The sequence below is a fragment of the Paenibacillus piri genome (genome assembly GCF_004354045.1).
GTDB lineage: Bacteria > Bacillota > Bacilli > Paenibacillales > NBRC-103111 > Paenibacillus_S > Paenibacillus_S piri.
In genome coordinates, this window is record NZ_SMRT01000025.1 from 1 (window position 1) to 57,671 (window position 57,671).

The following is a 57,671-nucleotide window of genomic DNA, read 5'->3' on the forward strand; positions in this document are numbered from 1 at the left end:
GCGATGTCCTGGGGCGGCAGCCGATCCAGGAAAAACCGTTCGAATACGTCTCGCTCGCGGCTCGTCAGACAATGCAGCAGGCTTCGAATGCCGTCGATCAGCTCCTTACGCAACAAGGCCTGCATCGGGTCGGTCGCCTGTTGTGCCGACTCGAGCGCCCTTTGCCCAAGTCGAAACAAAACCTCGTCGATGTCCCACTGTTCCGTTTCCCGCTGTACAAAGCGGACTACCATAGCGTCGCTTACAGTGGATGGTGTGGTCCCTCCACGATTGGAGAATCCCGACCAGGCCGTGAACGGTCGCTCCTTGCCATGAGGGCCTCCCCGGCGAAGCTTCATGTACGCCTCGTTGCGCACGATCCGCGATAACCACGGGGCGAAGCGCTTCTCGTCCACGAGCGAACCCAGCTTGAGAAAGGCCTTCACCAGCGCTTCCTGCACAATATCCTCGGCCAAATGCGTATCCCGGGTCAGCATCTGCGCCATGCCGACCGCCTTCGCCCGATGCCGGCGCACCAACTCGCCGAAGGCATCCGGGTCGCCTTCCCTTGCCCTGGCCACGAGCTCCTGCTCGGAGTTTGGCTGCTTTTCCGCTTGCAACGTTTTCCCTCCTTCGTCCATAGGAGTTAGATGCCGAAGGTGATAGGATTTCTAACCGGAAGGTGTTGATATTGTTGTATTTTCCTGTAATTCACCTAGCGCTATATTATCGAACTTTGCTGACAACTGAACTTTTTAAATATTCGTGCATTCATTGAACTATCCTGCCCGTTACTTTAATGAAAAAGCAGACTGCCGCGGCGGTCTGCTCGTTTAACTATCGTCTCCGTTAATCTAGACTGATGTGGATATCGACCATTGCCAAACCAGTCAGGAGTTTTAAACCGAAGACTTTCTTCAGATCGGTTTATGTGATCACGAATATCTCTCATGCCTTCCGAACAGAGGGCGAGTAAAATACGTCACTATGCATATGCTGGATTTTGTCCCAGTTGCCGGGATTGGTCGTGTCTGGAGTGCGGTGCTCCAGAATGGCCTGATATAGGGCGGTTTTTTGTTCCAAATGGGCAACGTGCCCTTTGGCTTCTTCGAGCTTAACGAGCGCCGATTCTTTATGCTCCATCATGAGTGCGTATCGTTGCGGAATGGTCGAATCCCCTTCGAGACAGAGATCGACGTACATTTTGATGACTTCAATCGGCATCCCGGATTGCTTGAGGCATTTGACGCCATGCAGCCAGTTGATCGATTCTTCGTCGAACATCCGCATGTTGTTTTGATTGCGCTGTACGCTCGGCACTAGGCCTTTATCCGTGTAAAAGCGCACGGCGTGCTCGGTGAGTCCCGTTATCATGGCGGCTTCTTTAACCGTATGCATGTGTAATCCTCCTTGGAAAATAAATTTTTGAAGGCGGCTTGACTTCGTGTAACACGAAGGTAATAAGCTTATTGTAATGCAAATGAGCCGTAAGCGGAATCCCCGCCCGATTCCCGGGATACGCGCCTTTTGCTGTTATACATTTGAACAATGGGAGGAATTACTATGCAAACCGTAACATTGAACAACGGAGTGAAAATGCCGATCATCGGCTTCGGTGTCTACCAAATTCCCGATGCTGAAGAATGCGAGAACGCAGTATACGAAGCTCTGATGGCCGGTTACCGCCTGATCGACACCGCTGCCGGTTACCTGAACGAGAAAGCGGTCGGACGCGCGATCAAACGCAGTGGCGTACCTCGTGAGGAGCTCTTCATCACGACCAAACTCTGGGTTCAGGATGCCGGCTACGAGAGTGCCAAGCTGGCGTTTGCCAAATCCTTGAAGAAGCTGCAGCTCGATTATCTCGATCTATACCTTATTCACCAGCCGTTCGGCGATTACTACGGCGCTTGGCGTGCGATGGAAGACCTGTACCGCGAAGGCAAGGTCAAGGCGATCGGTGTCAGCAACTTCCTGCCCGACCGTCTGATGGACCTCATCGTGCATAATGAAATCGTGCCCGCCGTCAACCAGATCGAAACGCACCCGTTCTACCAGCAAACTGAGAACGCCGCTTTTATGAAAGAGCAGGGAGTTCAACACCAGTCGTGGGCGCCGTTCGCTGAAGGACTTAACAACATGTTCGGCAACGAAGTGCTGGCCTTGATCGCGGAAAAACACAACAAGTCCGTCGCCCAGGTCGTGTTGCGCTGGCTTGTTCAGCGTGGAGTCGTTGTAATTCCTAAATCGGTGAGAAAAGAGCGGATCGTCGAAAACTTCAACATTTTCGATTTTGAGTTGAGCGCGGACGATATCGAACAAATTTCCGCCCTCGATACGCGGGAAAGTCTTTTCTTATCCTACCACGATCCGAAATTCGCCAAGATGCTGGGCACCTTGAGAGTCGATCTGTAATCCTTGATCGAACCGTAAACTCATCGCGCGTTTATCCTCATCTATTAAGAAAGGACAGGGTGGGCGCCCCTGTCCTTTCTTTACTTGAATTTCAAATTCTAAGAATAGCAAAAATTTTGAGCCATTCTCATTATCAGAAATTAATAGTTTTTGTTGAAATATACTGATCGCCTTCAAGTAAAACTAATTTTTCAGAAACATTAATATTTAACCATTCTACGAAGGCCGATCCATTATAATTGACTCCCCATTTTTCTCCATCTTTATAAATCCAATATTTGTGATCGATTTCTTTATTGTATAGCCACCCGAGAAATTCAGTCTGTAATTGCTCAATCCGTTCTCCCAAAGCTTCTGAAACATCAATAAATTCCCGGTGCATTCCAAAGTCGATACCGACAATCATATTTTCTCTGCTCCTTTGTATTAGGTAATCCCCATTTTACCACACGAACCTGTCAATGACAGAAAGAGCAGCTGCCTCGAAGGCAAACTGCTCCCTGGATCGTCTGCCCGTTAGCGCATAAAGCTACCGGTCGTAACCGCGGCAGTTTATGTCGAAAAGCCGTTCATTGTTATTAGGAGAAACGATCGAGGGTAACCGTAGGACACCAAAACTTTTCGATATATTCAACAACCAATCGGGTGCCTTCCTCGTGGCTCACATAAGGAGCACGTGCAGGATTATACATCGCATCGGTCAAGTCCCGCGATAGAACGACGTTGAATCCCCATCCTCTCAGCCGTTTAATCGCAAAACTTCGGTTCAACACACACATGTTCGTGTGAACCCCCATAAAGATAATGTTTGAAATCCCCTTTTGCGACAGAAAGCTATACACCTCTCTACCGTCGTCTGAAATCCCATCAACGGTCTCATCGATTTCTAATAAAGGATGCTGCCGGCTCCATACGCGGCTGTTGACTTCATGGTAATCTTCTGTATCACTTCCGCCGTCGGAATCGTCGATAGGCAGCCTGTGTTCGGCAATTTCAAGCCTCACGGGTGGTAAATCCATAAGCTGAACCTCCGATACTCTCTTCCTTGCGGGAGAGTCAGCATAAAAAATCATCGTGTCCGAAGGAGCAAATATTATTTGTACTCCTTTTAGTCTCATCGCCTTTAGAACATCATTCATTCGGATTGCCATTTTGGCGACCCTCTCCGTGGCACCTTTGGACCAATGACGATCCCACATGTCGCAAACGAGGATGGCGGTTTGGTTGACGGCAAATCGTTGATCCTTTGTCTCGACACGCCAAGTACGATATCCGTTTTCAGTCAGAATCAGATGCTGGGTTGTTGTGGAAAGATTGATGAACATGTTCTCACCCTCTTTTTACTTTCTGCTATCGTTCTCCGTTAGCGTAACGGTTCATTCATCAAATTCATCATAAGCATCTCCAAGTGGTTGAAAATCCTCTTTCAGCCAGTACCAATGTTCACCATTATTTTGAACCAATTGATTTAGTAATTCAGTGAATGATTTAGCTATTACAGAACATTCTCCCGTAACAGCATGTCGATCCCAAAAACTATCGTAACATTTCCCTGATCGCTTCTGATGCAAATCAATCGAAATGTAGTCGCTATTTCCGTCATGGGCAATTATAAACCAATGGGAAGATATGTCCTCATCAACCTGTTCTCCCACAATGACTGGATTAGATAAGACGAACTCGTCAGGAGGGACGATTTGACAATGATAATCCTTGTTTTCAAAAAGCATCACTCCTCCGCAAAGCTCATAAAAGCGTTTAAGATCCGCGGGGAGGCTGTGACCTTCCGTCCCTGGCATACCTATTGCCGGATTAACTCTACAGTTGGGTAATCTAGATATCTGTCGTAATAATGCCTCTATGTCCTTCAGGCTACATCGTTCCTCTCCTGCTTTCTGCTATCGTATCCATTAGCGTAACGATTTACTGTTGATATTGTTCACCGTGCTATCTGTAACGTTAAGTTTTAGGGCCATCCTATTCGGGATCGCCCTGTTTTTTTCGTCGTTCTATAGATGTCTTAACTTTTCCGGATTGGCGACAGTATAAATCGCTTCGATCTTATGATCTCGATAAGCAAAAGAATAAACATATTGAATCCCTTCATCCAAACGAAGGCGGATTCCGGGGAGCCCATTCACCATGAGGAACGAGTACGTAAATTTACCTGCATGCATGTTCAACACATTTTGATGTAACTTCAGCACTTGCTCAAACCCGACAACAGGCACTTGCGCCGCGCTTACTTTGCCTCCGCCGTCCGTGTAGAGCACAACATTCTCACTAACCAGTTCAAGAAGCTTCGTCGTATTTCCTTGCAACAGTGAATTCACAAACTCTTTAATCTTATCCTCCGCAATGGAAACCGACGGTTGCTGGTCCGGGTCGAAATGGATGCTTTTTTTGGCGCGGTGGAAAATTTGCCGGCAATTCGCACTGCTTTTCCCGACGATATCGGCAATCTCTTCAAACGAATAATGAAAAATCTCTCGAAGAAGAAAAACCGCCCTTTCCGTTGCACTCAATTGCTGCAGAAGCAGAAGATAAGCCGTGGAAATCGACTCCGACCGCAAATACCTATTGGATGGATCGTCGTCCGAAGCCCCTTTTTCAATCAGGGGCTCCGGAAGCCATGGACCGACATACATTTCCCGTTTTTTGGCTGACGAGCGCAGAAGATCAAGACAGCGACACGTTACGATTCTGTATAAGAATGCCCTTTCGTTTCGGATTGTCCCGACGTCAGACAGTCCGTCATAGCTCAAAAAAGCATCTTGTACGATATCTTCCGCATCCATGACGCTGCCGAGCATTCGATAGGCTAACGAAAACAGCTCCGTTTTATAACGTTTATATAATTCCTCTGTGCTCATAAAAGGCATTCCTCTCCTTACCCTCAAGGGAGAGCATGTGTTGTATGGCTCTTTTGGCGCTTGCCGTCGCGGCATCAACCAATACTTCACCGTGCGACGCCCATTCTCCTGCTACATATAATCCTTGTATTTCCGGGACAGCGGGTCCGGGATTCTCATGACGTTTCATATGCATAAAGTCGTGACAAACCGTCATTTTAGGAAGGTATTGCTTGACAATCAATTCTTCCCGCCATCCCGGCTGTATCAAATCCAGCACGCCTTCCAGTTCTTGCAAATCTTTATCCGGGTCCGGTTCTTTCCCTTGGTACTTAATGAGCGATATGACTTGCGCGCCATCGTCGCTTAGATAAGCCGCACGCGATTGATTGGAAATAAGCACGGTCTGATCGATCCCGTATGCAAATTGTTGTTTGGGCTTGGGAAGTCGTTTCAGGGCCACATCCAGGCAAGCCGCGGTGACCTCAATCGCTTGTTCTTTCCAGGTATGAAGGGCGGTTTTTTCTGCAAAGGGCACCAACTCATTTGCGATAGAAGGCGATGTGGCAAGGATAACATGGTGCGTATCGATTTTCGTTCCGTCTTCAAAGAGAACCTGCCGCACGATCCCGCCACGGGTATCGATGGACGAGACTTTGGTATTTGTTAATAACCGCACTCCCAGGTCGGATGCCTTTTTCCGCAATTCCTCGATCAATTCGCCCCAGCCACGATCCAGGTACAACGCGCCTTTAAGGGCATTCTGCAGCTGTTTCAATACAGGACCCGCGGCTGGCAAATCCGGCCCGACCACATAACTGGCGGCACGAAGTAACGAATAAAAGATATTGCGCACCATGGGATCTCGCAAATTCCCTTCGACCCATTCGCGGATACTGATCCGGTCAAATTGACGAGTATCCGCTTTTGAAAGTTTCATAAGACAGGAAGCAAACTCCATCTTTCCTTTCCAAGACAACAGCGGGGTCGTAAACAAGGATTTCTTATCCGAAGGCAAGATGTTCAATTTCCCTTTCCAAACGCCATAAGCGAACGATGAAGGCCGCTTTCCTTGCAAGGTCAGCCCCAATTCCCGGAAAGTCGCGTACGCCTCTCCCTTATACAAGGCATGATTGCCCAGATTAAAGTAAGCTCCTTTTTTCTCGTTGGAAATGGCTCTGCCGCCTAAGCGATTCTGTTTTTCAATGACCACCGTTTGTTTCCCGGCTTTGGCTGCGTAAATAGCAGCGGTTAAACCCGCAATCCCTCCACCAACTACGACCACATCAACCTTTTGCATCGCACATCATCCCTTTCAAATTTTACCTATATGTCGGGCAAGGGATGTGAAGTGTGACAGATACGCAAAAAAAATTTAAGGAGAATCTCTTCGCTTACCCGGATTTTTCAATTCGTTTCCTACTTCATGCTTGTTTCTACTCTTCGCTTCACCACTATTTATGATACGGTTCACCTTGCATTATCTTGAACTATCCTACCCGTTGCGTGGAAACGGCAGCGATCGTCAGGGTCGGCTGCCGCGGTGTCTTTATTCAGCTATCGTCTCCGTTAGCTTAACGACATCCACGACATGACGCCTACTTCAATAAAAAAGGGAACAGGCTACCCGCGGCAGTCTGCTCCCTGGTTATCTTTCTTCCCCGTTACTTTGACATAAAAGGAGTAGAGGTACCACCTAGCCAATCACCAACCAGACCTACTTCTCCTTCATTTGAGATCTCTCAGCTTTGCAAGATCCTCGTCTTTTCTGTCGTTGTGGATCACTATTTTAGCAAGTTCACTCTCAATTTGATTATATTCATCATCTGATAGCTCGACGTCAGCTGCCTCTAGATTCCCTTGAATTCGCTCAATTTTTCAAGGCGAGAGAACGGAACAAAGCAGCCGATACCAGGTTCCTCACATACGGGGATCACATCCTTTTCAAACATCCGCGCCATGATGGAAAATCCGCTCTGAATCGCAGTCAAGGGAGTTACCGCATGTGCGCGTCGGATTTCATCTTAGGATAAATCCATACCCTCGGTCACTTGGCTCCAAATTCGGCAGTGCAAGCCGGCTCCATGGATAAAAACGAAGCCAATTCGCTCGTCGGTGTTTTTATTCAATCGCCCTACTCCTTCGCCATAATGGTTTTATGCCCTTGCAAGCAGCATATCAATTAAATAAGACAGCCGCTGTCATATTTCATCCATAAAACGGTCCATCCATAAAAAACGCCTATTTTTACCACGTCGTGATAAAAATAGGCGTACAGTTGGAAGGCTCGGACTGTGAGCTGCAATACACAGCTAACAGCGCTGGCGACGCTAGCGGCTAACGAGAATACCGTTTTTAAAATAGTAGATGCGTGAGTACTCGATCCCGCCGATCCCTTCATAGAACCACTGTTCCAAGCTTCCGGACTTGAGCCGGTTGTTAGGCCGACCTAGCATAAAGATCACTTGTTCGCCGGTCATCCCGTTTTCCACCTTGCCTTGGCGAATGAGTTCCTTCGTTGCTTCCGGCCAGTCGAAATCTGCCATTGGATCGTTTACGGCAAAAGCATTTTCAATACCGTCGATCGAATGGAATACGTTGACGGATTCCGCTTTACCGTTTGTTATGATCACGGTTGCACCATTATATCCAATCACGTAAACCTGTTGATACTTGAGATAAGTGCCGGATTTATCCATGCCGTTCGTCACATGGGTTACCCATAACACCGGGTGTGCCGCCCAGAAGCTTTCCGCATCCGTATCAAGCTTAAGCTGATTCATTCCTTTGGCGACAAGCTCTGAATTGCCCCAGGAAGTATTTTTTCTAAAATCCCCCGCCGTAATGTCAATCCGATTCTGCTCACCCCAAACGATTTTCATGTTCAGGTACGAGGATAAAAACACCAGCGGGACATAGACCGTTTCATTATCCGTGATGAATGGGTAATCCAAGCGTGTGGTTTGTGCGGCCATTTCCCGATCATAATACGTCATTTTATTGCTGTCCGGCCGCACCAAATAGATGTTGTTGGGCGTTTGAATACGAAGGATACCGTCTACCGTTTCCGTCGCTATTTTCAAATTAGCAACAATCGATGCAAAAGGGATGTAAATCGCGTTGTTATGTACGATTGGCGCAGGATCCGATTTCAAATAGCTTGAGTTGACATAAATTTTATACCCTTCGCTGTCGGCGGGCGGCTCTGCTTCGTCAGGTTCCGCAGTTACAGGAATGCCTTGTTTCCATTCGCCTGCGAACCAAACCTCTCCTTTAATCGAGGTTCCTTTATAAGCCGTCCCTTTGCCATGGGGCAAGCCTTGGTCCAGCTCTCCGTCATAAACGAAAAATTCGCCGTCCAGATTAAAAAAAGGATGTGAGACGATAGTTAGACTGACTTCGTCCGTTTCAACCTTGATCGTCTTGGTGTCCGGGCTGATTTCGAATTTGCCGCCGAACGATTCGCTAATGGAGCGCACGGGAACAAACAATTCATTATAAAAGAGTTTGGGAGCGCCTTCCGTATTTTTTATGTTCCGCGGCGTTTGGATATTCGGATCGTTAGGGCGCAGGGATACTTTGTTACCGCCACCGGTAATGTCGACAAAGGGACTGCCGGCAGGCGAATAAACGGTAAGATGAAGCTTTTCGGCGAGATCAGTTAACGGAACAAGCACATTCCCGTCGATCTGGATACCGATATCCAACGTAAAGCTCGATTTTTTTGCCGCTGAGGCGGGAAGATTGGATAAAGTCAACGTGCACATCATAATGGCAGCCAACATGGAAAACAGCCAAAATAGTTTTTTCATGTTACTCTCCTTTAAAAAATAGTTTTTTAGTACCAGGCAAACGTCAGATTACTTCCTTGATTGAGCATATATTACATATTCTACTAACAATTATAAGATTGTTGTCTATTCATGTCGATTAAAATTTGGGGGAAAGTGTTTCTTAAGACCTGCTTTTTTGACTGATGGCAGGGGACTGCAGGCACAAGGCGAATGTTCTTGCCGCCAAGCCCTTCGGACCGGACGGTCGGGTGCCAATCCTATTGAAACCTAGGATAATGCCCCAGAGTTCTTCTCCCCAACTAGGAGCCATTCAACCTTTGTTCCAAATCCCATGACATTCGAAAGTACTGTATCAACTAATGGCTTATATTTATCTTGTTCCAACTCGCTAAGCGTAGCCTGCGATATCCCAATTCGATTAGAAAAATCAACTTGATTGATTTTATTGAGCTTTCTAATTATTCTTATACGGCTTCCTATTGTCTCGATATAAGTCATCGACTGTTTTCGGCTGCTGCACGCTTCGATGTTCAACAGCATCTGTACGTCGCGCGCCGCGAACGGCGGGGAAAACAAGCCCTTCACTCCCGCCACCGTATTGGCGAGCGGGGCGACCGTGCTATAACCGCTTCCGACCCAAATGTGGTTGAACGGCGCCAGGCTCGCCCGCAGGTCGAAAGTAAAGTCATTCAATTGAAAATTCATAGATTATCCATCCTTTGCGCCATTTTACAGTTGTACGAATGTGGAGATTGCATAAGCATTCCTGCCTGCAGCGACTGTACGGCTCTTGTCTCTTCTACAATATAGCGAGTGCTAGCTGTTCAGGTCGATATTCATTAAATGGGTATTTCCTATGACACGCTTCGAATCCAACGCGATTGAACGTATATATTCATCTTCTTTTGCTGCATATTCATTTTCTGCTATGAAGCGGATCGAAGCGGACTATCGTGAAGCCCTCAACATGATCGGGCGCCCGCTTTTCTTGCAACAAGAAGGGTGACCCGTCTTATCCGTGTTGGGAGCTCCACTAATTTCCTCAATGATAGCGAGTTTCTCCGTACTACGGTATTTTTCTTTAAGCATGAAAAAGCTCCCCCTCAGTAGCAGGTTTATTATTTTACCTGTCTACCGTAAGGGGTTGCTTGGATATGCCGATGATATTCGAAAACTCTATTTGATTAGTCGATTCGTCTTTCGTATGATTCGAATACGATTGTTGAGGAAGTGCTTGGAGTCGGAAATAGAAATCGGAGTAATGATCGAGGAAACCCCTGATATATCAAGGGATTCGGGGCATTGGTTGGAGTAGATGCCCAGGAAAAGAGCGAGAAAAAAGCCGAGCGAGATTCAGGTGAAATCCTGAAAATCGGTCGGCTCAATGGCAAATTTTAAGGGATTACACTGATGCGTATAGAATAAAGTCTCGGTTTATATAACCGCAAATTACTCATTAATAAATTAAAGTTTTCTTGCTTTAAAAACGAAGGACAAGGGAAACATTTTTGCATTGAAAGCAGAATGATATTTCTGTTCAACTTTACTCTCACTTTCAAGGGTTTGTTTATCAGTTTCTTCTATCATTTCCTCAATAAAAAATCCAGCTTTAGATAAAGCGTTAATATACGTTGAAATTTTCCTTTTGCTGAGTGAAACATCATAGTCGTATTTTTCAAACGTAAAAAGATTTTCATCATAATAAGAGCTTTTAACGACAAGATTATCTTCTTCAATTTCCATACATCTCATAACAGGGTGATCCCAGCTAAATATAAAAGTACCATCTTTTTTTAAATAGGATGCGATTAAGTTAAATGTTTTTTGTAAATCGGTAGTCCAGCCGATGGCATATATTGAATAAACAATATCAAAATAACCCTGTGGTAAACCGGGATTCTCTTCCATGGGACTATTGAATAAACGTGCTTCATATCCACAATCTTTTAAATAACGGGCTGTATTTTCAATTTGTTGTGTTGACATATCAAGTCCCCAAAGTTCTGATGCATGATGGTCACCGTGATATTTAAGAGAGTGACCGCTTCCACAACCAATATCAAGAACCTTTTTACCAGACACATCACCAAACAAATGTAAATCTTCTTCGGAAGGTATCAAGCATCCGAGTTGTGGAAGTGCAGTTATACCGACCCATTTGTCAGCAGTACTATCCCAAAACTTTTTGTTTTGTTCTAAAACCCCTTTATTATCAAGAGTGTTTTTTCTTGAATTTAATAATATATTGCTCTTCTTTACGACTGAATCCACCATAATACTCCTCCTAAATAGTTAATCTTTAGTTCGTGATATATTACAAGTGTGTCATATATGTAATTGTAGCAGGTTCCAGTTTATGGTCAATATGTAATTATCCTTCCATTTAGCTTAACAAGCTGCAGCGATCCGTCGGGAATGTCATAATGTTCTTGTCAAAATCGGGAGTGTCCTCAAGTTTTTGTCATCTAATTTTGCAACTTTGGCCCCAACACAGTAAGTGTCGAGTCAACCTGAACGGCCCCAGCTCTCAGAGATATCTAAATTTTTGTTTCAAATAACGTTCAATAACGATGGTCTATTTCCCTTCTTTTGATCGCGGATAAAAGCTATCATCTGGAATAGTTGAGCGACAAACCAGAGAAATATGTATCAAACAACTTATTTTATGAAGATATGTGATAACAGAAAGAGACCCACAGCAACGGGCTGCGGGTCTTAAATTTATATATTAAAAAGGGGGTCGAGTCTTATTATAACCCTGGTTTATTAATGAGAGATGAAAATCAGATTTCATGTTTATTACAAACCATGATTGGACTAACGTTACTAGTTAGTTTAAATACGATTTGGATTTTATTAGATTTTCTGTTTCCTGAATAAGCTCACGCATCATGTTAATAGCTTTATTTAAACAATCTTGATCTTCCGTGATTAAAGTGAAAATCTCATTTATTCTATGGAAGTATTTGCTTGGCACTGTGCTAAATGAATCGGCAATGGCAGTAGCTCCCTTTTCATTCATCAAATAGGTTTCGTTAATTGCAAACAAAACCTGATTCAAGCAGGATACTGATCTGAAACAACATCCAGCGACATAAGATAAATCTTTTTTGTAGATACCCTTATATCCATTATCGAGAGCAAAGGTTGCCTCCCAAAAAAATTTTTGGATGGTAGCTTCTTGAAAAACGGGTGGATATGGGGTTGTTCTACTTTTCAGTTTCCCTACAACTTCCAAAGGATCCCATAACACTTTACACAACGCTACCTCAGCCAAATAAATCGAGTTGGCAAATCCATGGGGATGTCCTGGTTGATAATCCATTGTGATAATTCCCATGACACATTCTTCAATTACACGTGACACTTTATTTTGATCGCGAAATAAAAAATCAACCGGAAATTGATTAACTTTCAACCAGCCGCCGCCATTAATCCATGGTCCCCAGCCGCCTATTTCCGTCACTAAGTTTCCTCTATGGTCGTCATCAATTGCAGCCGTAACCCGACGAAGCTGGGTAATGTCCAGCCCTTTTTCGGAATCGTAGTAGATACCAATATCAATATCAGAGTTTGTGCTTTCAGTTCCCCTAGCTCTTGAACCGCCGAGAACCAGAGCACTTATTCCGCTGATTTGTTTTAAGTTGTCAACAATATTCGAAATTGTGTATTGCACATTCATAAATCGCGCTCCAATCTTGAGTTTGATTATGTCAAGAATAATGAATTACTGTTTTCGCTTCAAGGGAGAGGATTTATTAAACTATCCTGTCCGTTTAGCGTAACGCGGCTGCCGATCCACGCCGACAGCCGCACTATCGTCGTTATTGCTATCGTACCCGTTACTTCAAAAGATTTTGGTAATTGGGGAGGAAATCATCCTTATCGGGTCCTCTAAGATGTTCAAAATTTTTAAGCTCAACTCCAGCCGGAGAGATCCGATATGTAAGTACATCTTCGCCGACAGGTATATGAGGACCTACTATTGGTTGAGCATCTATTGTGATTAAAAAATCAAAACCACGGAAAGCAGCTACCCTTTCAATACTCTTCACATTTACATAATCCGGATGAGTAATTGGTGGTACTGTAACAACATCTGCGTATACCTCAGCAAGCTTCTCTTGCATATGCGGAAGTAGACTTATGACAAGCATATCTTGTAGTTGTAGTTCCCTTGAGTCCTCAAGTGGCTTATTACCAGCTGCATTTGAAGTTTGCTCTGAAAGAGCCTGTTCAGCAACATAGTGAACATCTATTTTTTGTTTGTTATCCGTCTCAGGAGAGGCTTGTGTGTATTTTACAAGAGCACCACTGCTCTCAGCAAATAAACGAAGAGGCACATATGCCTTGTTATTATAGTTAAGCACCTCTTCACCTTCCTGTAGTTGTACTTCTTTGGAGAGTCCGTTAGCTAGAAAAAAAGTAACTTTACTTGGAAAGATTGTTGCTTCAATTACACTCGAGGCAAATACAGAAGTTGTTGCCATTAAGAAGGCACCACACAATACACCTGCAATAAAATGTTTCTTCAATTCGTCCTCTCCTCTTCAAATGCAAATTCTTCTATCTAATTGACGAAGCCAATGTACTGCTTGTTGCAAACACTTTCCAACCAGGCCCGCATCAGAAACCCGCGGTGGACAGCATGCTTGATCAACTGATCGCATGAAGCACTGCGTTGAAAACAATACGCGACTGACCTGACAACAAAAGCCTTGCATTCGTACAAGCCGGGTTTTTACTGACGCGCTGGCGGAACTTTCGGGCCGTGTCACCCCAAAAACGTGACCAATCAAGCAGCCTTCGTGTTGGACAATCTTTACCGATATTGCGCCATTAGTTTGTCCAGCATTTCTCTCATAACATGGATCAACTCGTCTGGCGCTTTTACCTTTGCATCCGTACCCAATCCAATAAAAAATTGGCCGAAAAATGGAAGGCTGCTCGCGGGGATTTGATTGCCCAGCCATCCTGTGCCGTCTTCTCGAACATGAATTTGCATTTTGTGCGCCGACGACAGTTCGGACTCGCATCTCTGCACCCCTGTTGCAGTAAGCTCAACATAAAGTTCCATAGCCGGACTTTCCTCTTCAATGTAAGACTCCCAGTTTCCTGTATGCACTTGCGTCAAATCGACCGCTTTCAGTTCGGACAGTTCAACAGATCTAACCCGGTCACAGCGAAACAAGCGAAAATCGCGGCGGTGAAAGCAATAGGCCGGACAATACCAAAACCCGTTGCTGGCATAAATTCCGATCGGCTGAACATCTCTTGACCGCTTATGCTGTTTCGATTCGTACTCCATGCGCACAACTTTTTGATCGATCGCAGCATTCAGCAACAAGCTCAAATAAGGCGTGCTTGCATGTCTCATCGGCGTAACCAGATCAAATCGTTCCCGCATCCGGTCGATACGATCCCGAATATCTTCCGACATATAAGAGTAAAATTTCCGCAACACTGAATCTGTTTCCGCCTCAAACGGAAGATCCGCGTAGTGCCTCAATGCATGGCTGGCAAAAAATACAGCAAGCGCTTCGCCTTCCGTAAAAGCAACCGGGGGCAGCATTCTCTCGTTAAGCATCTTATATCCCCCATGCTGACCGACCTCCGAATAAAAAGGAACCCCCAGCGCGCTCAACTCCTGCATATCCCGCACAATCGTCCGCGTGGAAACTCCAAATTCACTGGCAAGCTCTTTGGCGTTGAAAGACTTCTTTTTGTTGATGGCCATCATAATCTCGATCAGTCTTTTGGACTTTGCCATTATAAACTCCTTTTCATGTATTAGGACAAGTATTGTCACTATTCTACGATATGATGCTAATGAAGTCCAAAACAACAAAAATTGGACAATTTAATTTAAAAGGAGATGTTTGAATGTCAATTCGCTCAACGTCGTTTATTATGCTGGATGGACAAGCAGCGGAAGCGATTGAGTTTTACCGGGAAGGGTTGAACTCGAAATTACTGTTCAAAACTACGTACGGGGAGGGCAAGGATGCCAATGGTTTGCCTGAAGAAGTGAAAACCCGTATTTCCCATGCCGTGTTGCAAACCGGTGAAAATGATTTGATGGTCGCTGATATCTTTCCGGGGCAACCTTATGTAATCGGAGATCAGGTGAATATTTGCATTACAGCGACGCAACAAAGCGAGATTGAAGAAATGTTTAATAAATTGAGCGAAAAAGGGCAAGTGATGTTCCCGTTACAAGAAACTGAATTCAGTCCCTGCTTCGGAATAGTGAAAGACCGTTTTAACATTACGTTCCAGTTCTTCATGAATGATACAACAAGCAGTTGGAGCTGAAGATAAAAGGCCTTGACCGGGGAGGAATCCCCGGTTCTTTAATGAATAATTTTACAAAGCTTAAATTGTGAAGTTGAATGACCGGCTGTCCGGGCTGAAAAAGAGAACAGGCCACCCGCGGCAGTCTGCTCCCTGGTTATCTTTCTTCCCCATTACTTTGACATAAAAGGAGTAATAGAGCATCACTTCGCTGCGACGGCTTCGATCTTAACGAGCAAATCCGGTGAAGCGAGTGCTTTGACAATAACTACCGTCGTCGCCGGGGCAGGGGTAGGCCTGCGAAACATCCTTAAACAGTTCTTTTAACGTGTCTTGGATTTGTTTGGGTGAAGTGAAATTGTGCCCTTTTACAAACGCACGCAGCTCTTGCTTGGTCCAAAAATTTGTGATGACCTCCCGTCGGATCGTTTGTATGGGTTTAGTATCCCATTTTTATCTGACTTAAGAGGTTACACATTTTATGTTACAGACCCTTTATTTTGTGAGAACCCAAAGTATCCAGTCGTTCGATAATAAAAGACTTAAGTTCATCTTACCGATTTTATCAGAATCAAGCAGATAGGCCTGTTCTCAAGATAGAAATGGAGTTAACTGGAACTCTTTTCAAGCTTACACTCAACCATCATTTCCCTTCCTTAGCACATTTCTGAACTATTCGACAAGGTGATGTTATATCCTGCCAGCAGAAGTGTAATAATCCTTTAATATAATAAATTAAATATAAAGCTCCAACAAGTAAAAATGTAATATTAGAAAAGATAATCATTTAATATTATTTTGATGGCCTAAGGAATTCTCCTTGGGCTAATTCTTATTTAGGAAGAGGGATAAAATGAAAACAAGCAGGCGTATATTGGACATGATCAAGAATAGAATAGAAAAAAAACGGATATATTTCGGTCGAACAGGCAGGAACTAATATCTGGGTAATGGATGCCGGAATTGCTGCCTCCCATTCAGAAAACAGGACAATTGTTGTGAGACTCATACTAAGAACCACTGACAAAAGCGGAACAAGTTCTTATGTCGACGGTACGGACATCTACATAAGTGTAGGTAATGAAATGAAAAAATCGATTTTGGTACGGGAGGATCTCTGGATAGCTGGTCCTCCCATTTTTCATGGCGGCACCGTCCCCGCAGCGCTCGCCTGGGTGCGGGAGCTCGCCGATCCGTTCTACATCCAGCTCAAAGACCCGTTCCTGAAACCAGAACAACGTATCGCCCTGAATGGGCACGACGAGAACTACAAGCTGCCGAGCTCTCAAGACAAGCAAAAGCCATCATCCCCTGATCCCGGCGACTTCGACAAATACTTCTAACCCCTGTTTGACCCCAAAAAAGCGACGGTAGCAACAGGAGCGTCACTAAATGCACCGACGGTACCGTCGAAAATTTTCCTAAGAAATGGAGCGAAACCAATATCGATGACGCTAAGTGAAAAAGAAACACTCGCAATTGCCGCGATCATCCAAGAGCAGTTTGACGAGCACCTATCCCGCTTCCCCTACGCCAGATACCCAGTCGAGCCGCTGGACGAGTGGAAACGAATGTTTTGCGAACTTGCCACCGTGCCAATCACAGCGCTCAGGCGGGCGCTCGGCTGGCAGATCGGAGCCTGGCAGCGAAAAGACCTGCCCTCGGCCCACGGCAGGACGATCCTGAACACCGTCAAGTCTTGGCCCGAATTCGTTCAGAGCGCTGCCTTCGGGGCCGCGCAATCGTTTCGATTCTGGGAGAAGCGCCTGCCCGACTGGCAGCTTCAACGCCGCCGCTTTTCTCCTTAACCTGATGCACCCGGATGACTTCGAAATCGCCGACCAGCACCGCATACAGGCCATGACCGAGCTGCTCAAGGCGATCAACCACCAGGATAGCGAGCAAGCCTTTCTCGTTCCCTGCAAGACCTCGAGCGGTACTCCGAATTTTTCCGCGCGATCATGCCCAAGCTGTCCTTCGGGTCAAGGAATCGGCTGCAGCTAGACCGTTTCCTCAAGGCGTACGGCAACCGGTCAACCTCGACGAGCTCACCGTGGGCCAAGTGACCGAGCGCCTGCCGCTCGGCACAGCTGGCATCTGCAACCCGGCCAGCTATAATTATGCCATGATCGCTCTGTTCGGCAACCAGAAAGGCCGAGATTACTACCAATTGGATAGCCCTGCACTGCGAGAGGCTTTTACGGAACAGGCGAATCAATCTGCACGCGACATGAAGTTCTACATTAAACATGCAAATGAGCACATTAAAATCAATCCGAAATTCCTGAAATTTTGTAGTTCATCATACACCGAAAGGAAGGTGAAAACCATACATATAAACTACAAATGCCAAACTCTTACTGAACAAGAAGATTTACTCGTTAATCGTATCGAAACATGCACCGAAACGATTGATGCTGTGCTGCAAAATGCTCTATCAAAAAGATGGCCCTATCCATCTGAATACCGTCAGAGAAATCATTACGTCCATGCACGAAGTTCAAGTTAAGCTTGAACGAAAGCTACTGCTTTTGAAAATCGAAAAAAGGCTTGCTGCCCGACATATGGACCGCAAGCCTTCATGAGCGCCAGCAACCTATTTGTTTTTCAGCTTCTCCCACCCGAAAACAGACCGCAACACTTTCAGTGCTATCTGTTCGGTGAAAATAAAGTTTTAGACTGGAGTCGTTGATTTAACGCGGTTTTTGAATTGATGAATCGTCAGCTTTTGATAAATAAGTTTTAGACTGATCCCTTAAAAGAAGCAGCGGCGAACCAAGACGTGAAAAATAAAGTCATAGACTGCCGCTGTAGTCATTCAAATAACGTACCCTTTAGTATAACAATGCATCATCTCTGCAGTCCCCGAAAGAGTTAATGCACAATGAGGACTGGGCAACTTGATAGCTGTGAAACCTTGTGGCTGACACTTCCAAGCATCATTTCTTTTATGCCACTTAGCCCACGGCTCCCAATAATAATGAGTTGCTGCTCGGTATTCCCTGCATATTTTAATATTTCATGTGCAGGATCTCCCTTAAGATGAACTGTTTCCGGGTTAATCCCCGCAGATTTTAATTTAGATTTGGCTTGTTGCAGCTGTTCCAAACTCGCTTTCTCCATTTCGTTCAATATTTCTTCCAAGAATTTCTCTGGTACATATGTCATGCCATTCAACACATATTCCTGGCTGACATTAACCAAGGTAACTTGAGTTTGTTTGTTTTGGGCTATTTCAATGGTTGCATCGAGGAGTTTGTTCGTTATTTCAGCTTTATCAATGGTCACCATAATTTTGTCAAACATATTTATCATCCTTTCCGTGGCAGCTCGTAACTATTTCGGCTACCTACAAAACGGTTTCTTGCTGCTCCTATACCGACTAAAAAGAGTAAGACCGCAGCGCCAAGCAGAATGAAAAGTGGCAGGTTCCAACTATTTGTCGCATCATGCAGATATCCTATAAGAGCAGGACCGACTGCGGCAAAAAGATATCCGATCGATTGCGCCATGCCAGACAGTTTCGCTGCTTGATGCGCATTTTCAGTACGTAACCCGAAAAACATCATGGACAAACTAAAGGCGAAGCCTCCACCAATTCCGAGCATGATGATCCACAACAGAATCATATTGGAGCTTCCGTAAAGAAGTCCAATCGTTCCCGTCAAAAGCAAAATGGTTGTAATGACCACTAACAACCGTTGGCTAGACATGCGCCCAGCAATAACGGGGACAATAAAGGCAAATGGAAGCATAACTAACTGCATGATCGAGAGGTACCATCCGGATTGGTTGGAGTGAATTCCTTGCTGCTTTAAAATTTCAGGCAACCATGCGATCAACACATAGAAAATCATGGACTGTATACCCATAAACAAAGTTACTTGCCAGGCAATGGGGGATTGCCAGACATTCACATCGTTGCTGGTCATCTGTTGACTCGTCGTGTTTGTTTGCTTCGTTTGATTTCTTAATTGGGGTAACCAACAGAGGATCGATACAAAGCTTAGAATCCCCCATATTCCCAATGCTCCCTGCCATTTTAGACCTACGCTCACGGCTAGAGGCACACTGATTCCCGATGCGATTGCTCCACATAAACTCATTGAAATGGAGTAAACACCTGTCATGGAGCCAATTTTATTTGGGAAATCCCTTTTGATTATACTTGGCAATAATACATTACATACGGCAATTGCGAATCCAAGAATTGCTGTCCCAATAAACAGATTAGCTGCGCCAGATAAAGAACGTATTACAATACCTACAGTCAGAAAGAGTAAGGCGATCATTATGATACGTTCAACCCCATACCTTTGTCCTAATTTTGGTACTAGAGGCGATAATAAAGCAAAGGCAAGCAAGGGTACCGTTGTGATCAGACCTGCTAATGTATTTGAAATATGAACATCATCCCTTATTAGGCTCACTAAAGGACTGACTGATGTTAAGGGAGTACGTAAATTAGCTGCAATAACAATAATGCCGAGAATGATCAGCCCTATAGAGGATGGTACGGCTTTATTATTTTGTTTGTTCGGCATTCTTAATTTCTCCTTCCTGAATTCTTACGTATTATTTGCTTCCTGCTGATTAAAAAAAACGATACATCCGCGCGAACAAATAAAGTATATTATAGTATATAATTTTTATCAATAAGTATTTTATAATATACTTTGATTCATCTAAAAACAAAAATACAACTCTGAAATTCCCGTCATGGAATTCAGAGTTGTATTTAATAAGTGGAATTTTCGACTTTAGAAATCGTACTTCAAGGATATATGGAGCACTGTTTCGCTATCCGTATGATTGGTATAAGAATGAGGACAATCTGCACGAAAACTGATAGTATCATATTGATTCAATGTGTAAATCTCTCCATTGACTTGAATTTCAATGGAACCAGTCATGACTGTCGCAATTTCAGTTGTATTGACATGATGACCTTCAGGCTGATACGAGCTATTTGGCTGTAAGTAAGCCCGACACATTTCAATATCGTTACTTTTAAAGATTGGTTCAATGATCCAATTTTTTTGATCATTAGAAAAACGCAGTCCTTCACCTGCTCGATACAAACTAGCAGAGTCTTCTGATTTGAACAAAGCCAATAGCGGTAAAGATATACCTTTTGAAATTTTCCATATAATCGCCAAAGTTGGATTTGTCTCGCCACGTTCGATATTACCTAGAGTAAGTTTGCTTACGCCCGTTAGTTCCGATAAGTCGTCTAAGCTCATGTTTTTTTCTTTTCTGTACTTTTTCAAGGCAACACCGATTTGTAATACAATTTCTTTTGATTCATTGATTTCATCCATTAGATTCACCTCAACAAAAAACAGTTATAGCTAGTATATTATTTATCTAGATTCTTTTCCATACGAGTAGTATTTGATGGTGGACTACACTCCTATGAAAAAATAATCTGCCCGTTTAGCTTAATGAAACTTCGTCAGTCTAATACTTTATTTACTCAGTCTACAACTTTATTTTCCTAGTCTAATACTTTATTTTTCAGTCTAATACTTTATTTTTTTCTAACACTATCTCCCGATCCTCAGGGGGCCGGTCAACCAAGAGTCCGACGATCTTACCTAACGCATCTTTTCGCTTCATAGGGTCAAGAAAACGAAATATCTCCTCAAATGATACGCCTAGCCCTTCAATAATTTTCTCCAAAGTTTCGAGCGTTAAGTTTTTCTCACCCCGCTCCACCTGACCCAAATAGTTTGTATGTATACCCGCCAACCAATGCAAGCACACTGGTGGCTTACCTCAGATCGGCTATTCGGTCGATCCGTTAACCAAGCAATACGTCATCAACGAGGACGAGCGTGGCATCGTCAAAACGGTTTTCTCTATGTTTCTCGCAGGCCATGGATATAACCAAATCATCCGGGAACTCGCCGAGAAAGGCTACAAGTCGCGCTACGGTCGCCCCATCAGCAAAGGCTCCTTGTACAACATTCTCAGCTGCGAGAAGTACACCGGAACATACATTTTCAACCTGACCGACGGCAAAGACGCGGAAGGCAAGCGTAACAGCAATCGCAAGTAGAGTGATGAAGATGTAATCCGAGTGGAAGGCGGATTTCGAAAAGGCCCAAGAAAAAATGAACGGCAACAAGAAATCTCCTGGTTCGTATAAAGCGAAGGAAATGTACCTACTGAGCCGGCTGATCGTGTGCGGGGAGTGCCTAAAGAACGTAGGCCCCGCTTTCTCCATGATGGGTAACACCAAGTTCAGCGGGCGCAATAAGCTAAAGTATGTCACCTGTCGCTGTGGAAATCGGGATCGGACCTATTCCCATGCTTGCAAAGCAGCTAAACGATTTTCAGCGGTCAAAAGAAGCGGGCATCGAAGAAACGAAGGAACGGTTGGAAAAGAGCTTGGAGGGCATCGAACGGCAAATTGCGAATATTGTCAACGCCATCGCCAGTGGCGTATCCAACGCCACACTCATCGACAAGCTGGAGGAACTGGAGAAACAGAAACTCAGCATTGAGCAGAAACTGCTTGAGGTTGTATTTCTTGACCGTACGGGACTTCACATTCATGATGCAGGCAACGGTTTTCTGCGATACCTGGACGCCTTGTCTCTTCAAGACTTGCCACACCTTAGGGTGTAATGCCCCCTATTGTCAAGACACGATTTTTTGAGGAATAAGTTAATCCTCCTTGTCGTGTAGTCTAGCAATTTAGGATGCGATTTTTTCAGATGAATGGGCATAGAATTGATCGGGCTTTGCTCCGCCTAGCGATTTATGAGGCCGTTCCTGGTTGTAAAATTGAACATAACGAGCTATCCCTTTACGCAGCGCGCGAGGGTCTTCGAATTCGTTGAGGAAGATACATTCGTACTTGAGCGACCGAAAATAACGCTCTGTTCGGCTGTTATCCGTTGCCCGGCCTTTACCGTCCATCGAGACCTTCACTTCTGCTTTCTCTAGCAGTTCAAGATAACCAGCATTGGTGAAATGGGAGCCCTGGTCGCTGTTCATAATCTCGGGCTTACCGAGGCTGAATGCGCGTTTTAGGCATCTCAGAACAAAGCCCTTTTCGAGCGTGTTGGACAGTTCTCGTCTTCCCTCCGAAATGGATGATCTGATGGAACTTAGTATGTCCCATTTATATCCGTTTCAAAGGTTCCACGTTTCATTTTACAGACCCTTTGGTTCGGGAGATAAGGACTCAAATGAGAACTAGAATAAAGAAAACTACTCGTCTATTTATTATTATCTTAATTTCTGCGGGAGTCTCTTTATTCTTTTGTACTTATAATAATAAGCTGGATAAGATCAACATATTAAATGACGATATTATTGTAAACTTATTAAGTGGATTACTAGCTTTATCAATCGCTGTAATTACTCTTATTTATACCTTACTTGATAAAATACGCGAAAAATTAAAAAAATTTAATAATGAAGAAATTGATAAAAAAGTTGCTGCACTATTTAAATCCTTGCAAAATGATACTTGGGCAATTCTTATCTTCTTAGTAACGATCATTGTAGTTATTTTATTACGAGATACGGACGTGCCTTTGGCCTTCTTCGCAATTGCTGATATTGTTTCAACATTATTTTCGTTGTTAAATACATTGAGTAAAATACCAACTAAATAAGCTCCAAGCTCTTTCATGTAATACTAATTAGAGTAACGGTGGTAATCGGACCCGCCGGCATACCATTAAATATCTAACGGTATGCTTGCGTCTGTTTCTGTGCCGGGTCCGATGTGTAGGTATTGTGTACAATTTCGGGGGTGTTTGATGTGAGGGAAATCCAATATATGGATTTAGATACAGGTTCGCAAAATTATCAGTTTGCTCAAGTAAATAGATTTCCGGATATGTGTCCACACTGTAATACTGGTATTGATGTGATTGATCGACAAGGATATTTGAAAACCGGCATTCTTCAAGTAGTCTTTTTTTGTCCTATTAATTCTTGCTCAAAAATATTTATTGCAATATATCATAAAATGATAGTCAAGAATCCCCTAGATCCTTTTCAATATTCCTTACATGGCACTCAACCACGAAGACAGCCCTCAGGACAGAGTTTCGATGAAATAATTACTAAACTATCACCTGAATTCGTAAGTATATATAAGCAATCAGCTCGGGCCGAAGAGTATGGATTAAATCAAGTTTGTGGTATTGGTTATCGTAAATCTTTGGAATTCCTTATTAAGGACTACCTTGTAAGTAAGAATCCTGAGAGGAGGGAAGAGATTTTAAAAAAGCCACTTGGCCAGTGCATTAAAGATGATATCAGTGATACTCGAATAAAGAATATGGCAAAGCTGGCAACTTGGCTTGGCAATGATGAAACCCACTATATACGAAAACATGAAGATATGAACATTGATGATCTAAAGAAACTAATCGAGGCAACCAGATACTGGATTTCAATGGAATCAACAACCTCTGATTACGAAGACCGGCTTACTTAAATACCAATAAATCAATTAATTGGGATAGTGCAGTAAAACAAAAAGCAAGCCCAGATAATAGAGGTTGAAGGCGACCTGAACCCAACGAAGTAATTATGAAAATGGGAGCCCTAGAGTTAATTCCAAGGCTCCGCCAGTAAACTATTGACTGAAATGAGTTTTACACATATTTTACACATAAGGTTTTAAAAACATTGATATATCGACCGCTTTAGACAATTATTTACGTCCTCCTGGGACTTATGATAAAAGCCACGTGTGGCTTTTTTGCGTTTTAGGGGAAGATTAGGAACCCTCGACCGAGGGGGGACGTCGGAGCACGTTGCCATTCCCGGAATGGCGGCGCGAAGTCTCGACCAAAGGGAGAGTATCCCTCCTGGGACGCACTTAGGTTATTATAAGGTAAATCATAAAACGCTAGAATCCTTGGTACGTAAGGTTTTTTTTGGGGGGGGTCGTTGTCCAAGAATATCATAGAAAAACATAAGAAATGAATTCTTTCTACACAAATTCTACACACGCCACCTTTCAATTTGACTCAAGCATTTTCCCGAAAATCCTCGTAGTATGGTTTTCATCTTCTTTACGTAACTCCTTTATGATGTGGGCATAATATGGTTTACTGTATCGACAATTCGGATAGATGGAGGTAATTATCATGTATGAAGGTGTGGTTATGCGCGAAAAGATCAATCCTAACAGAGCAAAAGACGTTTGAATGAGTTTCGCCCCGAGTCCATCGGGGCTATTTTTATGCTCAAAGAGTAGAGGGGGTGTCCGCTTTGCCGGATGAACACAACAACAAAATATTGGAAAGGTTGGCTCGTTTAGAAACGAAAATTGATCACATGAACAACGCCTGAGACATTGCTCAGGAGGCCCTGCAGTCTACCAAAGCGGCTCACCACACCGGTTGGATCGTGTCGAAAAGATCGCGTACTGGGCGGCTACCACGATCATCGGGGCATTATTTGTTGGAGCTGTGTCATTGCTTTTCAAAATGAAGGGGGTGTGAATGAAATGGAAGACGGCCAATTTTTCACATGGGAGGCTCTTTCCGCTATGGGGGAGCTTCTTTGTTGACATTTTTTATTGTTCAATATACTAAAACAATGGCAGACAGGCGGCTTCGACTTCCAAGGATATTTATGCCTTGATGGTCGCTTACGTTGTACTCCTTGCTTCCGGCTTGCGATGGGTGCACATGCATGGGACTGGCGCTTGTACGGACTCACATTTGCCAATGCGTTTTTAGTTGCCGCGGCAGCTGGGCAAATCCAGAATAACTAAAACGCGGCTGCCGGCACAATTCGGTAGCCGCGTTACGCTAACGGGCAGTTTGGGATTTTAAACAACTTTATTTCTGACCCGACCCGCATCATAGGCCGGGTTTACTGCATTTTTTGCCACCATTTTAAACAACTTTATTATCAGCGAACACCTCTTGCTAATTATTTTTCCTCTATCTCTACTCGGTCGCCTAAATGTTTCGCCAGGAATTGTTCTTCGATCGAATAAAATTTCATTCGGTTCACCGGCTTGGCAAAGCCGTGACATTCATCAGGGAAGAGAACATATTCATAATCAAGCTACTTCTTCCGCCTGGTTTCGACAATTTGCTTGGATTCGGCTTGCTTGATGCGCGGGCCGTTGGCACCTTGGCCGATCAGAATCGGTATCCGGATCCGATCGACATGAAATAACGGATATCTGGATTGCAGGAAGGCCTCCTCAAGGTCCGGATTGCCGACCCTACGATGTAGCCTGGCGAGTATCGGGGGCCCAGTACGGCGATGTAGAACGGAATAACATCGTCATATTGCTGGGACCGACACATCTACTGCACAGCAGAATAGATCCGGTGTAAAGGTCGTACTGAGCCACATATCCGCCGTAAGAGCCACCGGAGATGGCGATCCGCTCGGGATCGCCCAATGCACCGTATTGACCAAATCATCGTGCATACGACCGGCCCATTCACGATCGCCTGTGTTGCTATATCCCGAGGGGCCTTGGAAGTTAACCTGAAGGTAAATATATCCCCGGTTCGTCAGCCATTGGGTTTGTGGACTGCTCTAGACCAAGGACCACCATGAACGCATAACACCATCGGCTTATTTTCAATAGGGCTAGTAAAGAAGGTTGACAAGGATTGTACAGCAAGAAAGGCCCCGAATGTGTATTTTCGGGGTTCCAGTATCGGTGAGCGTGTGAAACAAATTAGAAATTTAAATAAGTTAAATCAACAAGAATTTTCTATAGTAATCTGCTTGCCGTCTTGGGAAGTTTCATCAGGAAAACGAGATATCTACGAATATATTGGTTTGACGATAGTAACTTCGGCTCCCATATTTTTGAAATGTGTAATATACTCTGTGGGCGCCGCATCGTCGGTAATCAGGTGGTTTATTTCGTCAAGCGAACAAACGTATGCGGTATGCGCTTTTCCAAATTTGCTGTGATCGGCGGCGAGAACGACTTTTTGGGAGTTTTCAATCATTTTCGCCTTAATGTTAGCGGCAGATAAATAAGGATCCGTGATTCCGCTTTTGATATCGATTCCCGGCGTGCCGATAAAGCAGATGTTGGCGCGCAACTGTGAAATCATTTGTTCCGCCAGCGGCCCTACAATGCCGGCCTTCGAGTTTCGTTCCGGCCGGGCTCCTCCGCATACATATACATGGGTATTTTCCTGCATCATAAATTTGTATGCGATGTCTATACTGTTCGTGACAATCGTGATGTCGACCAGTTCTGGAAGGGAGACCAAATATTCCGCAATAATGCTGTTCGTTGAGCCGTAATCAATAAATATTGTGTCCCCCGGGTTCACCAGCATGCTCACGGCCGAAGCGATCGCTTTCTTATAAGGCAGCATCGCATCCTCATCCCGGCTTTCCTTGGCAAAGTCGCCCCGCATAAAGTTGTCTTTACGCAGCACAGCCCCGCCCGGAATTTTTACAATGACGCCGGCGTTCTCCATTTCCGTCAAGTCTCTTCGCAATGTGGCGGGCGAAACGTTAAGCAAGGTACAGAAATCTTGTACTTTCAAAAAGGTATGTTTATGTAACAGTTCAACTATTTGTTGCCGTCTATTGTTCAATGTCCCTCACTCCGTTCTTATTCCTTACCACAACTATATCAAATTGATGATGTGATTGTAAATGATCAATTACCTACAAATTAGATAGATTATGATTCAAAAAGATCATTATTTACAAATTATTAATCTTTTGATAACATTGCCATGACAAAATAAAGCTAATATGTAGAGGTAATGTGATTAAAACGAATATTTTTAAAGGGATGGTGATTCATTTTAATCAAAATGATCTTTGCTTTCGAAGTGTTTCAAGGCGAATGTCGCAAGCGGTTCCATAAAAAAGTAATATGTAAAGGAATTGTGGTTAAATGATTTATTTTAAAGGGGGGTGATCAGTTTTAATCATCTCGAAGTGTTTCAAGGTGTTTATTGCAAGCGGAAGATAAAAGATTGGATGGCGCCTGCTTGCGTAAAGGAGAGAGGTGCGTTTTTGGTGAGGGAATTATCACGAAATAAGTATTTGTATATCATGGCTTTACCGGGCATCGCTTTTTTAATCACTTTTGCATACTTGCCCATGTTCGGACATTTGTTGGCGTTCAAACGATATCAGCTGGCAAAAGGGGTGTTCGGTAGTCCGTGGGTCGGCTTCGACAACTTTAAATTTTTCTTCTCGGGCGGCCTTTGGCTGCAAGTGACCTACAACACGATTTTTCTTAATGGGTTGTTTATTACGCTCGGTCTGGGCATGGCGATTATCGTTGCCATCCTGCTGAACGAAATTCGGCTGAAGCTGTTCAAAAGACTCTTCCAATCCATTATTTTCCTGCCGTACTTCATATCGTGGGTTGCAGTCAGTCTCATGGTCAACGTCTTCTTAAATTCAACGGACGGATTCATCAACCGAACGCTGGAGGATCTGGGGCTGCCGACGTATTCGTGGTACTCCGAGCCTGGTGTGTGGCCGGCCATTTTGACGCTCGTTTATGTATGGAAATTTACAGGCTACAAAGCGGTAATTTTCCTCGCGGCCATCGCCGGCATATCGGAAGAGTACTACGAAAGCGCTAGACTTGACGGAGCCAGCAGACTTCAACTCATCTGGCACATTACTCTTCCGCAAATCCAACCGGTCATCATAGTCTTGTCCTTGTTGGCAATCGGCCGGATTTTCTACGGTGATTTCGGAATGATTTACGGCATTATAGGTGATAACGGCATGCTTCTTCCGACAACGGATGTGATCGATACCTATTCGTTTCGCGCTTTGCGGCAGATGGGCAATTTCGGTATGGCTTCGGCAGTAGTGCTTTACCAATCGTTTATGGGATTGCTGACGATCTTGTTGTTTAACTGGATTGTCCGCAGAACGGATCCGGACTCGAAGTTATTTTGACATCGCGCGGAACAATTGACGCATGAAGAGAGGTGCAACGTGGCATTAAATAGGAACGACCGGATGTTCGGCTGGATAGTTAACGGGGTCATTGCGTTGTTTGCGCTGGGGTGTTTGATTCCGTTCTGGATGGTCGTAATTGGATCGTTGACATCCGAGCGAAGTCTGAAGGTGAACGGGTTCCGGTTATGGCCCGAGGAATGGAGTTTGAACGCGTACCAGTATTTATTCAGCAGCGACCAAATCTTTAAAAGCTACGGCGTGACGGTTTCGGTCACTGTCGTGGGAACCGTCCTGGCGGTGCTTATTACAGCTATGTTTTCCTACGTCATTTCGCATCGAAAAGTAAAGTATCGCGGCGTACTATCGTTTATGGCGTATTTCACCATGCTTTTCGGTGCCGGCCTTGTCGGTTTTTATATACTGATTGCTCAATGGCTGGACCTGAAAAATACTTTGTGGGCATTAATTCTTCCGTATTTGCTGAACCCTTTTTTCGCATTTATTTTGGTTTCGTTTTTTCGGAGAATTCCGTATGAGCTGAATGAGGCGGCGACTGTGGACGGGGCCAACGATTTGTACATTTTTTTTCGGATTATATGTCCGATTTCTACGCCCGCCATCGCCACGATTAGTCTGTTCTACGCATTGAGCTTTTGGAACGATTGGTGGTTGGGACTCTTGTTTATCGATAACCATGAAATGCAGCCGTTGCAGATATTGATTCGACAGCTGCAAACGGCCACAGATTTGGAAATGTCCCTGGGAGGCACCCTTCTAAACCAAACCCCTCCTGCTTATGGGGTGCGGTATGCTACCGTGTGTGTGACCATTGGCCCTATTGTGCTCCTATATCCTTTCATACAGCGCTATTTTGTCAAAGGTTTGACCATTGGTGCCGTTAAGGGTTAACGGCGCAATAATTACCTCATTACAATAATTCAACCAATAATATTTATGGGAGGAATGAATTCAATTGTTGAAAAGGATTGTAAACATCGGAATCGGAACTGTACTTCTTCTAACCGCGGCAGGCTGCGCCGCAGGAACAGGAACGGAAACGGGCGGCGTTAAGGACGAAAAGCCTGTCACTCTCAAATTTTGGTTGAGGCAAGATGCAACCAAAGCGATGGAGGAAGTATTTGCGGAAGCTCAGAAACGTCTGAACGCCGACGGCCTCAATTATAAGCTTGATTTCGTCTATGTGAATCCAGCCGATTATCCTCAGAAACTTTCTGTCGCATTAGCGGCTGGGGAAGAGATCGACATGGTTTGGGATTCCCCGCGCCGCGGCATGATGGAGCGAATTGCCGCCGGTAATTATGAATCGCTGGAAAAACTTCTAAATCAGCACGGACAAAATATTTTGAACGTGCGCCCGAAAGAAATGTGGGATGCGAACAAATTTAACGGAAATATTTACGGGATACCTCTGGGGAATGCACATTTCCTAGGGCGCGGCGTTTATGTTCGGAAAGATATCCGCGAAAAACTCGGGATTGCGCCGATCAATACGTATGACGATTGGATCAAGTTCCTTTATGCTGTAAAAGAACATGAGAAGGGTACCGTGCCCTTAACGCCTTCGTTCGGCGCGATGCATAGGTTTCTTATCGATGAAAACATCCGTGCGATTCCTTTTACAGGTAACAACCTTGTGTTCTATTTCAAGGGAAATGACGGCAAGGTACATAATTTGTTCGAGGAGCCTGATCAGAGGATCATTGATGCATTTAACGAATATCGAAAATATTATTTGGACGGCATCATCAACCCGGATTCTGTTTCCGTCGATGGGCTTCAACTGTTCCTGGCCGGCAAATCGGCTTCTTTGACAAGAGAAGATTTCATGCTTGTTCCAGCGCATTTGTCGGAGCTGCAGAAGAACGTTCCGGGCGCAGATATCGAATATGTTACGTTTATTGATTCGAATCGGCCGAAAATCACCGACTTCCTGCAATGGAATTTCATTTCCATTCCCATAACAAGCAAGCATAAGGAAGAAGCCGTCAAATTTTTGAATTGGGCCAACGTGAAGGAAAATTATGATTTGCTTGCTTACGGCATTAAAGGGCAGCACTGGGAAGCTGTTGGGGACGATAAATATACGAGCAATGGAAAGTACGGTTGGTTTCCTTACGCTTGGATTTGGAACCCGGTTCAAGAGCGCGTATTGGATAACCAGCCTGAGAACGTGAAAAAAATGATCTATTGGGCGAGAGACGCGAAAAACTTTATCCCGGATATCACGACCGGATTTACGTTCGACACGGCGCCGGTCGCGAATGAGCTGGCACAATTCAACTCTCTTACCACCACATATATACGTCCGTTCGATTTCGGCGCCATTTCCTTCGAGGAGAAATTTCCAGAGTTCAAAAAGAAAGCAGGTCCGGCTGCCAAGGCCATTCAACAAGAAATGCAGCGCCAAATCGACGAGTATTTGAAAAATAAAAAATAAAGTTTGGGAGCAATCTACGGAGAATGTACAAACGCCGCGGAAGGGATACCGAATCCTTTCTGCCGGTGCGGCATCTGTGAGAATACCCGTCGCAGGGGGGACCGAGGTGCGCATGAGGAGCGCGCTTCGGTTAAACGAACGTGTTCCCGTCGATTTCGGCCCGGACACGTTTAGCCAAGCGGTAAGATGCGGGATGGATCACCATTCGGTAAAACATATCGTCGTGAGTCATACGCATGAAGAACATTTTTGTATTAATCAGCTGAATTTGCATCCAAAATGATGGGTACTCAAATCACGGAAAAGGCGGATGCTATGCGAACATCCCTTAAAAAAATCGCATAACCGGAGTTTCCGGTCTAAATAAAGAACAAAGTCAGCCTCCCGGTTGACTTTTTATAGGAGGAGAAATAAATGAACCCGCTGAAAATGACGCCACAGACAATAAGGATCGCCGGGCATCGAGGCCATAGTGCCGGCGCTCCGGAGAATACCCTCGCCGCGTTTCGGAAAGCTCACGAACTTGGTGGGGAGGGTATCACCTGTGAGACTGACCTCGCTCTGACAAGTGATGGCGAGTTTGTCTTGATTCACGATGACATCTTAGAGCGTACCACCGATGGTCGTGGTCTTGTTCGGAACATGACCTATTCGGAAATCGCCAAGCTCGACGCTGGTCGATGGTTTGGTAAAGAGTTTGCCGGAGAACCCGTTCCACGGCTGAGGGACGCCCTGCAGCTTGCGCGCGAACTGGGAATCATCTATCAACTCGAACTGAAGATATATGATCGGGATGATGAGATCTTTCCGAAGCTAAGGGCGCTGATCAATGAGTTAGGCTGTGCCGATCTTCTGCAGTTCTCCTCCTTCGACTTCGTTCAGCTAAGGGCACTGAAGAAGGCTATTCCTGACGTTCCTACGGTCGGTCTTTCGCATTCCCGGTTGATCGATCCTGCCGCGCTTGCGAGGGATGCAAACGTGGATGCGATCAATCTTGAAATTAATCATTTTCCAAGCGGTGAAGCTATTCAACTCCAGGAAGCTGGCATTGCGACCTTTCTGCATGTTCCACGCCCTGAGAGACTCGAGAAGCTCAAGTCTTATGGTGTGGACCTGCGTGCTCAGGTCATTCAGTGGATTCGCGAAGGGCAGCTTGATCAAATCATCAGTGATGATGTAGCGCTGATGGCGAGCATAAGGAGCGAAGCTAATGGCTGCTGATATGAACAGGGCGATATCGCCTGAGCTCACGGTCAAGTCAGTCGTTGAGGAGATCGCGCACAGCGCCGGTGAAATTGCACTTACCTACTTTCGATCACTGGCGAGTGTGCCCGTTGAAAAGAAGGGGCACCTTGACCTGGTCACCAAGGCCGACAGGGCGGTCGAGGAATTCTTGATCGCCAGCTTGCGCAAGGCGTTTCCGAACGACGGCATCTACGGCGAAGAAGGGGGCGACATCGCAGGCGTATCAGGGCGGATCTGGGTGATCGACCCGATCGATGGAACGTTCAATTTTGTGCGGGGTGGTGAGAACTGGGCGATCTCGATTGGTCTCTATGAAAACCGTCGGCCGGTGTTTGGAGTGATCTATGCTCCTGTCCGCAATCTGATGCTGAGCGGAGGTGAGTCTGTCGAAACACGGTTGAACGGCAAGCCGATGCCGCCTTTGCCTCCACTCAATCTATCCCGAGCCTCCATGGGGATCGGTTTGCACCCTTCCGTCGCTACTGAAGACCGCTTGGAAGTGCTACGCTATATATCTGACGAACTCCGTATCAGCTTCCGCTGTTACGGGGCCGCAACCCTCTCCCTGATTGAGGTAGCCACGGGCCAAACTGACGGCTACCTGTCCCTGGGAGATTCGACCTGGGATGTAATGGCGGCCCTGCCTATACTCAGAAATCTTGGGGTATCCCATACTATCGACTGGGACCATACCGACCTGCGGACAAAGTTGCGCTTCGCATGCGGAAAAGAAGAGTTTCTGGTAAAGGTGCGCCCACTTTTGGAGAGCGTCGGTGGCAATGTTTTGTCGGAAGAGGTTGGCTATGAGTAGCTTCGAACCGGCAGAGATCCTAATGCATTGATTTAGCCGTTACTACCAACCAACTCGTTTTGCTGGATGATAGTAGCAAGTTCAAACGTAAATCATTAGTCCGGCTGATGAAAATGGAGGCTGTCTCAACGTTTGTAACGGACTGCTAGCTGCCCGAGGAAGAGCTGCAAGAAATGGAAGCAAGCGGTTACAGGTCGTTGTCGTCAACTCGTGCATACATGAAACCACTTTGCCCTCCACCTTGTCTTACCTGCAAGGTGGAGGGTACTTGTCTTTTCAAAATGAATTTGTCTCCAAAATAAAATATTTGTTTATGTTTGTAAATAATGATCGAAGATATATCGATAAATATTGCCGCCCGAACTTCCTCGATGAACTGCTAAGTTTGAAGAGCTTTTAGCCTATTTTAAGGTTTTTGCTAAACAAATTCCACACGTACACGCGGTTGAGATTGAAAAGATCAGCACTTGACGTTTGACTAAGTTAGAGGATAGGAGTGTTACGATGATCACATTATGTTCTGACAGACTGCGCATTGAATTGCCGGAGCCCGGCGAAGCGCCCAATACCAGCACTCGGTTCGACCGTGCCGGTTTCATTTCTGAAGTCGTCTTGGACGGGATGGTACGCTTTTGTGCCAGTGAACCGCAGAACCTGCCGCATCCATCTTCCAGTGGTCGAGGCCTGTGTAACGAATACCGCTTCAATATCTGCGAGGATGTGAAGATCGGGGAGTATTTTCCGAAATTCGGCATTGGCCTGTTCCGAAAGGAAGAAGAAGGGCCTTACATTTTCCATAAAAAATATAAGGATATCATCCCTTTTGAGATCAGTTTAGAGCAACATGCCGACAGGGTGATTTTTGTAACGGAACCGATGCCGTGTCAGAAATATGCCCTCCGTACCACCAAGACCATATCTTTAGCCGGTAATTCACTGACCATGACAGTGAAGGCCGAGAATGTGGGGGATAAGGAGATGGCATTGGAGGAGTTCTGTCATAATTTTATCAGCATAGACGGAATGGCCATCGGCTCTGACTATCAGTTGGAACTCCCCCAGTGCCCGGATTTGGGCTATGAGCGTCTCAACAATCGCAGCGGCCGTCCTGGCAGCATGCGCGGCAACGGCAAGGGCATTACTTTCTGCGAATTCAGTGCCATCGACACGGATTATTCTATTGAACCTAATGATATGGAGGATACTGTACCATTCACTTGGAAAATGATTCACAAGGGCGCACGGGCATTCGTTGAATGCGAGGACAGGTTCAAACCCTCCAAGATCGCCATTTGGGCGGTAGATCATATGTTATGTCCCGAAATCATCCACGGGTTTCACTTGATGCCTTATGAATCTAACGAATGGACCCGTGTATGGAAGTTTGATACTTGGATCAATAAGTAATCTATTTTCGTCGGAGTCCGGCCGGAAAAAGCCGGCTTTTTTCTTTTCCTTGATCCGGTAGCTCTCTCCCTTAATGTTGACGGTGCTAGAGTGGTGGAGCAGCCGATCCAGAATGGCAGTCGCCAGCACGGAATCGCCGAAGATCTCTCCCCAGGCCCCGTAGGACTTGTTGGAAGTCAGGATGATGGAGCCCGTCTCGTAGCGTTCCGCTACGATCTGAAAGAAGAAATGAGCGGCTGTGTCATCCATCCGGCGGTAGCCGATCTCGTCGATGATGAGCAGGTTGGGCTTGGTTAGTGCCTTCATCCGCTGGGCGACGGTATTGCTGTGCTGCGCCTGCTGCAATGTCTGAACCAGATCATGCGCCGTCGTAAAATAGACGGTATACCGCCGCTTGATCGCCTCCAGTGCCAGTGCAACAGCCAAGTGGGTTTTACCTACGCCGGGCGGGCCGAGCAGAATGAGATTTTCCTGATGCTCTACAAAGCGAAGCATCGCCAAATCCCGAATCCGACGCTCATCAATCGAGGGCTGAAAGGAAAAGTCGAACTGCTCCAACGTCTTGTGGTAGGGTAGGCGGGCCATGCGCGTTTTCATCCGAATAAATCGCTCGTGACGGGCGACGAGTTCTTCTTGCAGCAACTTGTCCAGAAATTCTAGGTACGAGTGGTTATGCTTGGCCGCTTCCTCTGCGTGCGTATGCAGAATGTCCGGGATACGGCTCCAGCCGAACTGTTCAAAGGCGTCCTTCAGACGTTCTTGCATCACGACCATGACGGGACCACCTCCTCCAGCAATTGTTCATAGACCGAGAGCTCCCGCTGCGCGACCGCCGGGGCCTCCTGCGGCACCAGTCGGGGCGAAGGCACAGAGACGGGCTTGCCGCTGGCAGAGCGAACCCCCTCCAGATGCTGACGGTTCATCACGACCTGATGACGACCTGCCGCCTTCCCGTGTTCGGCGATACACATGCTGCCGGCATAAATCCGGAGATGGCCGTTCCGCTCATCCTGCACGTGCACCGTCTGCCCGACATAGCGCCACGGCACCGAATACCGGTTGGCTTCGTAAGAGACGAGCGTGTCGGCTGATACCTTCCGGGGATGCCGTTCTGCCTCCTCGAATGGAATGAGATTGAATCGATGGAGCTTCTCCTGTAGCAGGCGCTGTGTCGGCATTTCATGTGTGGTACCGTGGATGCGGCTGTTGGCCACCGTATCCATCCAGTGACGCGCTTGTCGATTGAGATCGGCCAATCCCGTGAAGGTGCGAATGCGTGGCCAGAAGTTTTTCCGGACGTAGCCGACGCCGTTTTCGACCTTCCCTTTGGTCCGGGCGCGGTAGGGCGCACAGCGCCGGAGCAGAAAGCCGTGGTGCGCTGCAAAACGGGCGAAGCGTTCGTTCCAAACCGGATGGCCTTGCTCGTCCTGACCTTGCACGACCGTTTTCATGTTGTCGTAGAGGATCGTTTCCGGACGGCCGCCGAAATATTGCATAGCGCGAAGGTGGCAGCCGATGAGGGTATCCAGACGCTCGTCTTCAGTGAACTCCACATACATGGCGCGGGAGTACCCCAAGACCATCACAAAGGCATACAGCCGTTTGACGCCGCCGTGCCAGTCCGCTTTAAAATGGCCCCAGTCGACCTGCGCCTGCTTACCCGGAGGTGTCTCGTATCGCTCAGTCGCCTTGCTGAGTACCGCCGGACGGTAAGGTTCCATGAAGGCTCGCAGCAGCCGGATCTGTCCACTGTAGCCATTGGCTTTAATCTCGTCATGGAGGATCACGGCGTTCAGGCAGCCTTCCTCCATCCGACTAAGCACGTAGGCTTTGTACGGTTCCAGAATACTCGGCTCGCGCTTGCGTCGCTCATAGGCCTTCGGCCCGTCCTCCTGCAGCCATTTGCGTATGGTTTTTCGATCGCGGCCGAGCTCGTCGGCGATTTGCGTCGTACTCATGCCTTGCTGCTTCATATGTTTCAGCACGTAAAATTCCCCATTTCTGATCATATTCGCTCTCTCCCCCAATGGGGAGATTGTCTGCCGATTATGGGGAATTTTCAAGTGCCGTTATTGGGGATTTTACCACTGCTATTCACAGGAAGTCGGGAATGCCGCACAAGTAGCGCGTCGCCATAACATAAATCCAAAGATGCTGTACCGTTGGATGGACCAAGTGGAGCATACGGATTGGAAAATAACCGATTCCTCAGCCAAAGCGGTCAGCGCCTATGTCCCGTCACCCCAAGAGCGAGCACTTGAAGGCGAGAACAAGCAACTGAAGGAGCTCTTAGGTGAGAAGGATTTGGAGATTGCAGTCCTGCGTGATTTGCTAAAAAAGCAGAACCCAGCTTATCGGTCAAAATCGAAATAGCCGACAAATGGATCAAGCTGGGGTATGCAATGAGCCGCATTCTGCGGATCGTCGGTGTCAGCGAACAGACGTATTACCACGTAAGAAACAGCTGAATAACCCAGCCGCTGTAAAGCGTAAGGGCGGTCGTCTGGTGCCTGGCTTCTCGATGACCAAGAAAGGCGTACCGATCATTGACGGTCAAATCCAGGAATGGCTCTGTGAGCTCGTGAACGAAGAAACGGACGTGTCGGTACAGAGTACCAATACAGGCTTGCCATCGGTCTATCCAGTACCTTAAGAAAAAACAGTGAATTTACCTCTAACCTAAAAACTATCATTTACATAAAAAAGATAATAATTATAATGGAAATTTGATGAACATTCCTGTCACTTTAAAGGCAGGAACCTATACAATAGGTATTATCGCTATGTTTAATGATGGGGAGGAACAGAACATCGGGACTGAACTAAAGATAACCGTGGAATAATTTGGGACAACTGTATACTTTGTAGATTGAGGTAAATAAACGATATGAGTGATACGCGCTTGAGCTTAGTGACTAATGCCCCTAGGAATAGGGGCTTTTTCTCGTTAAAGTAAACAAAATGGACCCCTATCATGAAAGTGGACACTCGCTGATAGTAACTAGCTGATTTGTTGGTAGTATGCATTTCAAAAAGTACCGGAGACGCGCACCCTAGTAGAAAGCTCCTGAAATAACGTTCTTGACGTACTGAGTATACCACATTTCACTGGAATATAGTTACTTAATTAAGGGGCGTTGTACTAAAAGGTTAACGGTTCAGGTCCTTAAAAATCCGGAGCTACGCCTTATTCTTCAAAATAGGTTCTATCAATCTGAAATAACTCAATGGTCCTCGGTGTAAGATCTTTTTCCGTTTTAACTGTTCTTACAACGTCCTTTATCCCTCGATCTGACTTAGCTGAAATCATAAAGTCAGTTGTAGTATAAACGGGTTCCTGATCGAGATGGGCATGTTTAATACCTAACTGTTCTGCAATTTCAATGGTTCTTTCAATCGGTGTGAGAGGATATTGCTCTCTAATGTCGACGACTTGATCGGACCAAGTAAGAACCATAAGGTACTTATATTCAACTTTTGACATCGTGTGGTGAATCCTTTTTGTCTTCCATCCTAGTTCTCTAATAAGGTAGCCATCGGACGGTGCCTTATTATCACTTGCTTGAATGAAGGGTTTGTACTCGATGCCATACCCTTGGCCTCGTCCGTCTTTTAGCCGGTTCTCCTGAGTTTTTCTAATTACAGAACCTTTTCCCATAATCGCCTCCAAAAAATAAGCGCCCACCAAAGGTGAGCGCACTTATCAACGTAGATACTTATTTGGTTATTCTTAGTTTAGCCATTTATTGGAGGATTATTCAAAGTAACTTCTTAATTTATTATGCAAATTCAAATTTTTATTTGTTACTTCTAAATTTTATTGTCTACTTCAAAACTTATTTGTTAATTAATAATTTCCAAAAATTCTTACTTATACCTACTCCACCGTCACGCTCTTCGCCAAATTCCGCGGCTTATCGACGTCATTGCCGCGCGCCAGCGAAGCGTAGTAAGCAAGCAGCTGCAGCGGCACGACCGACAGCGCAGGGCTGAGCAGAGGCAACGTATGCGGGATGGAGAACACTTGGTCGACGGCCTTGACCAGTTCGGTCTCGCCCTCGGCATGCAGGCCGAACACATGGGCGCCGCGCGCCTTCACTTCCTTAATATTGCTGACGGTTTTCTCCAGCAATTCTTCCTGCGTGGCTAACGCGATGACCGGAATGCCGTCCTCGATCAGCGCCAAAGTACCGTGCTTCAGCTCACCGGCCGCGTAAGCCTCGGAGTGAATGTAAGAAATCTCCTTCAGCTTCAGCGAGCCTTCCAGCGCTACCGCGTAATCCAAACCGCGTCCGATGAAGAACAGGTTTTCATGCGAGGCCACTTGCTCCGCCCAATCCTTGAACGTTTCCGCCTGCCCCAGAATACGTTCCACTTTGTCCGGCAGCTGCTTCAGCTCGGCAACAACGCCTGCAATATAGCCCGCTTCCTGAGTGCCCAATGTTTGAGCCAAGTACAGTCCGAACAAATAAAAGGCAATCAACTGCGACGTATAAGCTTTGGTCGAAGCGACTGCGATTTCCGGTCCGGCCCATGTGACGATAACATCATCCGCTTCGCGCGCGACCGAGCTGCCGACAACGTTCGTAATCGCTACGACGCGGGCTCCGCACCGCTTCGCTTCACGCAGCGCCGCCAGCGTATCCGCCGTTTCTCCGGATTGGCTCACCACAACAACGAGCGTGTTCGGCGTAATGATCGGCGAGCGATAACGATACTCGGACGCAACATCCACTTCCACCGGAATACGCGCCAGCTTCTCGATGATGTTTTTCCCGACGAGTCCGGCGTGATAAGCCGTGCCGCAAGCTACGATGTGCACGTTGCGAATCGACCCAATTTGCTCCTCGGTCATTTTAATTTCGTCCAAGACAACCTTGCTTCCAGAAGCGTCAATACGGCTGCCCATCGTGTCACGGTAAGCTTTCGGCTGCTCATGAATTTCTTTCATCATAAAATGATCGAATCCAGCTTTTTCCGCGGTTACAATATCCCAATCGACATAAAATAATTCCCGGGAAATAAAATTTCCCTCCAATGTCATTAATTCGACACCGTCTTTTGTCAAAACCGCCATTTCACCGTCATTCAAAATGTAAACGTTCCGCGTATAATCCAAAATAGCCGGGATATCCGACCCGATGAAGTTTTCGCCTTCGCCCACACCGATAATCAACGGGCTGGACAAACGTACCGCAACCAGCTTTTCAGGCTCATATTCGGTCAATACGCCAAGCGCGAACGCGCCGGTCATCCGGGTGACGGCCTTTTGCACCGCTTTGACGATATCTCCCTCGTACAAGCTGGCGATCAAGTGCGAAATAACCTCCGTATCGGTTTCCGACACGAATATATGGCCGTTCGCCGTCAATTCTTCCTTCAATGCCACGTAATTTTCAATAATGCCGTTATGCACGACGGAAAATTTTTGCGAATTGTCCGTATGCGGATGGGAATTCACATCCGACGGCTTGCCATGGGTTGCCCAACGGGTATGCCCGATGCCGATAAAACCGTCCAACGGCGTTTCGCCAAGCTTCGACTCCAGGTTGGCCAGTCTGCCCTTGGACTTTTTAATTTGCAAGCCTTCGTTTGTAAAAACAGCGACGCCCGCGGAATCATAACCGCGATATTCAAGCTTTTTCAAGCCTTCGATTAATATATTTTGAGAATTGCGTTTACCTACGTATCCAACGATACCGCACATAAGGGATAGAACCTCCTGATTTTAGAAGTCCGAATGAATAAAGGCCGGATGCACAGGAGGATCGTTCAAATCCAAACGCTATTGTCCCCTAGTTTCCTGGATGTTACCCGCTCTGGCGGTTGAAATAGGGAGACTAAGGCGAGCGCTGGCGCTTCTCCAGAACGATTCCGCCCTCTCCGCTTCTTATCCACGGGACTGTTTTAGAAAAACCTATGATTTCGATCATGTTGGACTCTTGTTCATCCGGTCGCCCGGATGGTTTGCTTTCCAACTTAACGGTAGTTACCGGCTACCGGAAGGTCCCCGCCGAATGTTTCGAACACCTTCACCTCGTCAACTTGCAAGCAGCTGTCGAATGCAAATCTACATTATCTCCACACTGGAGCGCAAATCCGTCCGACACTCTCGCAAGCTCTGGCGCTGTTAATTTAGGTCAACCTCCGCCCACCTTTCTATTTCGGAATCAAGCATACTAACATCTTATTCATTTTCACACATATGTGCAACCACTAATTTTCAAGCCTGTTTTCATAAAAATGTAATGAAGATCCCCCGAATGCCACACATCAGGGGACTGAATAAAACCGAACATAACTGCAGCTCGCCATAAATTCCTAAAATACCGCTATGAGACTGTCGATATGCGTTTCAAACTTAGGAAAGCTCCCGCTCGATCACGCTCGCAATGTCCTGCACGTACGCCTCGACCTGCGCCTTATCCGGCCCTTCGGCCATGACGCGGATCAGCGACTCCGTACCTGAAGGTCTGACGAGCACGCGCCCGTTATCGCCGAGCTCCTGCTCCACTTTGCGGATCGCATTTTCAATGGTCGGGTTCTCCTTCCATCTGCTCTTATCGGCTACGCGCACGTTAACAAGCTTCTGCGGATATTTGCGCATAATTTGCTTCAATTCGCCGAGCGGCTTGCCGGACTGCACCAATGTGTCCATCAGCTGCAATGCGGTCAAAATACCGTCGCCGGTCGTATTGTAATCCAGGAAGATGACATGCCCGGACTGTTCCCCACCCAGATTGTAGCCGCCCTTGCGCATCTCTTCCATGACGTAACGGTCGCCTACGGCTGTTTTGGCAGCTTTGAGCCCCACCGCTTCTATGCCCTTGAAAAATCCGATATTGCTCATCACCGTAGTTACAATCGTATTGTGGTTCAGCGATCCCGCCTGATTCATCGCATGTCCGCATATGCTCAGAATGAAATCGCCGTCGACTTCCGCCCCGGTCTCGTCTATCGCGATCAGCCGGTCGGCATCGCCGTCGAAGGCCAGTCCAAGCACGGCATTGTGCTCCAGCACGGCCTTCTGCAGCTCCTCGGGATGCGTCGACCCGCAATGGTCGTTAATGTTGCGGCCATTCGGCTCGGCGCCGATCGTAATGACCTCCGCCCCCAGCTCCTTGAACACCTTGGGAGCCAGCTCGTAAGCTGCGCCGTGCGCGCAATCGAGCACGATTTTAAAGCCCTGGAACGAGCCTTTCACCGATGCTTTCACATAATCCAAATACTTATATTTCGCCTGGTCGTCGTCTGTTACGGTGCCCAGCTCTCCGCCTGTAGGCCGCGGCAGCTCATCGGCCGGCGCGTCCATCAGCCGTTCGATGTCCAGCTCCGTATCGTCCGACAGCTTGTAGCCGTCCGCGCCAAAAAACTTGATCCCGTTATCCTCCACAGGGTTATGCGATGCGGAGATCATCACGCCGGCGTCCGCCTTCATAAGCCGGGTCAAGTAAGCGACCCCTGGCGTCGATACAACGCCCAGGCGAACGACATTGGCGCCGATGGACAACAGTCCGGCGACCAGCGCCGCTTCCAGCATACCGCCTGAAATGCGGGTATCCCGCCCGATCACTACCGTAGGCTTATCCACTTGTCCGGCCAGCACATAACCGCCGCACCGTCCGATTTTATAAGCAAGCTCTGCCGTAAGCTCTTGATTGGCAACACCGCGGACACCGTCCGTACCGAAATATTTCCCCATGTGTTCTCTATCTCCCTTTTGATGTTCATTTTTGGTTATTTCTAGAAGTCCCGGTGAATAACGGCCCGCGCGCAGGCGGATCATTCTTCCGATCACTGTTGGGCTGCCGCCGACTACTGGCGGGCACTGATTTCGACTGTCGCTTTGAAATCCTGCTGAGGCCCCTTCTTGATAAAGGTAGGCAAATTCCAGTTTACCGGCAGCTCATGCCGTCCCGGAGGCAGGTTGCTTACATCGAGAATCGCCTGCGCATCCGCAGCCTTCACCTTCTCCAGCAGAGCAGGCGCCCCCTCTACGACCAGATTCAGCTTGCCGTTTTCCGGCAGCACCACTTTCGTGTTCACCCCGTCGTTCTGCCCGACAATGGACAGCGGAATTTGCTCCAGCGTTTTGGTGACGGATGGCACGATGCTGATTTTTACCTCGACCTTCCCCGGGTCAAGCTGTGTCACTTTATTGCTGAGAGGTATATCCAGATTAAACGTATATTCTTTCTCTTCTTTCAGATCGGCCAGGTTAACGCTTGGCCCCTCGTAATATTCCAGCCGGTTCAATATATCCTGTGGGCCGAATACCGTGACTTTATCCAAATTTTGCATCAGTGAGGCAACGCTGAATCCCCGCGGCGGCTCCCCAACCAGCTTCAGCTGCAGGGGCACGGTCGTGAACGGGCTCGTGATCGGAACCTCGACTTCCACGACGGCCGGATTAATCGTCGCCATTTCGAGCGGCTTGCCGCTTTTATCGTAGGCGACTAGCCGGACCTTGTTCGATATAGCCGATTGGGCCTTTTCGACATTTACGTCGGCTCTAACCGATTCTACGGCGTCGATATTGGCGCTTGGCACCGTCACCGTCACCTTGTTCGGCTTCACAATCGGTTGACCCGCTTTTAAGCCGACGGCCGGAATCCCGGTAACGTTGACAGTGACCGGCATTTGCTTGTTCGACTTCTCATCTATTATAACCTTCGCACTGGACGGGCTGATTTTGACCGTGACATTGGTCGGAAACCCGACGGGGGTCAGAGGCACGATATACTCGCCCTTGCCATATTTGGTCAAATCCAGCTCTACCGAGTAGTTGCTGGCGTTCATCGCTTTTTTCAGTGCAGCGTCTTTGCCGGTAATTGTCAATATGACTTGCGCCGGCTCTACCGTCTGCAAATAAAATTGCCCGGAGTCATATTTGGGCGTTACCGACACATTCGAAATTTGCTCTTCGCGCACCCCGTTGCTCGCGGTTCCCGACAGCGTACTGTCTTCCATATGAACGACAGCCCAGAGCATGATCCCGATGATCAGGGCAAGCACTTTAACGACATTTGTATTTCGCAGCCATTGATCCATGTTTTATCGCCTCCTCCATTTCCAAATGGAGCGTTTCTTTTCCTTCGCCTTCGTCGTTGACTTGAGCTCCTCGAACAGCTTGGAAAGCAGCGATTCTTCTTTAATATCGCGGATCACATGTCCGTTCATGGCAAGCGAAACCTGCCCGGTTTCCTCCGAGACGATAATACAAATTGCATCGGATACTTCGCTCATCCCGATCGCCGCGCGGTGACGCGTCCCCAACTCCTTGCTGATAAAAGGGTTCTCCGACAGCGGCAAATAGCAGCCCGCGGCCATAAGCTGATTTTTACGCAGCATAACAGCCCCGTCATGAAGCGGCGTATTCGGTATAAAAATGTTAATAAGCAGCTCCGAGCTGATATGAGACTCAATGGAAATGCCGGACTCTATGTAATCGTTCAATCCGGTCTCCCGTTCGAACACAATCAAAGCCCCGATTTTGCGGCGCGCCAAATAATTAACGGCTTTAATAACCTCGCCGATCCGGCGGTTTATCTCCTGATCCTCCTCGGTGGTCGTACGGCTGAACAATGTTCCGCGGCCCAACTGCTCCAGCGCCCGACGCAGCTCCGGCTGAAAAATAATAATTACCGCAAGAACCCCGAACGTAAACATTTGATTCATCATCCACTGCAAAGTGTTCAGCTTGAACCATGTGCTGATCGCCCACGTCAGAACCACCACGAAAATGCCCTTTAACAATTGGATGGCACGCGTACCTCTGACCAGCAAAATGAGCTTATATATCACGTAGCTTACGATAAGGATATCGATAATATCTTTTATATTGATGGCCGGTATGAAATCCATTGTATTTGCCCCCAAACGATACGCGGCAGTATATAATCTCTAGTTTACTTCATTACATTAAATCATAACACAATATGAACAAAAAACCCTCCCCTTTCACAAATCATTTAGGGAGGATTTTTGAAATTGGTGCGTAGGGCTTACTTGGATTCCGATATTTTCGTTGCCAAGTCGTTCATTTTAAACCAGAGCCAGCTGAAAGCTTCGTCGATTTCCGTAATCTGCCCTGAAATATGAGCGGTAGAAGCCAAATTTACCGAACCGTCAATCACCACAATATTCCCTTTAATATCCCCGTCCACCTGCAGCTTTCCGTTCTCGACCATCAAATTGCCCGCTACCGTTTTTCCTACCGGCACGAGCACGGTATCCCCGTGTATGACGACCGACTGCAGATCCGTCCCTTTAACGACAAGCTCCGAGTCCTGATTCCACAACGACATAAAACTTCCCATCATCACGAGGATAAATACGGCTGCCACCGATGCCGCAGGATGCGTCCGGACCCACCGCCACCAAGGGCTCGTGCTTTTGACAGGCGGCAGCGACCGCATGATGCGTTCGGTCAAATCCGACGACATGATCTGCTGCCGCGGCCATGACTGGATCATCGCTTCAACCTTCTCGAGATGCTTCAAGCGGTCGCGGCAAGACGGGCAGGCAAGCAGATGCTCCTTTAATTTCAAGGCTTCCGTTCCCTGTAAACCGCCGTCCAAATACTCGTGTATCAGAGGGAGGGCTTCCTTGCATTCCATTTCCGGGCCTCTCCTTTCTATATCCAAAATAGCATGTTATACCATACGTTTCAAAAACCGATATGTTTCAAAAATGACTATAATATATGCTCCAATTTTTTCCTTAAAAATTCCCTGCCGCGGTGCAGTCTCGTCTTAATTGTCGTCACCGGCATGGACATCACTTCGCTGATTTCCTGAAGCGACAAATCCTGCAAATAACGCAAAATAACGACCGATTTATATTTCTCCGGGAGCGAATCGATCGATTTGCGTATTTCCGTCTGCGTTTCCGACAGCATGACCTGCTCGTCCGGCGTTTCATCCGGGCTCGGCAGCATCGAATACCAGTCCGTTCCTTCGCCGTCGTTCATTTCCGCGTCCAGCGAATAATTCGGTTTTCGTTTCCGGAGACGGTCGATACAGAGATTCGTTCCGATTCTATAAATCCATGTTGAAAATTTTTGGTTCTCATCATATTTTTCCAGATTTGTATAAACCCTGAGGAACGTTTCCTGAACAATTTCTTCCGCTTCGTGCTTGTTATGCAGCATCCGGTAAGCCAGATGAAAAATTTTATCTTTATACAATTCCACCAACTCGGCAAAAGCGGCCCTGTCTCCTTTTCGAGCCATTTTCGCGAGTCTGACATCCATTTGATTCAAACGACACTCCTCCAGACTTTCGATCCGGACACTTGCCTTCCTGCACCGAACCCGTTAGGACGTTTCCTTTTTTTCTGCAAGAAACATTCCCGCCAATATTAAAAGCATACCAAACCACTGTCCTATATGTACAGTTTCCCCTAAAATAAACAAAGATGCAACAATGCCGACCGGTAATTCCATAGCGCCCAGCATAGCGGCAAGCGAGCTGCCGATTCGCGGAATACCGATCATAAACGTAATGGATGGAATGACCTGCCCCAACGTTCCGATCAACAGCCCCCATAGTATAAGCGATCCTGCGCCTGGCTGGACAAACGCGACCGGAGGGTACGTCAGGTACAGCAGCGGCAATGCCGAAGTAAGCATTACGGCCGACTTCATAAGGGGATGCATCGGAGTCAGGATACGCCCTGTCATATATAAAAAGAAGCTGTACGCCGCGGCCGAGCCAAGTCCCAGCCATAAACCCTTGACCGTAAACCGGCTCCAGTCCGCCTGGAACACCTCCACGGACAGTAACGTGCCCAACATAATAATAGCGACGGCCAGCCACTGGTTTCGCCGCGGCCAGGTCCGGGTGATTATCGCCTCCATGGCGATCGTCATCCAAGTAAATTGAAACAACAGAACGATAGCTACCGTCGCATCGAGCTCGGATAAAGCCATATTATATAGTACCGTACACATCGCCAACCCTAATATGCCGATCAAGGATAGCTGAATCCACGGGCCTTTGAACGGATTGCTCCATGCCTTCCGCTGACCGATCACCAGTACCCAGAGGACGAGCGCTCCCATCGACATTTGGCTTGATGTTATCTGCATACCCGACCAGCCGGCGTTATAAGCCGTTTTGATGACCGGGGAAAGCAGCCCGTAGCTGGATGCCCCTATCAGCACTAAGAGTACCGCCAGCCATCTTGCGTTCCCCACCTGCGTTCCCCCACTCCATATGATGTAAAAATGATGCCCCTGCCTTGAGCGGAGCCGAAGCCTGAATCTCCGTGTTTCACGGATTCCGTTCTCTCAAAAAAAACCGGACAGCCTGAAATAAAGGCCGCCCGACTTTCTATGCTGCAATATCCATTGTAAGTGAGTAAGGTTCAAGATCAGCCTGTATTCCGAAGTCCTGCCGCGATACCGTTAATGGTGAGAAGCACTTCCCGCAGCAAAAGCATATCGTCTTCATCGCTATCTTCTCTGTAAGCTCTCAATTCGGATAATAGCTGAACCTGCAAATAGCTGAGCGGGTCGACATAAGGGTTGCGCAGCCGGATCGACTCCTGGATCACCGGCACATTATCCAAAATTTCCTGCTGGCCGCTAATTTTCAAAATCAGATCGGACGTCCGCTCGTATTCATTGCTGATCTCTTTGAAAATACGCTCCGCGATGGTCTGATCTTTGATCATGCTGCCGTATTCCTTGGCAATGAGCAAATCGGCTTTGGCCATAGCCATCTGCAGATTGTCGACCAACGAACGGAAGAACGACCAATGCTGGTACATATTTTGCAGAACGGCCAAATTCGCTTCATTCCCCTGATAAAAGCTGTATATCCCGCTGCCTGCGGCGTACCAGGCCGGAAGCAGATAACGGCTTTGCGTCCACGAAAATACCCATGGAATCGCCCGCAGATCCTCGAAGCGGTCGCTGTTTTTCCGTTTCGACGGACGGGAGCCGATATTCAGCTCGCCGATTTCAGGCAGCGGCGTCGATTCCTTGAAGAACGTCAAGAAATCCGGGTCGCGGAAAATCAGATCCTGGTACTTCGTTTGCGCCTTTTCCGAAATATCGCGCATAATGTCTTCCCATTGCGGCTCACTCGCTTCAGCCTGCGGATTGCGCGCCGTCAACGCCGCCGAAATAAGCGCGGATGTCGCCTGCTCCAGACTGCGATAAGCGATGCCTTTCATCGAGTACCGGGAGGACAGCACCTCGCCCTGCTCCGTAATTTTGATGCCTCCGCCGATCGTGTCGGCAGGCTGCGCCAATATACTGCGGTTGAGCGGCATCCCGCCGCGGCCCAATGCGCCGCCGCGCCCATGGAAAAACTTGAGCTTCACGTTATGCTCGTTAGCGGCGTCCGTTATGCTGCGAAGCGCAACCCGCAGCTCCCAGTTCGCGGTAATGACGCCTCCGTCCTTGTTGCTGTCCGAATATCCGAGCATAATTTCCTGCAGATGGTTCGTCGAAACGAGACTGTCCCGATAAGCCGGAATCCGGAACAGCGTACGCATAATGTCCGGCGCCGCATGCAGGTCGTCGATCGTTTCGAACAGCGGGGCCGCCTGCAGCGTACAGGTTATCGAGCCGTCCGCCTCATGACGGTACAATCCGGCTTCCTTCGCGAACACCAGCACTTCCAGCAGGTCACTTGCTCCCCGCGTCATACTGATCAGGTAGCTGTAAATACAGCTGCGGCCGAATTCCTGCTGGGCTTTTTTAATAATGCGGTACACATTCAGGCATTCCAAGGTGGAGGCCGAGTAATCCGTATACGAGGATGTGATCGGTCTTGGCTCGGTCAGCAGGCCGCTGAGCAGTTCGATTTTCTCCTGCTCGCTTAAATCCGCGTAGTTGTCGCAAATCCGCATTTTGCCGAGAATTTCGGTCATCGCATTTTCATGCTCCTGGCTGTGCTGTCTCACATCCAACGATGCCAGGTGGAAGCCAAACAGCTCTACCTGGCGAATCAGCTTCGCGATATACGAATCGGCGATAAAATCGGCAAAATGATTGCGCAGACTGCGCTCGATAATTTTCAAATCGTTGATGAACTCCTCGGGGGAGCTGTATTTGCGTTCGGCTGTGACATGCGGATTCGCCGTATTCACGATTTTTTCAATCATGTACATAACCTTGATGCGGTAAGGCTCTTTTTCATTGCGCCATACCTCGTGCGAACGCATGTCCAGATGGTCGCGGTCCAATTGAATGGAATCGAGCAGCTCCTGCGATACTTTAACGATATTTTTGCTGAAGCTTAAATGCCCCATGACGTTGCGGAGCTCTTCCTCATATTTTTGCAAAGCCAGCTCCCGGTGCAGGGTTAGCGTCTCCCATGTCACACTGGACGTTACCGACGGGTTGCCGTCGCGGTCCCCGCCAATCCATGAACCGAATTTCATATAAACCGGCACATGCCACGATTCTTCCGGATAATATTTTTGCAGGCAGCGCTCCAGCTCCTGGTATACCTCCGGCAGTACGTCAAACAAGGTTTCGTCAAAATAATACAAGCCGTTATGAACCTCGTCGATCACCGTAGGCTTCCGGTCTCTAAGCTCATCGGTTTGCCACAGCGTAATTACTTCCCCTAACAGCTGATCCCGCAGCTGCTCGCGTTCCCGGAAAGTCAGGGTAGGGTTATCCAGCTCCATAACATCGTTCGCGATGCGCTGATGAATATCGAGCACGGCGCGGCGGGTCGCTTCGGTAGGATGCGCCGTCATGACGAGCTCCAGAGAAATGCCCTGCAGCATATCCTGTACCTCTGTTGAAGGAATGTGCTTGTTTTTCAAATCGCGCACGACGTCCTCGATCGAGCCGGGCTGCACATTCTCGCCGGCGGAACGCTCGTAGTCACGCTTGCGGCGGATGCGATGATTTTGCTCCGCAATATTAATCAATTGAAAATAAATCGAAAACGCACGAATAACCTGATGCCTTTTTTCAGGTACCAGGGAGCTGATCGTTTCCTTAAATTCATCGTACAGTTCGGAAGCATATTGATCGCGAAGGTTTTTGCTCATCTCTCTAATTTTTTCTACGATGGCCAACAGCTCATTGCCACCCTGATGAACAAGCACTTCCCCCAAAATATGCCCCAAAAAACGAACGTCTCTTCGCAGCAAATTGTTCGATGTGTTTTTATTGGTTAAGCTGACTGAATCCGACATCATTCTTCCTCCATCCTTACCTAGGTCATAATGAATATTTTAACACAACAGCGTGATGCCATGCAGTATTTTTAGTTTGTAAACCCGGATAAACGACTTCGCCGTCCTAAAGGACGTGCGCGCTTATCAAGGTTGGCGCTTTCTTTGCAACCCAAAAAAGCTCCCGCTGTTACGAAAGCATTTCGCCCTTTCTCGCGCCCACAAAAAAACGCGCACGCCCATAGCTCGCTGCGCAATTCCGACGAATTCCATCTAATTATTTTACCTATTTATTGGATAGAGTGCAACTTCCTTTTTCATCCACTGGCCTGCCGCTTCACCAGCTTGGCATGAACCGCCAACCGGCCTTTTTCCGGGTCAAACGTATAATCGCAGGTGGACAAGGTTACAATGGAGTCGGACTCTGACAGCATAATATCCGTCGGATATAAGGATTGCTGCCGAAGCAGCTGCAAAAAAAGCCCGTAATCGTTATCGTCGGAAAATTCAGTCTGTATATAATCAAAGTCGGTTGTCGTATAATAAACGGAAAAAATTTCTGCCGTATACGTTTCATATAATGTGTCATAACGGAATGTCCGATGCGCTTGGAAAAAATCTTCTATCAGAAATTGCTTCAAATCCCCGAACATGGACCCGTCTTTCATCCGATGTCCGTACAGCACGGTATTCCGGGATAACGCGGCGCTATCGTTTCGGAAATCCATGTAAATGCTGCCCGCTTTGGACGGCTCCCGCTTGTAATTGCGGCTCAAATAGTAATCGTTATCGTCCGCTTGCAGAACCGGGTAATGAATCGGCGTATCGTCGATCGACAGCCACCCTGCAATATCCGGGTTGATCGACAGCAGCCTGTCATACGGCGGACGGACTTTCCGCTGTTCGCTATGCGTTTCAGCATTAGCGGGCTCGTCGGCAGCGGAAGCGGCGTTATACAGAGCCTGCGCCTCGGCCATGGCGCTGCGGTTGTCGAGAGCGTCCAGCAGCAAACCGATGAATGCCGAAACCGACAAGATCAAGGCCGTCAGGCAAAGCTTCATCGCCCATGTCAGCAGCCTGGACTTAATAGCGCGCGCAAGCGCATGCTTCCCGAAGCGGCCGGGCCGCGGCTCATGAACCATTATGTTCGCCTCCCTAAATGCCGACAGGCACGAGATACATCCCTGTATCCGCGCTGTTCCGGACGATTACGTTGACCCCATAGATCGCTTTCACCGTTCGCTCCGTAATGACGTCGCCCGGCGCGCCCGCCAACACAATTTCTCCATTCTTCATCGCTATAATATTGTCGCTGTACCGGATAGCCTGATTAATGTCGTGCAGCACCATAACGATCGTCAGACCGTGGGTCACATTCAAGTCTTTAATCAGTTGAAGAAGCTCGATTTGGTAATAAATATCAAGATAAGTGGTCGGTTCGTCCAAGAACAATACCGGCGTATTTTGCGCCAACGCCATTGCAATCCAAACTCTCTGCCTCTCGCCGCCCGATAATTGAACAATGGTTGATTTTCTTTTGTCCAATAAATTGGTGCGGGCCAGAGCCCGGTCCACCGCTGTTTCATCTTCCTCGCCGAAGGGGACGAACAATCCTTTATAGGGCAGCCGACCGAAGCCGACCAGTTTTTCTACGGTTATATCGCTCGGGGCTTCATTGTGCTGATGCACCACGGCCAGCTTTTTGGCCAGTTCTTTCGGCTTGTAGCTGTTCAGCAGCTTGCCGTCCAGCAGCACCTGTCCGCTTTGCGGCGCATAATTTTGCGACATGATGCCGAGCAGCGTCGATTTGCCGCAGCCGTTCGGCCCGATTATGGTCGTAATCTTGCCCTCGGCAATCTCGCCGCTTACCGACTTCAAGAGCTCGACCTTGCGGTCATACGAAAATGTGACTTGTTTAATTTCCATGGACCCGGTCTCTCTTTCTAAGCAAAAATATTAAAAAGGGACCGCCGATAACGGTCATTATAATAGAAGCGGGAATTTCCGAGGGGGCCAATACCGTGCGTCCCAACGTATCCGCCGACAAGATGAGCAGCGCTCCCGCCAAGGCCGAGAACGGGATCAGTACCTTATGATCCGAGCCGACGAGCAGTCGGGCAATATGGGGGACAAGCAGGCCGACAAATGCGATCAGTCCTCCGATCGCCGTAGCCGAAGCGGATAACAGTACGGCTACGGCCGAAATGATCAGCCGCGCGCGCGCAACGGACAGACCCAAATTTTGCGCCGATTTGTCCTGCAGCGACAGCAAGTTGCACCACGAGCATAACAGCAGGGATAGCACAAGCCCGATAGAACCGTAAACCGCAATCGATTCGACATCCTTCCATGTTTTCATATGAAAAATGGACGTGGTCGCCTGGTTCACCATTGTGACCGCATAGCTGCCCCGGTAATTGAACGATTGCCCCAGTCCGGTAAAGGTTGCGTTGACGGCAATCCCTACTAATATAATGCGGATAGGACTGAGGCCCGATTTCCACGAAAGCGAATAAACGAGAAAACAGGCTAATGCTCCGCCCAGAAAGGCGAATATCGGTAGCCAAAAAAACATTTGGGGAAATATCGTCACGAACAGAATCGATACAAAGCCCCCTCCGGCCGAGATGCCGATCACGCCGGAATCGGCCAGCGAGCTTCGCATGACCGCCTGCAGCAGAACGCCGGACACGGCCAGAGAAGCACCGACAAAAAGCGCAACGACAATTCTCGGCAGCCGCAGATCTTTCACGATTTGCACATTTTTACCCGCTCCCGTAAACAAGCCTTGAACAAGCTCGAGACTGCCGACCTTCAAGCTTCCGGTAGTGGCCGATAGCAGCGTTACGAAGCTAAGCAGGACGATGACCGCCCCAATACTCCACCATTTTCCATTCATGAGTAACGTCCTTTGTTTATGTGGTATATAAATTTACGGATATAGCATATGGACTAAAATATCGAGCGCCTCGACCGCAGCCAGATTGCCCGTCGTACCGAACCGTTCTTCCTCCAGATCGTAGACCCGGTTGTTTTTGACGGCATCGAAATGTTTCCAAATATCGTTTTTCTTGAATTCTTTATCGAACATAATGATTACTTCTTCAGGCATTCCGTGAGCGGCCCGCAAAATAACATCCGGATTCGACTGCTGCAAATATTCGGTGTTCGAAGCCAAATATTCGACTTTCTCTCCTTGAATGACATTGATTCCACCGGCGAGCTTAACCAGATCGCCAATATACGAATGCTCCGTCGCTACCAGATAGCTGCCGGGCACCCCCAACAGGATGAGCACTCTCGGAGCAGGCTTTCCCTCTGCCTTTTTCTTGATTACAGCCAGCTTCTCGTCAAATCGGGAAATAATAGCCTCAGCCTGCTTTTGCCGCCCGTACTTGTCTCCCAGCGCCTGGATCGCCCGGTTCATCTTCTCGACACTCGTCAGATCGAGATAGTCGGCTTGAACGCCCGCATTCGAAAAGACCGGCGCCAAATCGTATTGAAGCGTCGTTACCGATAAAACATCGGTCGGATCCAAAGATTTGATCACTTCCATGTTCGGGCTCATCGGGTTTCCTACTTCCGCAACGCCTTCGTACCGTTTGGGCAGCTGTTTGTAGCTTTTCGGCACGCCGACCAGGTTTATTTCCAATGCGTCCATAATTTGTGCTGCCGCCACAGTGGTTGCTATCACTCTTGAGTCGGGCGAAGCTTGTTCAGACTGCGTTCGGGCCTGCGCTTGCGCTTCCGTTCCGATATTCCGGGTACAGCCGGACAGGACGAATAACAAGACCGCGATGATGACAAGGCCAACGCTTAACCTCTTGCTCATCATACTTCTATAACTCCTTCCTTTGGACCGCAGCATTCGCAAGCCGCATCCGCAAAAATGGCGAAGGACGCCAATTTCTTGACATCCCCGCTTCAAAGTAAGACAAATACGCTTTACTATGTTATCCGATTACGACTTTATCGGGTTAAGACCCCCACCTCCAAGGTAGGTAGGGTAAAGTCCCCATCTGATTCCCCGATGTTCAGCAATGCTGAACGAGTTCACTTATTTCGCATCATTTAGCATGGAGATGACCAAAGTTACCGCTTCGGCCCGCGTGGCACTGTCATTCGGCGCAAACAGATTATAGTCTCTGCCGTTAATAATGCCCTTTTGGAACGCTGCCGCAACGTAAGGGGAAGCCCACTCGGGAATTTGTCCGGCATCCGCGAAAGGCAGGGCATCGCCGGCATCCAGCGGAAGATTCAAAGCACGGACGACTATCACTGCGATTTCCGAACGGGTAATTTGACGTCCCGCCCGGAATGTTCCATCCTCGTAGCTGCTAATAATACCCGCTTCTACGGCATTGGCCAGCAAAGGCTTAACCCATAACGGAATATGGTCGGCATCGGCGAAAGCCAATTTCGCTTCACTGCCTTTCAGCTTCAGCGCCCGACCGATCATGGCCGTAAATTCGGCCCGGCTGATTTCCCCGCTCGGTCGGAATGTGCCGTCCTCGTATCCATTAACGATTCCAAGCGCTACGGCCCGTTCAATCAATGATTTTGCCCAATGGTCCTGAATATCGCTTAGAGTGGGAGCTCCGGAGCTCGACCCGGTCGGAAGCTGCGCTGCAGGATTAGCCGCCTGCTCTTGTTCCTCTTTCGTCTGGCCAAACGCATCTGTATGAAACATAATATCTACATCGATGTTTTCCGTCGGAACCGACGCTGTCTGATCGGAACCGTCCTCACCGTTTGCCTCCGTATTGCCCGCGGTCTGTCCGTCGGCTTCATTTCCGCTAACCTTCTTCACCATAGTTACAACGGCATGCAAGGTTGCGGTCACGTCCTTCACCTCGAATTTTACGGAACGCGTATTCTCGGCTTCATTCACGTTTTCCGCTGTGGCGGATACCATTTCTTTTTCAATCTTCTTATTGGCGCTTGAGCTGCCCGATTCGGTCGCTTTCTCCGTTTCGATCTTGAAGTCGGTTATTTCATTGTTGCGGGTTAGCTGCAGAACGATAGATTTCTTCTCGCCTTTAACAATCAATTTTCCCGGATGAGCGATGTAATCGTTAATTCTCGATTCCAGGTTGCTTCTATGCTGCAGTACGGTGAAATCCAGATCGTATTCGCCGTCTTTCAGCGCAGCGATAGCAGCTCCGCCTCCGATGGCCAGATCGGTTCCGCTCAGCTTCTTGATGCTCGACTTGTCGAAAGAAATGTCTACATCATACGAATGGAAATAGTTGAATTCCGGCCAATCGACCTTTACCCAGCCTTTCAGCTTTGCCGACAGATCAGGCACTTCGAATTGAACATCTCTCGTATTTCTGGTTTCATTTCTTGATACCACTGCCGTATCGGTCAAGCTTCCGCCCAGCTCCGTTTGGAACTGGGTAATTTCCTTGCTTTGTTTCAGGGTGAGCGTAATATACTGTTTGCCGCCCTCAACCTTCAACGTAGCCGGAGTGATTACATAGTCCTGCATGACGGACTTTTCATCGGTACCGTATTTTAAAATTTTGTAATTGATGCTGTACGTTCCTGCCGCCATCGAGCTCGTATTAGGAATCGTACCTCCACCACCACCGCCAGTTCCTCCTCCAGGATTCGTCGGTGTCGTAGGCGTAGTTGGCGTTGTAACGGTACCGACAGGTACTACTTTATCGAAGGCAAGCTTAAAAGTCCGCGCCTCTGTCGAAGCTCCCCCACCTGCGATCAACTGAATGATATAGGTCGCTGTCAAATCGTCTACTTCAAATTGTACTTCTTTCGCGGCTTCCTCATTAGCAAGTACTCTAACGAGCCCCGCTTGCTTGACCGCATACTGCGGCAAAATATCTTGGACGGTATTGTCGGATTTCAGCATTTGTATTTTCGTAATCGTTACGCCGCTCTTCAATTTGAACGAAGCCAGCTTTTTGCCGTTTTGTACCTTTAAACCGCCCGTAGTATCCAAATAGGAATGGATTGGCGCGCCTGACGGATCATCCGACGCCGCCGTAAAGCTGAAGCTGTACTGGCCGTCTTTTACAGGTTTCGTTAGATCGACTCTGAGGTTGCTGAAGCTCAGCTCGACATCGTATTCATGATCGTACAACCCGATCGGAGGACCCAGATCCCAATAAATTTTGACCCAGCCGTTCAACCTTGACGTCAGATTGTCTACCTCGAATTGAACGGTTCGGGTATTGGATGCCGGATCGCTGGAAACCGTCGTCGTCTCCGCCAAAGCTCCATTTTGCAGCGTCTTGAACGACAAGATTTCCGCGCTCTGCTTCAGCGTAAACGAAACGTATTTTTTGCCGCCCTGCACCGTTAGTTTTCCGCTGTCTTTGACAACATAATCGTACATGACCGAGTTATCGTTCGTGCCTTTTTTATAAATGGCATAATCGAGCAAATACTCGCCTTCCGGAAGCGACTGCTTGTTAATAACCGAAGCCTGGAACGTACCTAGACTTGCTTGAAGGTGTTCAACCGCCCGATCGACTTGCTGCTGCGTTGCTCCTGTATCGTTTGCAACTGCCTTGGCGTTATTAATAGCCGTTTGCAGCGCGTTCTTCGCACTTCCCGGATACTGACCGTTCTCCGTTCCTTCCACCGCAGCGTCATACGCCGCTTGGGCGGCAGCAATCGTCTGATTCAACGTCGATTTGTTGACGGAATTTGACGGATTGGTCGGCAAGTTGCTGAAGCCGATTTCCACGTCATACTCATTGTCATACAGGAAGTCCGGAGTCAGCTGCCAGTAAATTTTGACCCAGCCGTTTACTCTTACCGTCAGATCGTCCACCGGGAACTGAACCACCCGGGTATTCGCCGCCTCATCCTTGCTCACTACCGTTGTCTCGGCTAAAGCTCCGTTTTGCTGCGTTTTGAACGACAAGATTTCCTTGCTTTGCTTCAAAGTAAACGATACGTATTTCTTACCGCCTTGTACCGATAATTTTCCGCTTTCCGGAATAACATAATCGTACATGACTGAGCTGTCGCTCGTTCCTTTTTTGTAAATCGTAAACCCGATGTCATACACGCCATCCTGAAGATCAGGGTTGGAAGGCGTACCGGTGTTCACAGAGGCTTTGAATGCGCCCAGCGCCGTTTGCAAATCAGCCGCAGCCTGATCGACTTGCGACTGCGAAGCCCCTACATTTGCGGCAGCTGCTTTTGCCTGATCGATCGCTGCCTTCAGCGTAATCTTCGAGCCGGCCGGATACTGCCCGTTCGCGCTTCCTTCCACCGCTGCGTCATGCGCCGCTTGAGCGTTGGCGATTAAAGCGTTCAGCTGCGTTTTGCCGCCGATGTCGAATTTCAACCGGATGCTATGATCCATCTCATAAGCGCCGCCGCCCGGCAGCGTGGTCGAGATGTGCACCTGAGCATTCAGCAGCGCGTTCAAATCGCTCACCGGGAACTCCACCACCCGCGTGTTCGCCACGGTATCCGTGCTTAAAATCGCTGTCTCCACCATCGCTCCGTTTTGCTGTACTTTAAGGCTGGAAACGGTGGTACTGTCCTTGACTGTAAACGAAACCTTCTTCGTATTTCCTTGCACGGTCAATTTCCCCGGCTTCAGGAAATATTTATCCATCGACGAAGCTTCGTCTTTGGTCGCGTGCATCGCCGTGAAATTCAGGCTGTACTCCCCATTGGTTCCGATGGCCAATGCCTGGAACACATCGAACGCCGCCTGCAGCTCGGCCAAGGCTTGGTTCAATGCCGCCTGCGGCTGGTTCGGCAAGGTTGTGTTCCCTTCAATCCCTTTTGCCGTCGCGTTGGCTTTTTGAATAGCCGTTTTCAGCGCGTTTTTCGAACCAGCCGGATATTGGCCGGTTTCCGTTCCTTCGACTGCCGCATCGTATGCACTTTGGGCTTGATTAATTAAAGCGTTCAGCGAACTCTTATTTCCCGCCGGCACTACGTTTATCGTATAGGAGGCATTATTTAGCTCCAGCTTGTTTCCTTGTCCGTTCGTAATGGTGATATCGCTCACCGAAACCGAAGAATGATAAGCGCCCGAAGCTTTCGGTTTAAAAATAAATACCGAGAAATTCCTAGTGCCGCTGCTGAAAGCATATCCTGCTTTACCTGCGATCAGCTTGTTATACACCTTCACTTTTCCAGGCGACACCGCGGTCTGCACAGGCACTTCAAACGTATTGTACGGGGCCAAAACCTCGGTTAATTCCAATTGATCGGGATCATAATTAACCGTCGCCTCATGCTCGTAAACTTGCTGGTAGACGCTGTCGGTGACATTGCTTATTTTAACGGTTACCCGAAAAGGATTGCCATATACCGCCTGTGGAGCGTTCGTTGTACTCGAGGTTAAACTCGCTGTCGGTAGATCCGTCGCA

The 57,671-nt window shown here is 47.5% G+C and carries 52 protein-coding genes (1 of these 52 running past the window's edge); 17 read left to right on the forward strand and 35 right to left on the reverse strand.

Going from position 1 to position 57,671, the window contains the following annotated elements; all coding sequences use genetic code 11:
* Both E1757_RS31610 and E1757_RS31615 read right to left on the reverse strand, forming a co-directional pair.
* The coding region (locus E1757_RS31610) for an RNA polymerase sigma factor (RefSeq protein ID WP_165972375.1) at positions 1 to 560 on the reverse strand (560 nt) is incomplete at its 3' end.
* A 367-nt stretch (positions 561 to 927) separates the two neighbouring features.
* The gene (locus E1757_RS31615; RefSeq protein WP_133235829.1) at positions 928 to 1,377 is read right to left on the reverse strand and encodes a MerR family transcriptional regulator; all 450 of its coding nucleotides are present in this window, start codon (positions 1,375 to 1,377) and stop codon (positions 928 to 930) included.
* A 165-nt stretch (positions 1,378 to 1,542) separates the two neighbouring features.
* Between E1757_RS31615 and E1757_RS31620 the strand changes: the two genes are divergently transcribed.
* Positions 1,543 to 2,394, forward strand: coding sequence for an aldo/keto reductase (locus E1757_RS31620; RefSeq protein ID WP_133235831.1), 852 nt, complete (start codon positions 1,543 to 1,545; stop codon positions 2,392 to 2,394).
* Positions 2,395 to 2,527: 133 nt separating this feature from the next.
* Here the strand turns inward: E1757_RS31620 and E1757_RS31625 are convergent, their stop codons facing one another.
* From E1757_RS31625 to E1757_RS31685, 11 genes are all read right to left on the reverse strand, one after another.
* Positions 2,528 to 2,800 (reverse strand): hypothetical protein, encoded by a 273-nt coding sequence (locus tag E1757_RS31625; RefSeq protein WP_133235833.1) that lies wholly within the window; start codon positions 2,798 to 2,800, stop codon positions 2,528 to 2,530.
* A gap of 172 nt (positions 2,801 to 2,972) precedes the next feature.
* Positions 2,973 to 3,719, reverse strand: coding sequence for a cysteine hydrolase family protein (locus tag E1757_RS31630; protein ID WP_133235835.1), 747 nt, complete (start codon positions 3,717 to 3,719; stop codon positions 2,973 to 2,975).
* A 51-nt stretch (positions 3,720 to 3,770) separates the two neighbouring features.
* Positions 3,771 to 4,265, reverse strand: coding sequence for an SMI1/KNR4 family protein (locus tag E1757_RS31635; RefSeq protein ID WP_133235837.1), 495 nt, complete (start codon positions 4,263 to 4,265; stop codon positions 3,771 to 3,773).
* Positions 4,266 to 4,403: 138 nt separating this feature from the next.
* Positions 4,404 to 5,267 carry an RNA polymerase sigma factor SigJ gene (gene sigJ, locus E1757_RS31640; protein ID WP_133235839.1) on the reverse strand — a complete coding sequence of 288 codons (864 nt, stop codon included), beginning with the start codon at positions 5,265 to 5,267 and terminating at the stop codon, positions 4,404 to 4,406.
* Positions 5,245 to 6,546 carry a phytoene desaturase family protein gene (locus E1757_RS31645; RefSeq protein WP_133235841.1) on the reverse strand — a complete coding sequence of 434 codons (1,302 nt, stop codon included), beginning with the start codon at positions 6,544 to 6,546 and terminating at the stop codon, positions 5,245 to 5,247. The genes sigJ and E1757_RS31645 overlap by 23 nt, the downstream gene beginning before the upstream one ends.
* A gap of 1,030 nt (positions 6,547 to 7,576) precedes the next feature.
* Complete coding sequence (locus tag E1757_RS31660) at positions 7,577 to 9,058, reverse strand: stalk domain-containing protein (RefSeq protein WP_133235843.1); 1,482 nt, start codon at positions 9,056 to 9,058, stop codon at positions 7,577 to 7,579.
* A gap of 249 nt (positions 9,059 to 9,307) precedes the next feature.
* Positions 9,308 to 9,745 (reverse strand): helix-turn-helix domain-containing protein, encoded by a 438-nt coding sequence (locus E1757_RS31665; RefSeq protein ID WP_133235845.1) that lies wholly within the window; start codon positions 9,743 to 9,745, stop codon positions 9,308 to 9,310.
* A 759-nt stretch (positions 9,746 to 10,504) separates the two neighbouring features.
* Positions 10,505 to 11,314 (reverse strand): class I SAM-dependent methyltransferase, encoded by an 810-nt coding sequence (locus tag E1757_RS31670; protein WP_133235847.1) that lies wholly within the window; start codon positions 11,312 to 11,314, stop codon positions 10,505 to 10,507.
* 556 nt (positions 11,315 to 11,870) lie between these two features.
* Entirely contained in the window at positions 11,871 to 12,722 is an 852-nt protein-coding gene (locus tag E1757_RS31675) for a nucleotidyltransferase domain-containing protein (protein WP_133235849.1), read from the reverse strand.
* Between the two features lie 160 nt (positions 12,723 to 12,882).
* Complete coding sequence (locus E1757_RS31680) at positions 12,883 to 13,575, reverse strand: DUF3888 domain-containing protein (RefSeq protein ID WP_133235851.1); 693 nt, start codon at positions 13,573 to 13,575, stop codon at positions 12,883 to 12,885.
* A 287-nt stretch (positions 13,576 to 13,862) separates the two neighbouring features.
* A complete protein-coding gene (locus E1757_RS31685; RefSeq protein ID WP_133235917.1) occupies positions 13,863 to 14,810 on the reverse strand; it encodes a helix-turn-helix transcriptional regulator in 948 nt (315 codons plus the stop codon).
* 113 nt (positions 14,811 to 14,923) lie between these two features.
* Here E1757_RS31685 and E1757_RS31690 point away from each other — a divergent pair, with 113 nt between their 5' ends.
* The 4 genes from E1757_RS31690 (at position 14,924) to E1757_RS36150 (ending at position 17,843) form a co-directional block, all read left to right on the forward strand.
* The gene (locus tag E1757_RS31690) at positions 14,924 to 15,355 is read left to right on the forward strand and encodes a VOC family protein (protein ID WP_133235853.1); all 432 of its coding nucleotides are present in this window, start codon (positions 14,924 to 14,926) and stop codon (positions 15,353 to 15,355) included.
* Positions 15,356 to 16,419: 1,064 nt separating this feature from the next.
* Complete coding sequence (locus tag E1757_RS31700; protein WP_133235855.1) at positions 16,420 to 16,677, forward strand: hypothetical protein; 258 nt, start codon at positions 16,420 to 16,422, stop codon at positions 16,675 to 16,677.
* Between the two features lie 105 nt (positions 16,678 to 16,782).
* Positions 16,783 to 17,142, forward strand: a complete 360-nt coding sequence (locus E1757_RS36145; protein WP_181956718.1) for a hypothetical protein — start codon at positions 16,783 to 16,785, stop codon at positions 17,140 to 17,142.
* Positions 17,143 to 17,387: 245 nt separating this feature from the next.
* On the forward strand, positions 17,388 to 17,843 hold the full coding sequence (locus tag E1757_RS36150; protein ID WP_181956719.1) for a hypothetical protein: 456 nt from the start codon (positions 17,388 to 17,390) through the stop codon (positions 17,841 to 17,843).
* A 365-nt stretch (positions 17,844 to 18,208) separates the two neighbouring features.
* Here E1757_RS36150 and E1757_RS31710 read toward each other — a convergent pair whose 3' ends face one another.
* The 4 genes from E1757_RS31710 to E1757_RS37355 all read right to left on the reverse strand — a co-directional run bounded on the left by E1757_RS31710 (position 18,209) and on the right by E1757_RS37355 (position 21,100).
* Positions 18,209 to 18,640, reverse strand: a complete 432-nt coding sequence (locus E1757_RS31710) for a universal stress protein (protein WP_133235857.1) — start codon at positions 18,638 to 18,640, stop codon at positions 18,209 to 18,211.
* 5 nt (positions 18,641 to 18,645) lie between these two features.
* Positions 18,646 to 19,878, reverse strand: a complete 1,233-nt coding sequence (locus E1757_RS31715; RefSeq protein WP_133235859.1) for a CynX/NimT family MFS transporter — start codon at positions 19,876 to 19,878, stop codon at positions 18,646 to 18,648.
* A 216-nt stretch (positions 19,879 to 20,094) separates the two neighbouring features.
* Positions 20,095 to 20,655: a helix-turn-helix domain-containing protein gene (locus E1757_RS31720; RefSeq protein ID WP_057308466.1), complete on the reverse strand. Its 561-nt coding sequence runs from the start codon at positions 20,653 to 20,655 to the stop codon at positions 20,095 to 20,097.
* Between the two features lie 196 nt (positions 20,656 to 20,851).
* Positions 20,852 to 21,100 carry a helix-turn-helix domain-containing protein gene (locus E1757_RS37355; RefSeq protein ID WP_133235861.1) on the reverse strand — a complete coding sequence of 83 codons (249 nt, stop codon included), beginning with the start codon at positions 21,098 to 21,100 and terminating at the stop codon, positions 20,852 to 20,854.
* Between the two features lie 97 nt (positions 21,101 to 21,197).
* Here E1757_RS37355 and E1757_RS36740 point away from each other — a divergent pair, with 97 nt between their 5' ends.
* Positions 21,198 to 21,395 (forward strand): recombinase family protein, encoded by a 198-nt coding sequence (locus tag E1757_RS36740; RefSeq protein WP_246079675.1) that lies wholly within the window; start codon positions 21,198 to 21,200, stop codon positions 21,393 to 21,395.
* Between the two features lie 209 nt (positions 21,396 to 21,604).
* Complete coding sequence (locus E1757_RS36745; RefSeq protein WP_246079676.1) at positions 21,605 to 21,967, forward strand: hypothetical protein; 363 nt, start codon at positions 21,605 to 21,607, stop codon at positions 21,965 to 21,967.
* Positions 21,968 to 22,036: 69 nt separating this feature from the next.
* On the opposite strand, the gene E1757_RS31735 is transcribed toward E1757_RS36745, so the two are convergent.
* The gene (locus tag E1757_RS31735) at positions 22,037 to 22,339 is read right to left on the reverse strand and encodes an integrase core domain-containing protein (protein WP_342774620.1); all 303 of its coding nucleotides are present in this window, start codon (positions 22,337 to 22,339) and stop codon (positions 22,037 to 22,039) included.
* A gap of 194 nt (positions 22,340 to 22,533) precedes the next feature.
* Here E1757_RS31735 and E1757_RS31740 point away from each other — a divergent pair, with 194 nt between their 5' ends.
* Together E1757_RS31740 and E1757_RS31745 are read left to right on the forward strand one after the other, a co-directional pair.
* Positions 22,534 to 22,965 (forward strand): hypothetical protein, encoded by a 432-nt coding sequence (locus E1757_RS31740; RefSeq protein ID WP_133235863.1) that lies wholly within the window; start codon positions 22,534 to 22,536, stop codon positions 22,963 to 22,965.
* 167 nt (positions 22,966 to 23,132) lie between these two features.
* A complete protein-coding gene (locus E1757_RS31745; RefSeq protein WP_220446562.1) occupies positions 23,133 to 23,798 on the forward strand; it encodes a DUF4145 domain-containing protein in 666 nt (221 codons plus the stop codon).
* 2,308 nt (positions 23,799 to 26,106) lie between these two features.
* Here the strand turns inward: E1757_RS31745 and E1757_RS31755 are convergent.
* A complete protein-coding gene (locus E1757_RS31755) occupies positions 26,107 to 26,901 on the reverse strand; it encodes a DeoR/GlpR family DNA-binding transcription regulator (RefSeq protein ID WP_133235865.1) in 795 nt (264 codons plus the stop codon).
* 433 nt (positions 26,902 to 27,334) lie between these two features.
* On the opposite strand from E1757_RS31755, the gene E1757_RS31760 reads away from it, so the two are divergent.
* From E1757_RS31760 to E1757_RS31785, 6 genes are all read left to right on the forward strand, one after another.
* On the forward strand, positions 27,335 to 28,237 hold the full coding sequence (locus tag E1757_RS31760) for an ABC transporter permease (protein WP_342774621.1): 903 nt from the start codon (positions 27,335 to 27,337) through the stop codon (positions 28,235 to 28,237).
* 39 nt (positions 28,238 to 28,276) lie between these two features.
* Positions 28,277 to 29,149, forward strand: coding sequence for a carbohydrate ABC transporter permease (locus E1757_RS31765; RefSeq protein ID WP_246079678.1), 873 nt, complete (start codon positions 28,277 to 28,279; stop codon positions 29,147 to 29,149).
* 64 nt (positions 29,150 to 29,213) lie between these two features.
* The gene (locus E1757_RS31770; RefSeq protein ID WP_133235867.1) at positions 29,214 to 30,698 is read left to right on the forward strand and encodes an ABC transporter substrate-binding protein; all 1,485 of its coding nucleotides are present in this window, start codon (positions 29,214 to 29,216) and stop codon (positions 30,696 to 30,698) included.
* Between the two features lie 414 nt (positions 30,699 to 31,112).
* Positions 31,113 to 31,919 (forward strand): glycerophosphodiester phosphodiesterase, encoded by an 807-nt coding sequence (locus E1757_RS31775; protein ID WP_133235869.1) that lies wholly within the window; start codon positions 31,113 to 31,115, stop codon positions 31,917 to 31,919.
* Entirely contained in the window at positions 31,909 to 32,754 is an 846-nt protein-coding gene (locus E1757_RS31780) for an inositol monophosphatase family protein (RefSeq protein ID WP_133235871.1), read from the forward strand. The genes E1757_RS31775 and E1757_RS31780 overlap by 11 nt, the downstream gene beginning before the upstream one ends.
* Before the next feature lie 504 nt (positions 32,755 to 33,258).
* A complete protein-coding gene (locus E1757_RS31785) occupies positions 33,259 to 34,161 on the forward strand; it encodes a hypothetical protein (RefSeq protein WP_133235873.1) in 903 nt (300 codons plus the stop codon).
* Here E1757_RS31785 and istB read toward each other — a convergent pair.
* Entirely contained in the window at positions 34,066 to 34,935 is an 870-nt protein-coding gene (gene istB / locus E1757_RS31790; RefSeq protein WP_133235875.1) for an IS21-like element helper ATPase IstB, read from the reverse strand. The two genes, E1757_RS31785 and istB, sit on opposite strands and share 96 nt — an antisense overlap.
* Positions 34,926 to 36,170 (reverse strand): IS21 family transposase, encoded by a 1,245-nt coding sequence (gene istA / locus E1757_RS31795; RefSeq protein WP_133235877.1) that lies wholly within the window; start codon positions 36,168 to 36,170, stop codon positions 34,926 to 34,928. Before istA ends, istB begins: the two co-directional genes overlap by 10 nt.
* Positions 36,171 to 36,216: 46 nt before the next feature.
* Between istA and E1757_RS37015 the strand changes: the two genes are divergently transcribed.
* Together E1757_RS37015 and E1757_RS36055 are read left to right on the forward strand one after the other, a co-directional pair.
* Positions 36,217 to 36,534 (forward strand): transposase, encoded by a 318-nt coding sequence (locus E1757_RS37015; RefSeq protein ID WP_133235879.1) that lies wholly within the window; start codon positions 36,217 to 36,219, stop codon positions 36,532 to 36,534.
* 133 nt (positions 36,535 to 36,667) lie between these two features.
* Positions 36,668 to 36,814 carry a hypothetical protein gene (locus E1757_RS36055; RefSeq protein ID WP_165972377.1) on the forward strand — a complete coding sequence of 49 codons (147 nt, stop codon included), beginning with the start codon at positions 36,668 to 36,670 and terminating at the stop codon, positions 36,812 to 36,814.
* 534 nt (positions 36,815 to 37,348) lie between these two features.
* On the opposite strand, the gene E1757_RS31805 is transcribed toward E1757_RS36055, so the two are convergent.
* From E1757_RS31805 to E1757_RS31870, 14 genes are all read right to left on the reverse strand, one after another.
* Complete coding sequence (locus E1757_RS31805) at positions 37,349 to 37,819, reverse strand: TnsA endonuclease N-terminal domain-containing protein (protein WP_133235881.1); 471 nt, start codon at positions 37,817 to 37,819, stop codon at positions 37,349 to 37,351.
* A 219-nt stretch (positions 37,820 to 38,038) separates the two neighbouring features.
* On the reverse strand, positions 38,039 to 39,868 hold the full coding sequence (gene glmS, locus E1757_RS31810; protein WP_133235883.1) for a glutamine--fructose-6-phosphate transaminase (isomerizing): 1,830 nt from the start codon (positions 39,866 to 39,868) through the stop codon (positions 38,039 to 38,041).
* Between the two features lie 654 nt (positions 39,869 to 40,522).
* The gene (glmM, locus tag E1757_RS31815) at positions 40,523 to 41,863 is read right to left on the reverse strand and encodes a phosphoglucosamine mutase (protein WP_133235885.1); all 1,341 of its coding nucleotides are present in this window, start codon (positions 41,861 to 41,863) and stop codon (positions 40,523 to 40,525) included.
* A gap of 113 nt (positions 41,864 to 41,976) precedes the next feature.
* Positions 41,977 to 43,212 (reverse strand): CdaR family protein, encoded by a 1,236-nt coding sequence (locus E1757_RS31820; protein WP_133235887.1) that lies wholly within the window; start codon positions 43,210 to 43,212, stop codon positions 41,977 to 41,979.
* 3 nt (positions 43,213 to 43,215) lie between these two features.
* Complete coding sequence (gene cdaA / locus E1757_RS31825; RefSeq protein ID WP_133235889.1) at positions 43,216 to 44,025, reverse strand: diadenylate cyclase CdaA; 810 nt, start codon at positions 44,023 to 44,025, stop codon at positions 43,216 to 43,218.
* A 140-nt stretch (positions 44,026 to 44,165) separates the two neighbouring features.
* Positions 44,166 to 44,780 (reverse strand): zf-HC2 domain-containing protein, encoded by a 615-nt coding sequence (locus E1757_RS31830; RefSeq protein WP_133235891.1) that lies wholly within the window; start codon positions 44,778 to 44,780, stop codon positions 44,166 to 44,168.
* A gap of 77 nt (positions 44,781 to 44,857) precedes the next feature.
* Positions 44,858 to 45,424: an RNA polymerase sigma factor SigW gene (sigW, locus tag E1757_RS31835; RefSeq protein ID WP_133235893.1), complete on the reverse strand. Its 567-nt coding sequence runs from the start codon at positions 45,422 to 45,424 to the stop codon at positions 44,858 to 44,860.
* A 54-nt stretch (positions 45,425 to 45,478) separates the two neighbouring features.
* Positions 45,479 to 46,360, reverse strand: a complete 882-nt coding sequence (locus E1757_RS31840) for an EamA family transporter (RefSeq protein WP_246079680.1) — start codon at positions 46,358 to 46,360, stop codon at positions 45,479 to 45,481.
* Between the two features lie 176 nt (positions 46,361 to 46,536).
* Positions 46,537 to 49,329, reverse strand: a complete 2,793-nt coding sequence (gene ppc / locus E1757_RS31845) for a phosphoenolpyruvate carboxylase (protein ID WP_133235925.1) — start codon at positions 49,327 to 49,329, stop codon at positions 46,537 to 46,539.
* Positions 49,330 to 49,625: 296 nt separating this feature from the next.
* Positions 49,626 to 50,369: a class B sortase gene (srtB, locus tag E1757_RS31850; protein ID WP_133235927.1), complete on the reverse strand. Its 744-nt coding sequence runs from the start codon at positions 50,367 to 50,369 to the stop codon at positions 49,626 to 49,628.
* 94 nt (positions 50,370 to 50,463) lie between these two features.
* Positions 50,464 to 51,234: an ABC transporter ATP-binding protein gene (locus E1757_RS31855; protein WP_133235895.1), complete on the reverse strand. Its 771-nt coding sequence runs from the start codon at positions 51,232 to 51,234 to the stop codon at positions 50,464 to 50,466.
* The gene (locus tag E1757_RS31860; protein ID WP_133235897.1) at positions 51,224 to 52,207 is read right to left on the reverse strand and encodes a FecCD family ABC transporter permease; all 984 of its coding nucleotides are present in this window, start codon (positions 52,205 to 52,207) and stop codon (positions 51,224 to 51,226) included. The genes E1757_RS31855 and E1757_RS31860 overlap by 11 nt, the downstream gene beginning before the upstream one ends.
* A 33-nt stretch (positions 52,208 to 52,240) precedes the next feature.
* Positions 52,241 to 53,143, reverse strand: coding sequence for a heme ABC transporter substrate-binding protein IsdE (gene isdE / locus E1757_RS31865; RefSeq protein ID WP_246079681.1), 903 nt, complete (start codon positions 53,141 to 53,143; stop codon positions 52,241 to 52,243).
* A 222-nt stretch (positions 53,144 to 53,365) separates the two neighbouring features.
* Positions 53,366 to 57,671 carry the 3' portion of an NEAT domain-containing protein gene (locus E1757_RS31870; RefSeq protein WP_165972378.1) on the reverse strand. It continues 86 nt past the right edge of the window, so only the last 4,306 of its 4,392 coding nucleotides appear in the window; its start codon lies beyond the right edge, outside the window; the stop codon is at positions 53,366 to 53,368.

Bases quoted from the DNA above. Each gene is read 5' to 3' on its own strand.
- E1757_RS31615 (WP_133235829.1), bottom strand. From the start codon at position 1,377: ATGCATACGGTTAAAGAAGCCGCCATGATAACGGGACTCACCGAGCAC.
- E1757_RS31620 (WP_133235831.1), top strand. From the start codon at position 1,543: ATGCAAACCGTAACATTGAACAACGGAGTGAAAATGCCGATCATCGGC.
- E1757_RS31625 (WP_133235833.1), bottom strand. From the start codon at position 2,800: ATGATTGTCGGTATCGACTTTGGAATGCACCGGGAATTTATTGATGTT.
- E1757_RS31630 (WP_133235835.1), bottom strand. From the start codon at position 3,719: ATGTTCATCAATCTTTCCACAACAACCCAGCATCTGATTCTGACTGAA.
- sigJ (WP_133235839.1), bottom strand. From the start codon at position 5,267: ATGAGCACAGAGGAATTATATAAACGTTATAAAACGGAGCTGTTTTCG.
- E1757_RS31645 (WP_133235841.1), bottom strand. From the start codon at position 6,546: ATGCAAAAGGTTGATGTGGTCGTAGTTGGTGGAGGGATTGCGGGTTTA.
- E1757_RS31660 (WP_133235843.1), bottom strand. From the start codon at position 9,058: ATGAAAAAACTATTTTGGCTGTTTTCCATGTTGGCTGCCATTATGATG.
- E1757_RS31665 (WP_133235845.1), bottom strand. From the start codon at position 9,745: ATGAATTTTCAATTGAATGACTTTACTTTCGACCTGCGGGCGAGCCTG.
- E1757_RS31670 (WP_133235847.1), bottom strand. From the start codon at position 11,314: ATGGTGGATTCAGTCGTAAAGAAGAGCAATATATTATTAAATTCAAGA.
- E1757_RS31675 (WP_133235849.1), bottom strand. From the start codon at position 12,722: ATGAATGTGCAATACACAATTTCGAATATTGTTGACAACTTAAAACAA.
- E1757_RS31685 (WP_133235917.1), bottom strand. From the start codon at position 14,810: ATGGCAAAGTCCAAAAGACTGATCGAGATTATGATGGCCATCAACAAA.
- E1757_RS31690 (WP_133235853.1), top strand. From the start codon at position 14,924: ATGTCAATTCGCTCAACGTCGTTTATTATGCTGGATGGACAAGCAGCG.
- E1757_RS31700 (WP_133235855.1), top strand. From the start codon at position 16,420: ATGAAAAAATCGATTTTGGTACGGGAGGATCTCTGGATAGCTGGTCCT.
- E1757_RS36145 (WP_181956718.1), top strand. From the start codon at position 16,783: ATGACGCTAAGTGAAAAAGAAACACTCGCAATTGCCGCGATCATCCAA.
- E1757_RS31710 (WP_133235857.1), bottom strand. From the start codon at position 18,640: ATGTTTGACAAAATTATGGTGACCATTGATAAAGCTGAAATAACGAAC.
- E1757_RS31715 (WP_133235859.1), bottom strand. From the start codon at position 19,878: ATGCCGAACAAACAAAATAATAAAGCCGTACCATCCTCTATAGGGCTG.
- E1757_RS31720 (WP_057308466.1), bottom strand. From the start codon at position 20,655: ATGGATGAAATCAATGAATCAAAAGAAATTGTATTACAAATCGGTGTT.
- E1757_RS36740 (WP_246079675.1), top strand. From the start codon at position 21,198: ATGTTTCTCGCAGGCCATGGATATAACCAAATCATCCGGGAACTCGCC.
- E1757_RS36745 (WP_246079676.1), top strand. From the start codon at position 21,605: ATGTCACCTGTCGCTGTGGAAATCGGGATCGGACCTATTCCCATGCTT.
- E1757_RS31735 (WP_342774620.1), bottom strand. From the start codon at position 22,339: ATGAACAGCGACCAGGGCTCCCATTTCACCAATGCTGGTTATCTTGAA.
- E1757_RS31740 (WP_133235863.1), top strand. From the start codon at position 22,534: ATGAGAACTAGAATAAAGAAAACTACTCGTCTATTTATTATTATCTTA.
- E1757_RS31745 (WP_220446562.1), top strand. From the start codon at position 23,133: ATGGATTTAGATACAGGTTCGCAAAATTATCAGTTTGCTCAAGTAAAT.
- E1757_RS31775 (WP_133235869.1), top strand. From the start codon at position 31,113: ATGAACCCGCTGAAAATGACGCCACAGACAATAAGGATCGCCGGGCAT.
- E1757_RS31780 (WP_133235871.1), top strand. From the start codon at position 31,909: ATGGCTGCTGATATGAACAGGGCGATATCGCCTGAGCTCACGGTCAAG.
- E1757_RS31785 (WP_133235873.1), top strand. From the start codon at position 33,259: ATGATCACATTATGTTCTGACAGACTGCGCATTGAATTGCCGGAGCCC.
- istB (WP_133235875.1), bottom strand. From the start codon at position 34,935: ATGGTCGTGATGCAAGAACGTCTGAAGGACGCCTTTGAACAGTTCGGC.
- istA (WP_133235877.1), bottom strand. From the start codon at position 36,170: ATGATCAGAAATGGGGAATTTTACGTGCTGAAACATATGAAGCAGCAA.
- E1757_RS31805 (WP_133235881.1), bottom strand. From the start codon at position 37,819: ATGGGAAAAGGTTCTGTAATTAGAAAAACTCAGGAGAACCGGCTAAAA.
- glmS (WP_133235883.1), bottom strand. From the start codon at position 39,868: ATGTGCGGTATCGTTGGATACGTAGGTAAACGCAATTCTCAAAATATA.
- glmM (WP_133235885.1), bottom strand. From the start codon at position 41,863: ATGGGGAAATATTTCGGTACGGACGGTGTCCGCGGTGTTGCCAATCAA.
- E1757_RS31820 (WP_133235887.1), bottom strand. From the start codon at position 43,212: ATGGATCAATGGCTGCGAAATACAAATGTCGTTAAAGTGCTTGCCCTG.
- cdaA (WP_133235889.1), bottom strand. From the start codon at position 44,025: ATGGATTTCATACCGGCCATCAATATAAAAGATATTATCGATATCCTT.
- E1757_RS31830 (WP_133235891.1), bottom strand. From the start codon at position 44,780: ATGGAATGCAAGGAAGCCCTCCCTCTGATACACGAGTATTTGGACGGC.
- ppc (WP_133235925.1), bottom strand. From the start codon at position 49,329: ATGTCGGATTCAGTCAGCTTAACCAATAAAAACACATCGAACAATTTG.
- srtB (WP_133235927.1), bottom strand. From the start codon at position 50,369: ATGAAGCTTTGCCTGACGGCCTTGATCTTGTCGGTTTCGGCATTCATC.
- E1757_RS31855 (WP_133235895.1), bottom strand. From the start codon at position 51,234: ATGGAAATTAAACAAGTCACATTTTCGTATGACCGCAAGGTCGAGCTC.
- E1757_RS31860 (WP_133235897.1), bottom strand. From the start codon at position 52,207: ATGAATGGAAAATGGTGGAGTATTGGGGCGGTCATCGTCCTGCTTAGC.
- isdE (WP_246079681.1), bottom strand. From the start codon at position 53,143: ATGATGAGCAAGAGGTTAAGCGTTGGCCTTGTCATCATCGCGGTCTTG.